34 protein-coding genes (1 of these 34 cut by a window edge) are annotated in these 40,734 nt (G+C 64.3%); 21 read left to right on the top strand and 13 right to left on the bottom strand.

Translation table 11 applies throughout. The annotated features are described in order from the left end of the window. Positions 1-193 (bottom strand): hypothetical protein (locus JQ632_RS22745; RefSeq protein ID WP_212404809.1); only part of this gene is annotated, 193 nt, incomplete at its 3' end. Positions 194-420: 227 nt separating this feature from the next. Between JQ632_RS22745 and JQ632_RS22740 the strand changes: the two genes are divergently transcribed. Both JQ632_RS22740 and JQ632_RS22735 read left to right on the top strand, forming a co-directional pair. Continuing rightward, a complete protein-coding gene (locus JQ632_RS22740) occupies positions 421-624 on the top strand; it encodes a hypothetical protein (protein WP_212404808.1) in 204 nt (67 codons plus the stop codon). A gap of 30 nt (positions 625-654) precedes the next feature. Then, the gene (locus JQ632_RS22735) at positions 655-1,608 is read left to right on the top strand and encodes an aliphatic sulfonate ABC transporter substrate-binding protein (protein WP_212404807.1); all 954 of its coding nucleotides are present in this window, start codon (positions 655-657) and stop codon (positions 1,606-1,608) included. Between the two features lie 10 nt (positions 1,609-1,618). On the opposite strand, the gene JQ632_RS22730 is transcribed toward JQ632_RS22735, so the two are convergent. Further along, on the bottom strand, positions 1,619-2,401 hold the full coding sequence (locus JQ632_RS22730; protein WP_212404806.1) for an alpha/beta fold hydrolase: 783 nt from the start codon (positions 2,399-2,401) through the stop codon (positions 1,619-1,621). Positions 2,402-2,404: 3 nt separating this feature from the next. Next, positions 2,405-3,700 carry an O-acetylhomoserine aminocarboxypropyltransferase gene (locus tag JQ632_RS22725; protein ID WP_212404805.1) on the bottom strand — a complete coding sequence of 432 codons (1,296 nt, stop codon included), beginning with the start codon at positions 3,698-3,700 and terminating at the stop codon, positions 2,405-2,407. Between the two features lie 320 nt (positions 3,701-4,020). Between JQ632_RS22725 and JQ632_RS22720 the strand changes: the two genes are divergently transcribed. From JQ632_RS22720 to JQ632_RS22710, 3 genes are all read left to right on the top strand, one after another. Further along, a complete protein-coding gene (locus JQ632_RS22720; protein ID WP_212404804.1) occupies positions 4,021-5,382 on the top strand; it encodes an adenylosuccinate lyase family protein in 1,362 nt (453 codons plus the stop codon). A 114-nt stretch (positions 5,383-5,496) separates the two neighbouring features. Beyond that, positions 5,497-6,753: an aminopeptidase gene (locus JQ632_RS22715; RefSeq protein WP_212404803.1), complete on the top strand. Its 1,257-nt coding sequence runs from the start codon at positions 5,497-5,499 to the stop codon at positions 6,751-6,753. A 261-nt stretch (positions 6,754-7,014) separates the two neighbouring features. Beyond that, positions 7,015-7,464: a cupin domain-containing protein gene (locus tag JQ632_RS22710; protein ID WP_212404802.1), complete on the top strand. Its 450-nt coding sequence runs from the start codon at positions 7,015-7,017 to the stop codon at positions 7,462-7,464. A gap of 82 nt (positions 7,465-7,546) precedes the next feature. Here the strand turns inward: JQ632_RS22710 and JQ632_RS22705 are convergent, their stop codons facing one another. From JQ632_RS22705 to JQ632_RS22685, 5 genes are all read right to left on the bottom strand, one after another. Next, complete coding sequence (locus tag JQ632_RS22705) at positions 7,547-8,605, bottom strand: amidohydrolase (RefSeq protein ID WP_212404801.1); 1,059 nt, start codon at positions 8,603-8,605, stop codon at positions 7,547-7,549. Positions 8,606-8,714: 109 nt separating this feature from the next. Then, on the bottom strand, positions 8,715-9,236 hold the full coding sequence (locus JQ632_RS22700) for a hypothetical protein (RefSeq protein ID WP_212404800.1): 522 nt from the start codon (positions 9,234-9,236) through the stop codon (positions 8,715-8,717). Between the two features lie 78 nt (positions 9,237-9,314). Further along, positions 9,315-10,127 carry an MBL fold metallo-hydrolase gene (locus JQ632_RS22695; protein ID WP_212404799.1) on the bottom strand — a complete coding sequence of 271 codons (813 nt, stop codon included), beginning with the start codon at positions 10,125-10,127 and terminating at the stop codon, positions 9,315-9,317. Positions 10,128-10,220: 93 nt separating this feature from the next. Beyond that, entirely contained in the window at positions 10,221-11,747 is a 1,527-nt protein-coding gene (locus JQ632_RS22690; RefSeq protein WP_212404798.1) for a permease, read from the bottom strand. Next, complete coding sequence (locus JQ632_RS22685; RefSeq protein ID WP_212404815.1) at positions 11,744-12,490, bottom strand: ABC transporter ATP-binding protein; 747 nt, start codon at positions 12,488-12,490, stop codon at positions 11,744-11,746. Before JQ632_RS22685 ends, JQ632_RS22690 begins: the two co-directional genes overlap by 4 nt. Positions 12,491-12,750: 260 nt before the next feature. Between JQ632_RS22685 and JQ632_RS22680 the strand changes: the two genes are divergently transcribed. The 6 genes from JQ632_RS22680 (at position 12,751) to JQ632_RS22655 (ending at position 19,593) form a co-directional block, all read left to right on the top strand. Beyond that, positions 12,751-13,626, top strand: coding sequence for a branched-chain amino acid ABC transporter permease (locus JQ632_RS22680; protein ID WP_212404797.1), 876 nt, complete (start codon positions 12,751-12,753; stop codon positions 13,624-13,626). 5 nt (positions 13,627-13,631) lie between these two features. Further along, positions 13,632-14,783 (top strand): branched-chain amino acid ABC transporter permease, encoded by a 1,152-nt coding sequence (locus JQ632_RS22675; RefSeq protein ID WP_212404796.1) that lies wholly within the window; start codon positions 13,632-13,634, stop codon positions 14,781-14,783. Then, positions 14,780-15,538, top strand: a complete 759-nt coding sequence (locus JQ632_RS22670) for an ABC transporter ATP-binding protein (protein ID WP_212404795.1) — start codon at positions 14,780-14,782, stop codon at positions 15,536-15,538. Before JQ632_RS22675 ends, JQ632_RS22670 begins: the two co-directional genes overlap by 4 nt. Positions 15,539-15,542: 4 nt before the next feature. Beyond that, complete coding sequence (locus JQ632_RS22665) at positions 15,543-16,331, top strand: ABC transporter ATP-binding protein (RefSeq protein WP_212404794.1); 789 nt, start codon at positions 15,543-15,545, stop codon at positions 16,329-16,331. A 97-nt stretch (positions 16,332-16,428) separates the two neighbouring features. After that, positions 16,429-18,267: a long-chain fatty acid--CoA ligase gene (locus JQ632_RS22660; RefSeq protein WP_212404793.1), complete on the top strand. Its 1,839-nt coding sequence runs from the start codon at positions 16,429-16,431 to the stop codon at positions 18,265-18,267. A gap of 126 nt (positions 18,268-18,393) precedes the next feature. After that, a complete protein-coding gene (locus tag JQ632_RS22655; RefSeq protein WP_212404792.1) occupies positions 18,394-19,593 on the top strand; it encodes an ABC transporter substrate-binding protein in 1,200 nt (399 codons plus the stop codon). Between the two features lie 94 nt (positions 19,594-19,687). On the opposite strand, the gene JQ632_RS22650 is transcribed toward JQ632_RS22655, so the two are convergent. Together JQ632_RS22650 and JQ632_RS22645 are read right to left on the bottom strand one after the other, a co-directional pair. After that, positions 19,688-20,809, bottom strand: a complete 1,122-nt coding sequence (locus JQ632_RS22650) for a lysozyme inhibitor LprI family protein (RefSeq protein ID WP_212404814.1) — start codon at positions 20,807-20,809, stop codon at positions 19,688-19,690. 105 nt (positions 20,810-20,914) lie between these two features. Further along, positions 20,915-21,673, bottom strand: coding sequence for a transglutaminase-like cysteine peptidase (locus tag JQ632_RS22645; RefSeq protein ID WP_212404791.1), 759 nt, complete (start codon positions 21,671-21,673; stop codon positions 20,915-20,917). Between the two features lie 617 nt (positions 21,674-22,290). On the opposite strand from JQ632_RS22645, the gene JQ632_RS22640 reads away from it, so the two are divergent. Both JQ632_RS22640 and JQ632_RS22635 read left to right on the top strand, forming a co-directional pair. Further along, complete coding sequence (locus JQ632_RS22640) at positions 22,291-29,457, top strand: VCBS domain-containing protein (RefSeq protein ID WP_212404790.1); 7,167 nt, start codon at positions 22,291-22,293, stop codon at positions 29,455-29,457. Between the two features lie 119 nt (positions 29,458-29,576). Next, entirely contained in the window at positions 29,577-31,805 is a 2,229-nt protein-coding gene (locus JQ632_RS22635; protein ID WP_212404789.1) for a CHASE2 domain-containing protein, read from the top strand. Between the two features lie 121 nt (positions 31,806-31,926). Here JQ632_RS22635 and JQ632_RS22630 read toward each other — a convergent pair whose 3' ends face one another. Beyond that, positions 31,927-32,559, bottom strand: a complete 633-nt coding sequence (locus JQ632_RS22630) for a hypothetical protein (protein WP_312015652.1) — start codon at positions 32,557-32,559, stop codon at positions 31,927-31,929. Between the two features lie 38 nt (positions 32,560-32,597). Next, complete coding sequence (locus JQ632_RS22625; RefSeq protein WP_212404788.1) at positions 32,598-32,792, bottom strand: hypothetical protein; 195 nt, start codon at positions 32,790-32,792, stop codon at positions 32,598-32,600. A 215-nt stretch (positions 32,793-33,007) separates the two neighbouring features. Here JQ632_RS22625 and JQ632_RS22620 point away from each other — a divergent pair, with 215 nt between their 5' ends. From JQ632_RS22620 to JQ632_RS22590, 7 genes are all read left to right on the top strand, one after another. After that, positions 33,008-33,205, top strand: coding sequence for a hypothetical protein (locus tag JQ632_RS22620; RefSeq protein WP_212404787.1), 198 nt, complete (start codon positions 33,008-33,010; stop codon positions 33,203-33,205). Then, on the top strand, positions 33,202-34,617 hold the full coding sequence (locus JQ632_RS22615; RefSeq protein ID WP_212404786.1) for an amidase: 1,416 nt from the start codon (positions 33,202-33,204) through the stop codon (positions 34,615-34,617). The genes JQ632_RS22620 and JQ632_RS22615 overlap by 4 nt, the downstream gene beginning before the upstream one ends. A 294-nt stretch (positions 34,618-34,911) precedes the next feature. Beyond that, positions 34,912-35,181 (top strand): GlsB/YeaQ/YmgE family stress response membrane protein, encoded by a 270-nt coding sequence (locus JQ632_RS22610; RefSeq protein ID WP_212404785.1) that lies wholly within the window; start codon positions 34,912-34,914, stop codon positions 35,179-35,181. Positions 35,182-35,446: 265 nt separating this feature from the next. Next, positions 35,447-37,195, top strand: a complete 1,749-nt coding sequence (locus JQ632_RS22605) for a type I secretion system permease/ATPase (protein ID WP_212404784.1) — start codon at positions 35,447-35,449, stop codon at positions 37,193-37,195. Then, positions 37,192-38,526 (top strand): HlyD family type I secretion periplasmic adaptor subunit, encoded by a 1,335-nt coding sequence (locus tag JQ632_RS22600; protein WP_212404783.1) that lies wholly within the window; start codon positions 37,192-37,194, stop codon positions 38,524-38,526. The genes JQ632_RS22605 and JQ632_RS22600 overlap by 4 nt, the downstream gene beginning before the upstream one ends. Before the next feature lie 163 nt (positions 38,527-38,689). Continuing rightward, complete coding sequence (locus JQ632_RS22595) at positions 38,690-39,322, top strand: M48 family metallopeptidase (RefSeq protein WP_212404782.1); 633 nt, start codon at positions 38,690-38,692, stop codon at positions 39,320-39,322. A 145-nt stretch (positions 39,323-39,467) separates the two neighbouring features. Further along, a complete protein-coding gene (locus tag JQ632_RS22590; RefSeq protein WP_212404781.1) occupies positions 39,468-39,743 on the top strand; it encodes a DUF1488 family protein in 276 nt (91 codons plus the stop codon). Positions 39,744-40,022: 279 nt separating this feature from the next. Here the strand turns inward: JQ632_RS22590 and JQ632_RS22585 are convergent, their stop codons facing one another. Beyond that, positions 40,023-40,505: a CinA family protein gene (locus tag JQ632_RS22585; protein WP_212404780.1), complete on the bottom strand. Its 483-nt coding sequence runs from the start codon at positions 40,503-40,505 to the stop codon at positions 40,023-40,025. Positions 40,506-40,646: 141 nt separating this feature from the next. On the opposite strand from JQ632_RS22585, the gene JQ632_RS22580 reads away from it, so the two are divergent. Continuing rightward, positions 40,647-40,734, top strand: partial view of an amidohydrolase family protein gene (locus JQ632_RS22580; RefSeq protein ID WP_212404779.1) — the 5' end (the start) only. Its footprint extends 998 nt past the window's final position; 88 of the gene's 1,086 nt are visible here — the first part of the coding sequence; the start codon lies at positions 40,647-40,649; its stop codon lies off the right edge, out of view.

Raw genomic sequence — 40,734 nt, 5'->3', positions numbered from 1 at the left:
CAACAGACCTGAACGAAACAAGAATTGTGTTACCCATGTCGTCGGTTTGAACTGTTACCCATCTCGCCGGTTGCTCAGAGCCGTTATATGCAGCGGCGGTGCTGACATCACCGCGAGGCAATTCCGTTTGCCGGCGCATGAACGCGGAGAAGCGTCCGCGCGTCGCGGCATGAAATATGGATAGCCATTTCATTGACCGATGGCATCAATCGCCCGATATTTTGGGCATCGAGACTGTACGAGCCGAAAGCCGCACCATGAGATCGACTGACCAGCGACGGAACAGCATCATGCGCAAGCGCATGACGCATCGCTGCATCTCCGCGGCGACGGGCCCCTGTTGTTGCTGCTGATCGCCTCCTAGTCATCCGATCGCAAATTTCAAGACAGGAACGCCGACTGCTCGGCGAAAGCACAGTCATGCCCAAAGCCTTCATCATCGAGATTCACGACCGTACCGCTGGGATCATCGCGCGCGACGAGCGTGGGTTCCGCTTCTTCTCCTCCGAGCGCCTGTTCGACAGCCTCGAAGGCCGCCAGTTCCGCTCGGTCCGCGACGCCGAGCGCGCGGCGCGCGCCGTGTTCACGGAGCGGCGTCACCTCATCAACCAGCTCGCCATCTGATCCCGACCCGACCGAAAAGGAGAAGAAGACATGATCACACGACGACACATTTTTACCGCGGCGCTGCTGCTCGCGACCGCGGTTGCGGCACCCGTTCATGCCGAGGACAAGCCGACCGAAATCCGCATTGGCACGCAGAAGGGCGGGTTCTTCCCGGCGGTGCGGCAACGCCAGACGCTGGAGAACGCATTCAAGCCGCTCGGCATCGAGATCAAGTGGATCGACTTCCAGTTCGGCCCGCCGCTGCTGGAAGCGATCAATGTCGGCAGCGTCGATTTCGGCTATGTCGGCGACTCTCCACCGATCTTCGCGCAGGCCGGCAACGCCAAAATTCGCTATGTCGGGGCGGTGAAGTCTGACGGCACCACACAGGCGATCATCGTACCGAAGGATTCGCCGATTCATTCGCTCGCCGACCTCAAGGGCAAGCGCATCGCCTTCGCCAAGGGATCGAGCGCTCATAATCTCCTTGTCGGTGCACTGGAGAAGGCGGGCGTTGCCTGGAGCGACATCACGCCGGCGCCGCTCGCGCCCGCGGACGCGACCGCGGCTTTCGTCAAGGGTTCGGTCGACGCCTGGTCGATCTGGGATCCGTATCTCGCGCTCGCCGAATTGAAGGAGCAGGCCCGCGTGATTGCCTTCGACAAGGATGTGCACAAGCCGAACGCGTTCTACATCGCCGGCACCGACTTCGTGGAGAAGTATCCGTCGCTGGTCGCCAAGCTCAATGCGACCTTCGCTTCCGAGGGCGTGTGGGCCGACGGCCATCACGCTGACGTGGCCAAGGCGCAGTCGGAGGCAACGGGCGTCGACATCGAGGCGGTCAAGCGCTTCGTCGACCGCTCCAACTATCGCGTCGTTCCGCTCGATCAGGACGTGATCAGGAGCCAGCAGGCAATCGCCGATCGCTTTGCGAAACTCGGCCTGATCCCGAAGACGGTGAACGTCTCCGATATCGTCTGGAAGTGGACTCCGGGCTCCTGAGCCCCGACGCTCAGGCCCTGAGCGCCGCCAGCAATTCATCCGGGCGTTCGGCCATGATCATGTGGCCGGCGCCCGGCACCACGACGGTCTTCGCATGCGGGATCGCTGCGGCCAGTGCCTTGCCGGCCTTGGCGGGTGTCATCATGTCCCGTTCGCCGAGAATGAGCGTGGTCGGCACCTTCACGGTCGCCGCCGCGGCAAGCGCGTTCGCATAGGAATTGCAGGCGGAGAGGTCCTTGAACAGCACGCCCGGCTCGCAATGCTTCAGCACCGCCTGCGCGCCGCCATGCATCCACAATCCCGGTGCGAGGCTGCCGCCCAGCTCGGCCTTGAAGCCGAGCCCCCAGATCGAGACCATGTCGAGCGCATCCTGCTCGTTGGCCTCGGCCGCTTTCAGCAGATCAGGGCCGACCGTCATCGTCGCCGCCGTCCCGATCAGGCTCAGCGCCGACACTTTGTCGGGATGACGCGCGGCGGCCTCCAGCGAAATCAGCGATCCCATGGAGTGTCCGATCAGATGCGCCTTTGCCGCGCCGGCGGCTGATATCAGCGCCGACGTCCAGTCGGCCATCTCGGCGATGCTGGAAAGTGACGGCCCGGCCGAGCGGCCATGGCCCGGCAGGTCCGGCGCCAGCACGGAAAAGCCATGATGGGAGAACCAGCGCGTATGCAGCGCCCAGCTCGAATGATCGAAGCCGGCGCCGTGGATGAAGACCACTGATGGCAGCGACTTGTCGAATTCGCGACCGCCGGTCGCAACGAAAACCTCGGCGCCGTTGACGGAGAGTTTCATGGGTCAAACCTTCTGCGAGATGCGGAGCGCCTGGGAGAGATCGTCGATGATGTCGGATGCGGTTTCGATGCCGACCGACAGTCGCACCAGCTCCTCGCCGATGCCTGCGGCCTTCAACTGCTCGGCATCCATCTGCTGATGCGTGGTGGAGGCGGGGTGAATCACCAGCGTCTTGGCGTCGCCGACATTGGCGAGGTGGCTGATCATCCGCAACGACTCAATGAATTTGCGCCCCGCTGGCCGCCCGCCCTTGATGCCGAACGATACGATCGAACCCGCGCCGCGCGGCAGCAGTTTCCTGGCGAGCTGGTAGTCGGTATGGGTCTCGAGCGAGGGATGCAGCACCCAGTCCACCGCCTTGTTGGTCTTCAGCGCCTCCAGCACGAGATGCGTGTTCTGCATGTGACGATCCATGCGGACCGGAAGCGTCTCGACGCCTTGCAGGAGCTGGAAAGCGTTGGTCGGCGACATGCAGGCGCCGAAATCGCGCAGGCCCTCGGTGCGCGCGCGCATGATGAAGGCGGCCGTGCCGAATTGCTCATCGAAGACCATGCCGTGATAACCCGCATAAGGTTCGGTCAGCACCGCGAACTTGCCGGAGGCGCGCCAGTCGAACCGGCCACCGTCGATCACGACGCCGCCGATCGCGATGCCATGGCCGCCAATCCATTTGGTCGCCGAATGCATGACGATGTCGGCCCCGAGCTCGATCGGGCGGCTGAGATAGGGCGTGGCAAAAGTGTTGTCGATCAAGAGCGGAATTTTCGCGTCATGCGCGATCTTCGAAACCGCGGGGATGTCGAGCACCTCCAGTCCGGGATTGCCGATGGTCTCGCCGATCACGAGCCTTGTGTTCGGCTTGATGGCGGCGCGGAAAGCATCGAGGTCGCGCGGCTTCACAAAGGTCGTAGTGATGCCGAAGCGCGGCAGCGTATGCGCGAGCAGATTGATGGTGCCGCCATAGAGCGAGCTTGATGCCACGATGTGGTCGCCGGCACTGAGCAGCGTCGCGATGGCGAGATGCATCGCCGCCTGGCCGCTCGCGGTGCAGATCGCGCCGACGCCGCCTTCGAGCGCGGCCAGCCGCTCCTCCAGCACGCCCGTGGTCGGGTTGGAGATGCGCGTGTAGATGTGCCCGGCGCGCTCCAGGTTGAACAGCGCCGCCGCGTGATCGGTATCCTGGAAGACATAGGACGTCGTCTGGTAGATCGGCACCGCGCGGGCGCCGGTCACGGGATCCGGATGCTGGCCCGCATGCAGGCTCAGGGTTTCAAAGGCAGGCGGTTTGGGCGCGGGCATGCTTGGCCTCATCGGTCGGCGGATCGGGCGGCTGTTTTGCCATAAATCAGCCGGGCAAGTCAGCCGTTGACAGGGGTTTTTGTCGCAGGTCACGAGCGACTGTCCATCACCGTCACCCTGAGGTGGCCGCTTCTTTAGCGGTCCTCGAAGGGCGACGGCCACCGGCGGGGGCCGTTCATCCTTCGAGGCTCGCCTTGCTGCGCAAGGCGCGCACCTCAGGATGACGGGGCGCATTACGTTGCTAGCTGCGAATGTCCATTGCCGGATACCGCTTCCCGCGTAATCTGCGCCATTCAAACACCAACCATAAAGAAACGCCCATGCCCGCCGTTCCGACCTCCACCACCGTGCTCGACTCCATCCTGTTCCGCGATGCCTTCGGCACGCCGCGGATGCGGGAGGTGTTTTCGGACTTTGCGTTGATCTCGCGTTATGCCGAGGTCGAGGTGGCGCTGGCAAAAGCCGAGGCGCGGTGCGGGGTGATCCCGCAGGAGGCGGCGGAGGCGATCGCGGCACGGACCGACGTCAGCAAGCTCGATTTCGACCTGCTGCGGCAGGAGACCGACATCGTCGGCTATCCGATCCTCCCGCTGGTGCATCAGATGGTGAAGCAGTGCGGAGAGGCCGGCCGCTACGTGCATTGGGGCGCGACCACGCAGGACATCATGGACACCGCCGTGGTGCTGCAGCTCCGCGCAGGTCTTGAGATCATCGAAGAGGATATCGCAGCCCTGCGCGGCATCCTCGCCAATTTGTCGAAACGCTATCGCGACACGCCGATGGCCGGGCGCACCCATCTGCAGCAGGCCTTGCACGTCACCTTCGGCTACAAGACCGCGATCTGGCTTGCGATGATCGACCGCCATGCCGAGCGGCTCGTCCAGTTGAAGCCGCGCGTTCTGGTCGGCCAGTTCGCCGGCGCCGCCGGCACGCTGGCCTCGCTCGGGGACAAGGGGCTCGCGGTGCAGGAGGCACTCTGCGAGGAATTGAAGCTCGCCGTCCCCGTCTCGACCTGGCATGTCGCGCGCGATGGCCTTGCGGAAGCCGTGAACTTCCTGGCACTCGTCACCGGCTCGCTCGGCAAGATCGCGCTCGACATCATGATCATGGCCTCGACCGAGTTCGCCGAGGTCTACGAACCCTTCGTCAAGGGCCGCGGCGCGTCCTCGACCATGCCGCAGAAGCGCAACCCGATCTCCTCGGAGCTGATGCTCGCGGCTTCCAAGGCCGTGCGCCAGCACGCCGGCCTGATGCTGGACGCCATGGTGCAGGACTTTGAGCGCGCCACCGGCCCCTGGCACGCCGAGTGGATGGCGATCCCGGAAAGCTTCGTGCTCACCGCCGGCGCCCTGCATCAGGCGAAATTCGCACTCGCCGGCCTCATCGTGGACGAAAAGAAGATGGATGAAAATCTCGCCATCAGCCGCGGGCTGATCGTGGCAGAAGCCGTCATGATGGGGCTTGCGCCGCAGATCGGGCGGCAGGAGGCGCATGACGTGGTCTATGACGCCTGCCGGCTCGCCAACGAGAAGGGGCTTCGGCTGGCGGACGCGCTCGCCGCCGATCCGCGTATATCCAGCCGGATCGATCGTGCCACAATCGAGGCGCTGACTTCACCGAAAAAATACCTCGGTCTTGCCCCCGAAATGGTCGATCGGGTGCTCAAATCTTCAACGCGTTGAAAACCAAAATGCGTGAAACTGCGTATCTGGCTGCGTTGCGCGCAATTGCCTCGTGCTCTTGTGCCATGCGATGCTAGACTTAGATGCAAGTGAACGACCCGCAGAGGACCAGGCATGACCGACCACCGCAATTCCAATACGACCATCGATCCCGCGAAACTCGACCGGCTGGCCGAGGTGGCGGTGAAGGTGGGCTTGGGTTTGCGGCCGGGCCAGGATCTGCTCCTGACCGCGCCGTCCGTCGCGCTGCCGCTGGTACGGCGGATCGCGGTCCACGCCTACAAGGCTGGTGCCGGCCTCGTCACGCCGATCCTGTCGGACGAAGAGGTGACGCTGTCGCGCTATCGCTACGGCCACGACAACAGCTTTGATCGCGCGGCCAACTGGCTCTACGAGGGCATGGCCAAGGCGTTCTCGGACAACACCGCGCGGCTCGCGATCGTCGGTGACAACCCGATGCTGCTGTCGAGCGAGGATCCGTCAAAGGTCGCCCGTGCCAGCAAGGCCAATTCCATGGCCTATCAGCCGGCGCTGGAGAAGATCGTCAATTTCGACACCAACTGGAACATCATCGCCTATCCGAGCGCGTCGTGGGCCAAGCAGGTCTTCCCCGATGACGCCGAGGACGTGGCGATCGGCAAGCTGGCGGATGCGATTTTTGCGGCATCCCGCGTCGACCGCGAGGACGCGATCGGCAATTGGGCCAAGCATAATGCGGTGCTGCGCGAGCGCACCAACTGGCTCAACGGCAAGCGCTTCCGCGCGCTGCATTACACCGGACCGGGTACGGATCTGTCCATCGGCCTTGCCGACGGCCACGAATGGGAGGGCGGCGCGTCGACCTCCAAGAACGGCATCAGCTGCAACGCCAACATCCCGACCGAGGAAGTCTTCACCACGCCGCACTGCCGGCGCGTCTACGGCCACGTGGTGAGCTCAAAGCCGCTGTCCTACCAGGGCACGCTGATCGATGACATCGCCGTGCGTTTCGAGGACGGCCGCATCGTCGAGGCCAGGGCCTCGCGCGGCGAGGAAGTCCTGAACAAGGTGCTCGACACCGACGAGGGCGCGCGGCGGCTCGGCGAGGTGGCGCTGGTTCCGCATTCTTCGCCGATCTCGCAGAGCGGCCTGTTGTTCTTCAACACGCTGTTCGACGAGAACGCGGCATCCCACATCGCGCTCGGCCAGTGCTATTCAAAATGCTTCGTCAACGGCGCCAAGCTGACACCGCAGCAGATCGCGGCGCAGGGCGGCAACCAGAGCCTGATCCATATCGACTGGATGATCGGCTCGGCCGAGACCGACATCGACGGCATCCACGCCGACGGCAGCAAGGAGCCGGTGTTCCGCAAGGGTGAGTGGGCGCGCTAAGCCGGCTGGAACTGAACGTCAATCCATGCGCGAGGCCTCGCCCGAGGTCTCGCGCTTTTTGTCGCATGCCGGGAGAGCGCGGCGTTATATGCCGGAATCTGCAAGGGAAACCAGCGCTAAGCCCGTCGCTTCTGCAACTTGCGGCTGATTCCTCGGCGTTGCGTAAGGAAGAATTAAAAAACGACAACTAGCGTCTTCGGCATCGTTTTGGAGCCGGCCCGCGCCGGCATTTACACTTTATCAATCCTTCGAGGTGCTCCGATGTCGCTTATTGAAACCGGCCATTGCAACGTCGAGCTCAAGCCTGCGCCGATCGAGCCGAGCTGGATCATCGAAGGCAACCCGCAAGCCAGCTCGCATGCGCTCTCGACCAGCGCGGACGGCACCGCCACCTCGCTGATCTGGCACTGCACCGAGGGCAAGTTCAACTGGTACTATGATTTCGACGAGACGATCATGATCCTGGAAGGATCGATCGTGCTCGAAAGCGATGGCATGCCGCCGAAGCGTTACGGCGTCGGCGATGTCATCTTCTTCCGCGACGGCGCGCACGCCAAGTGGCATGTCGAGGGCCACGTGAAGAAGATCGCCTTCTGCCGCAAGACCAGCCCGGTCTGGCTCGGCTTCGTGATCCGCGCCGTCAACAAGTTGAAGCGGATGTTCTTCGCTCCCGGCGAGCGTGGCTCCACCAGCCTCGTCGGCGTCGGCTAACGATTTCGCCCAAGGCGCTTTACTACAAGGCGCTTCCCAGCGTGAGAAGGGTCGGGACGTCAGTCCCGGCCCTTTTTTCATGTCAGGCGGCGGGCAGCTCGAGCCGGTAGAAATCGGTCGCGGTCTGCGAGAACAGCGCCGTCTTCTCGGCCTCGCTCAGGGGTGCTGCAATGCGCTTGAAGGCGTTGAAGATCACCTGATAGCTGCACTGGCCCTTGTCAGGTGGAAAATTGCTTTCGAACATCGCGCGCTTTGGGCCAAAGGCCTCGATGCAGGTTTCGATATAGGGACGCCAGGCCGCGGCCGCCTCTTCCGAAGACGGTGGCCTCGGGCGCAGATGGAAGTCGTAGCCGAGCAGCCACATCGCGAGGCCGCCGAGCTTGACCATGACGTTCTCGCATTTGGCGATCTCGCGGATCGACGCGCGCCAGACCAAGAATTCTTCCTTACGCCTCCCCGCGAAACGCCCGACGCCGGCCGGCCCGCCGCAATGGTCGAGCACGATTTTGGTGTCGGGAAAGGCGCGCGCGAGATCGGCGAGCTCGCCGATCTGCGGATGAAACAGCCAGGCGTCGAAGCTGAGATCGAGCGGTGCCAGGCAGGCGAAGCCCTTGCGGAAGGTCGCGTCGAGCAGCAGGCCCTTCGGCCGGTTGGCATACATGCCGGCAACGGCCGGGTCCTCGTCCCAGGCGGAGGAATGGCGGATGCCGCGGAAGCGGCCGTTGCCGGCGGCGATCTCGGCCTCCAGCACGCCCTTGGCCTCATCGCCGAGCAGAAGGTTGGCGTGGCTGACGATGCCGGCGCAGATCGCGGCCTTGCCATAGCCGCCGCTCGCGCTCATGGCGGCGACGCCGTTGGCGAACTCGACCTCGCCGACCGGGCGGAACGCTTCCGGCCCGTGCGCGCGATACATCGAGCGGCAATCGACATAGACCGTGCCGACGATGTTGTGGCCCGAGTTGATGTCGGCGGCCATCTCCTCGATCAGATAGCGCTGGCCGCCACGGTCCCAGAGGTGGTGATGCGGATCGACGATTGGGCGTGCGGGATCGATGATGTCTTCCTGATGCAGCGCGAGCCAGTCCTCGCGCGGATCGGCAAAAAGTCCGCTTCTGTTGGCGGGCATGCTGCTCGCAGCCATCGGCGTCGCTCCCCTCTGTTCTTTGCCGGGAAGGCTAACACCACGCGGGCTCGCGCAGCAGCGCGCATCGCGCAATGGCATCCTCCGGCGGGAGCAGGGCAGCGGCGGCTTACACCGCGCGCCGCGTCGCCTTCACGTCCACCATCAGCCGCCAGTCCGGCGCCGCGGCAGCCTTGGCCTCGCCAAGCCAATGGAAGGAATTTTGCGTGATTCTTGTAAAGCTCCAGCGCGAGAGGTCGCCGGACTCGGTCGTGCCTTCCTGGACGATGTCCTCGCCCTTGGCGCGGCCGATCTGCTGGCGGAACACGCTGCGGCCCGGGTCCATCCAATAGATGCGCCAGGCGTCGATGGTCGGGTCATAGACGCGCAGCGTCGTGCCGTACCAGTTGCCGGCAATCGGGAAAGGCGGCGCGCCGGCCGGTCGCGGGATCATCCAGACATCCTGCACCGCGCGCCCCTCCAGCACCCAGCCGAAATGGATCTCGCCGGCGGCGCGGTGCGCCGTCCCGTCGGGCGCGTGGACCGTGATCTCGGCGTCCCAATCGCCGACAAAGCGGCCGTAGAGGTTGAGGGCGCGGGCATGCTCCGCGTTCGGCCCGTCCGCATGCAGCAATCTTGCAAAGTCGCTCATGTGATCTCTCCCGTTGCGGAGAGATCACCACGGAACGCGACAGGCGGCTTGGAGAAAATTGCGCCGGCGTCGGCCCCGTCACACGCCGTCCAGAATGATGACCGTCGGCGTGCTCGGCAGCGAATCCCGTGAGATCCGGAAACTGCGTTCGAGCCGCCGGTCGATCTCGAATTCCTGGCCGATCCGGCGCATGAATTCGTCGAGCGGAGTCGCAAAGCGGTGCATCGGCAGCACCACCGAGGAGCGCAACCGCTTGGTGATCTCGGACATGCCGCCCAGCGACATGGTGTAGGTGCCGTCGATCGGCACCATCACGATGTCGAGCCGCCCGATCTGGGCAAAATGGGAGTCGTCGAGCTTGTGGTGGAGGTGGCCGAGATGGCCGATGCAGAGGCCCGCAACCTCGAAGATGAAGATCGAATTGCCGTCGCGGATCATGTCGATGCCGAAATCGTCGCCAAAATAGCGGCGGATGTCAGTCGTGACGTTGCGGATGAAGGTGTCACCGATCCGGGTCGAGACCAGCGCCGGCTTGCCGTCCTCGCCCCAGCCATGCAGCACGTTCGGAATGCGCTTGTCGGGGTACAGAGTGTAGTGCGTGCTGTGGGCCTTGTTCATGGTCGCGACGTCGGGCAGCCGGCCGACCTGATAGGCGCCGCTATAGTCGGTCGCGATCCGCAAGCCCCCCGGCGTGTCGATGACATAGGTGGAATGGCCGGCATAGGTGATCTCGACTTCGGGCGCGGCCGCCGCCTGCCGGAACGCCACTGGCGTCGCGCGGGGCGGCGCATTTGCCATCGCCAGGCATTCGCTGCGCTGGACCTGCTGCGCGAAGGCAGGTGTCAGGGTCGCGCCGAGCAGCGCAAGCGCCGCGGATAGCAGTCGCCACATGGGTCCGTCCCCAGGGAGGGTTTTGCCGAGTGTAACGTGCAATCCGGCTGGCGGCCAACAGGCCGCAATCAACAGCGCGTCAGTGTCGCAGGGCTAGTCCCGCCGCGGGCTGAACTTCCAGGTGGCGGCAACCAGGCTCGCGGTGATCAGGCCGCTGACGAGGCCGGCGATGGGGATCGCCAGCAGCAACGCGGCGCTGGCGGCCCAGCCGATGGAGGAAAAGGCTTCCGCAAACGTTGCGAGCCGCGAGGAGGTCTGGCGGCGGCGAAACTGGCTGCGCTTGGCCTGCACCCGGAACCAGAGCTGGATCGCGATGGCGCAGGCCGCGCTGATGAAGATCGCGCCTGCGGTGATCGCGGCCTGGTTAACCGAGGCGAAGGCGAGCGCCGCAATCAGCGGCGCGAAGATAACGGCGATGGCGATCAGCACCACCTCGATCTTGGCGCGGATCATGCGCGAGGGCGTAAGCGGCGCGGTCGCGACCAGATCGGCAGCGTCCTCGCCCGATATGGTCAGCCAGGCGAGGCCGCCTGCGAGTTGTCCGGCGGCCATCACGATGACTGGCGTGATCAGCACCAGCGCGGCAGAACTGTCGGCAAAGCTGCGCCACAGCAGCAGCGCCGGCGGCACCAGATAGAGGAGCTGCATCAGCGTCTGCGAGATCAGCCAGGGATCGCGCCACAGCAGCATGAATTCCTTGCGCCGCAGCGCCTGCTGCCGCGAACCGCTGCGGAACCGCCGTTCGCGCGCGGTCTTGCGGCCCGGCGTGCCATAGGCGGCCGCGTCGATTGCGGTGTCGGCAAATCGGCCCGAGAACAACGCCATCACGCTGCCGAGCAGCACGAGGCCGAGCGCGAGCAAGAGCAAGAGCGGCTCGCTCTCGCCCATTGTCGCGCGCGCCGGCCACCAGACGATGCTGTCCGTGTTGGGCGCGTAGGCGGCAGCCGACTCCGAGGTCAGCACTGCAAAGCGCGACAGCGTGCCGTAGGACATGATCGCCGCAATCTGCAGCGCGATCACGAAGCCGGCGCCGATGATCGCGGCAACGATCTGTGCGATGAAGCGCGTCCGCGCCGGCCCGATCAGCCGGAACAGGAGGATGGTGATGGCGATCGCGATTGCCGCAGCCGACAGGCCCATGGCGATGACCACGCCGAAAGCCGCGAGCCATCGCGGTCCGCCGCCGATCACGAGCACGTCGATGAACGGCGTCGACAGCAGGAGCGCCATCGTCGTGATCGCAAGCGCGATCGCCGCGATCCGCACCGAGAACAGATTGGTGAGCTTTGCCGGCGAGGACATGATGAGATCAAGGTCGGCGCGGGCGTAGAACACGCGCGTCACCGATTCGATCGCCTGCGACAGCATCAGGGCCCAGGCTAGCACGATCGTCGACGAGATCACGATCAGCGAGGGCTTGTCGATTGGCATCTGCAAATCGGCGAAGCGGCCGATCACCGCCCAGGCCGGCAGATGCAGGATCGCGGCGAAGAGCACGAGGCCGATCACCGCGGCGCGCTTCCGCTTGCGCCGTCCGCCCGTCATCAACGCAAGCCATTCGCGCCAGGCGAGCCGAAGCTCGTGGCGCGCGAACCATGAGAGGGCCGTGGCCGAGCTCATGCGGCCTCGAGCGTAACCAGCGCGATGAAGAGATCTTCAAGGCTGGTGTCGGTATGGCCGTTCTGCTGGCGCAGCTCGGCGAGCGTGCCTTCCGCGACCAGGCGGCCCGATGCGATCACGCCGATCCTGTCGGCCATCCGTTCGGCGACCTCCAGGATATGCGTGGTCATGATGACCGTGCATCCGGCGCGGACGCGTTCTGCCAGCAGCCCCTTTACATGACGCGCCGAGACGGCGTCGAGGCCGGTGAGTGGCTCGTCGAGGATGATGAGGCGGGGATCGTGGACCAGCGCGCCGGCGAGCGCCACCTTCTGGCGCATGCCCTTGGAAAATCCCTCGCAGCGCTCGTGCTTGTGCGCCTCGAGCCCGAGCGATGTCAGGAGTTCTTGCGCGGCGGGTTCGGAGGTTGCGGGATCGACGCCCCAGAGACCGGCGACGAATTCGAGATATTCGAGCGGCGTCAACTTGTCATAGATCATGGGCTCGTCGGACACCCACGCCATCACTTGCTTGGCCGCGACGGGATCGGCGAGCGCATCGACACCGAAGATCGAAACCGCGCCCGCATCCGGCCGCAACAGGCCTGCGACCATGCGCAGAGTGGTGGTCTTGCCCGCACCGTTCGGGCCGACCAGGGCATAGAATTCACCGGCGTGAATGGTGAGATCGAGGGAATCGACCGCCAAACGGTCAAAACGCTTCGTTAACCCTCGCACGTCGAGTGCCGAATTTTCCGGCTTCATGACAAGGACACCGCCCGGTTTTGTATTGCTCGTGACCATGACCCGAAGATGTTTCGGCACCGTGAATCGCGTTGCTGCAAATTCCGTCATCCGGGAATGCTCGACTTTAGCGTTTGTTGACAGCGCTTGGCGGTTCAGGCTGAATTGCTTCAGGGCAAATGACGCACGACAGCGGCACGAATCGCTGCGTAGCGACTGGACACAAGATGCGAAAAGGCGGCCAAAAGAGCCGCTGTCTGCATCGGGGAGGGTAAACGGCCATGCTGGACTTCGTTCAGCAGCTCGTCAGCGGCGTCGCGCTCGGCTGCGTGTACGGCCTGATCGCGCTCGGTTTCGTGCTCGTTTACAAGGCAACCGAGGTCGTCAACTTCGCCCAGGGCGATTTGATGATGCTGGGCGGCTTCTTCGCCTTCACCTTCATCGGCATGATGGGCCTGAACTACTGGCTCGGCTTCGCCGGCGCAGTCGCCGCCATGGCGCTGTTCGGCATGCTGGCCGAGCGGGTCGTGGTGCGGCCGATCCTCGGCTACCCGCAATTCTCCATCATCATGGCGACCATCGGGCTCGGCTACTTCCTGCGCTCGATCGCCGGCATGATCTGGGGCACCGACGATCTCAAGATCGAGACGCCGTTCAGCCAGGGCGTGCTGCGCATCGGCTCGCTGGTGCTCGCCTATGACAAGCTCTCGGTGATCGCGGCGACGATGATCCTGTGCACGCTGCTCTATCTGTTCTTCAACAAGACCACGCTTGGCACTGCCATGCGCGCGAGTTCCGAGAACATGCTGGCGGCCTATTACATGGGCATTCCGGTTAAGCGCGTGGTGTCGATCGTCTGGGCCATCAGTGCTGCGGTTGCGACCTGCGCCGGCGTGCTGCTGGCGCCGATCACCTTCATCCATTCCAATGTCGGCCTCGTGCTCGGCCTGAAGGCGTTTCCCGCCGCAGTGCTCGGCGGCTTTGGCTCAATCCCCGGCGCTGTCGTCGGCGGCGTCCTGATCGGCGTGATCGAGAGCATGGCCGGCTTCTATCTGCCCGAAGGCTGGAAGGACGTCGCGCCCTACATCGTGCTGCTCGCCGTGTTGCTCCTGAAGCCCGAAGGCCTGTTCGGCCTCCACGTCCGCAAGAAGGTCTGAACGCCATGCGATTCTTGTTCAAGACCGACTACGAAGACGACATCAAGTTGTTCCCGCATTCCGGCTATTACGTCTCCTACGGCATCCTGCTCGCTCTGCTGCTGGCGGCACCCTACATGCTCTCCAGCTATCTGATGAGCCAGCTCGTCTTCGTCTGCATCTATGCGACCGTCGGTGTGGCGCTGTTGATCCTGACCGGCTTCACGGGGCAAGCCTCGCTCGGCCATGCCGCGTTCCTCGCGATCGGCGCCTACACGGCGGCCTATTTGCAAAAGTACAACGTGCCGTTCCCGGTCTACTTCCTCGCCGCTGGACTTTTGACCGGCATCATCGGCGCCATGGTCGGCTTCCCGGCGCTGCGCCTGACCGGCATCTATCTCGTCATCGCCACCATCTCCTTTGCCCTGATCGTCGAGGAGATCTTGGCGCGCTGGGAGAGCGTCACCAATGGCAACGAGGGCATGCGGATCAAGACGCTGTCGCTGCTCGGCGTCCCCGTGCCGCGCGACAGTCCCGCCTTCTATTTCCTTTGCCTGGCCGTGCTGGTGCTGACCATCGTCGGCACGCTCAATCTGCTGCGCTCGCCCACGGGGCGCGCCTTCGTCGCGATCCGCGATTCCGAGACCGCGGCGCGCAGCATGGGTGTCAATGTCGCGCTCTACAAGGTGAAGTCGTTCGCGATCTCGGCGGCGATAACAGGCTTTGCCGGCGTGCTGTTCGCGCACAAGCTCTCCTTCATCTCGCCGGAGATGTTCACACTGCAGCTCTCGATCGAGTTCATCATCGTGATCCTGATCGGCGGCACCTTCAGCCTGCACGGCGCGGTGCTGGGCGCGATCTTCATCGTGATGATCGATCCGTTCCTGACATACCTCAAGGACGATATGCCCGGCATCATCGCCGGCGTTGCCGCCACGTTCGGCGCGGGCAAGGAGCGGGCCGCCAGCATCCAGTCGAGCGTCGCCGCGTTCGCCTCGCTCAACGGCTTGAAGGGCGCGATCTACGGAATCATCATCATGCTGTTCGTGCTGTTCGAGCCGCTCGGCATCTACGGCCGCTGGCTGAAGATAAAACTCTTCTTCCAGCTCTTCCCGCTCTACAAGCGTGCCACCTTCAAGCGGCAGAAGATCTACGTGAAGTCGGAGCGGAACCGATGAGCTATTTTCGCGCCGAGAATCTGTCGCTGCATTTCGGTGGCCTCAAGGCGGTCGATGCCGTCTCCTTCGCCGTCGAGAAGGGCGAGATCCTTTCGATCATCGGCCCGAACGGCGCCGGCAAGAGCTCGATCTTCAACCTGATCTCGCGGATCTATCGTCCCACCTCGGGCAAAATCTTCTTCGAGGACCAGGACATCACGGAACAGCCGCCCTACGACATCGCAAAGCTCGGCATCGCCCGCACTTTCCAGAACATCGAGCTGTTCGAGAATGCGAGCGTGCTCGCCAATCTCCTGGTCGGGCGTCACCGTCATTCGACCACGCAGCTCTGGCAGGAGTTCCTGTTCCTGCCGAGCGTGCGGGCCAACGAGAAGGTGCACCGTCGCCGGGTCGAGCAGGTCATCGAATTCCTCGATCTCGAGCCCTATCGCGACAAGCTGATCTCGGGCCTGCCCTACGGCGTGCGCAAGGTGATCGAGCTCGCCCGCGCGCTCTGCTCCGAGCCGAAACTGATCCTGCTGGACGAGCCGTCGTCGGGGCTGAACGTGGAGGAGACCGACGACATGTCGTTCTGGATCCGCGACCTGAAGAACGAGCTCGGCATCACCGTCCTGATGGTCGAGCACGACATGTCGCTGGTCAACCGCGTCTCCGATCGCGTCATCGCGCTGAACTACGGCCGCGTACTGGCAATGGGCTCTCCGTCCGAGGTGCAGCAGCATCCCGACGTCGTCGCCGCCTATCTCGGAGCCTGATGCGATGGACGCAGCCGTCAAATCAGACATCATCCTCAAGCTCAGCAATGTCGAGAGCTACTACGGGCCGATCATGGCGATCCGTGGCATCTCTCTCGAGGTGCCGCGCGGCCGCATCGTCACGCTGCTGGGCGCCAACGGCGCCGGCAAGACCACCGTGCTGAAGACCATCTCGGGCATTCTCGATCCGCAGAAGGGCTCGATCGAGTTCATGGGCAGATCGATCCAGCGCATGGAGGCCGACAAGATCGTGCGCCTCGGCCTCAGCCACGTGCCGGAGGGGCGGGAGGTGTTCCCGTTCCTCTCGGTGCGCGAGAACCTGATGATGGGCGCCTATCCGCGCAAGGACCGTGACGGCGTCGCGGATGATCTGGAGCGCGTCTACGGCTATTTCCCGCGATTGCGCGAGCGCATCAACCAGCCGGCCGGCCAGCTCTCGGGCGGCGAGCAGCAGATGCTCGCGATCGGGCGCGCGCTGATGAACCGGCCGACGCTGCTGCTTCTCGACGAGCCTTCGCTCGGCCTGTCGCCGCTCCTCGTGAAGGAGATTTTCACGATCATCCGCCGCGTCAACGAGGAGCAGGGCATGTCGATCCTGCTGGTCGAGCAGAATGCCAAGGTGGCGCTGGAGACTGCCCATTATGGCTACGTGCTGGAGATCGGCCGTGTCGTCATGAACGACAGCTGCGACCGCTTGATACATTCCCAGGACATCCAGGAATTTTACCTTGGGGCCAAGGAAGCAGGCGCCCGCGGTGAACGGCGCTGGAAAAAGAAGAAAACTTGGCGTTAAAAAAGACTAGGCGTTAGATGTGGTGGTCCCTCACCAGACATAGACCGCCGGCAAGGCAGGCAGTGGGAGGGGGCGGAGGGACAAGGAGGAAGCGGGCATGGCCAGACCGGCGGTGCTGACGGTCGCCGATACGATCGCGAAGAGTTTTCTGCTCGCGGCTGAGACGCGGGGCGATGGCCCCGCGATCCGCGAGAAGAAGTTCGGCATCTGGCAGCCGACGAGCTGGCGGCAATGGCTGGGGATCTCGAAGGAGGTCGCCTACGCGCTGCACGCATCCGGCTTCGCGCCCGGCGACGTCGCCTCCATCATCGGCAACGCGGTGCCGGAATGGGTCTATGCCGACATGGGCATTTTGTGCGCCGGCGGCGTGTCCTCGGGCATCTATCCGACCGACTCCTCGGCGCAGGTCGAATATCTCGTCAACGATTCCGCGACGAAGGTGATCTTCGCCGAGGACGAGGAGCAGCTCGACAAGGTGCTGGCCTGCCGCGCGCGCTGCCCGACGCTCCGGAAGATCATCGTGTTCGACATGGAGGGGTTGAGCGGCTTCATCGACGACATGGTGATGTCGCTCGACGAATTCCGCGCGCTCGGCCGCAACCACATGGTGGGCCGCGAGATGCTATGGCAGGAGATGATCGACAGCCGCGGCCGCGACGATCTCGCGGTCCTCGTCTACACGTCGGGCACGACCGGCCCGCCCAAGGGCGCGATGCATGCCAATCGCAGTGTCGTGCATCAGATGCGGCACGCCAATGATTTCATTCCGGCGCAGGAGCACGAGGAGCGGCTGATCTTCCTGCCGCTCTGCCACGTCGCCGAGCGCGTCGGTGGTTACTACATCTCCGTTGCGCTGGGTTCGGTGATGAATTTTGCCGAGAGCCCGGAGACGGTGCCGGACAATCTGCGCGAGGTGCAGCCGACCACGTTTCTCGCGGTGCCGCGCGTCTGGGAAAAGTTCTACTCGGCCGTCACCATCGCGCTGAAGGATGCGACGCCGCTCCAGCAATGGGTCTATCGCCGCGCCATCGACATCGGCTTCCGCATGACCGATTGCCGGATCGAGGGCGGCCGGCCGTCGCTGCCGCTGAAGATCGCCAACCGCTTCGCCTATTGGCTGGTGTTCCGCAACATCCGCCGCATGATCGGGCTCGATCGCTGCCACACCGCGTTCACGGGCGCGGCGCCGATCTCGCCGGACCTGATCCGCTGGTATCTGGCGCTCGGCATCGACATGCACGAGGTCTACGGCCAGACCGAGAATTGCGGCGTGGCGACGCTGATGCCCGCGGACCGCATCAAGCTTGGCTCGGTCGGCAAGGCCGTGCCGTGGGGCGAGGTCAGCCTGTCGCCCGAGAACGAGATCCTGATCAGGGGCGACTTCCTGTTCATGGGCTATCTGAACCAGCCGGAGAAGACCGCCGAGACCATCGATCCGCTTGGCTGGCTGCACACCGGCGACGTCGGCGCCATCGACGACGAAGGCTTCGTCAAGATCACCGACCGGATGAAGGACATCATCATCACCTCCGGCGGCAAGAACATCACGCCGTCGGAGATCGAGAACCAGCTCAAATTCTCGCCCTACATCTCGGACGCCGTCGTGATCGGCGACAAGCGGCCGTATCTGACCTGCCTCGTCATGATCGACCAGGAGAACGTCGAAAAATTCGCGCAGGACCACGACATCCCCTTCACCAACTATGCGAGCCTGTGCCGGGCGATGGAGATCCAGAGCCTGATCCAGCGCGAGATCGAGGCGGTCAACGCCAATTTCGCCCGCGTCGAGACCATCAAGAAGTTCTACCTGATCGAACGCCAGCTCACGCCTGAGGACGAGGAGCTGACGCCGACCATGAAGCTGAAGCGCAGCTTCGTGAACAAGCGCTACGCCACCGAGATCGATGCGATGTATCGCGAGCGCGCGGTGGCGTGAGGCGCATGGCCCCGGAAAAGTGGGAACCGGTTTTCCGATAAGGGCCATGCGAAAAAGAGGCTGAAGACAGCGAAGCAGCGATGGCCACGCCCTTCGCGCAACACGGGCCAGGGAGAGGAGACGTCAATGTCGAAATCGTTCAGGGCGGTCGGCCTTGCGGTGGGCGCGGTGGTGCTCACGCATCTGCCGGCCGCGGCGCAGACCAAGGTCACCAATGAAGGCATCTCGGCCGCCGAGATCGTCATCGGCACCCATCAGGATCTGTCCGGTCCGATCAAGGGCTGGGGCGTGCCGGTCTCCAACGGCATGAAGATGGCGGTCGAGGAGGTCAACGCCGCCGGGGGCGTCAACGGCCGCAAGATTCGACTGGTGGTCGAGGACAGCGGCTACGATCCGAAAAAGGCCGTGCTGGCTTCGCAAAAGCTGATCGAGCGCGACAAGATTTTTGCGATGGTCGGGCCGATGGGATCGCCGACCGTGCTCGCTGCGCAGGACATCCTGCTCGACGCCGGCGTACTTCAGCTCTTCCCGCTGACGGCGGCCGAATTCACCTACAAGCTCGATGCGGCCAAGCCGCAGGAGCGGCTGAAGTTCAGTAATCTCCTGCCCTATGTCGAGAGCACGCGCGCGGCTTTGAAATACATGATGGAGTGGAAGAATTTCAAGAAGCCCTGCATCATGCATCAGGACGACGAGTACGGCAAAAACGTGCTCGACGGCTTCAACCAGCAACTGTCGGCCATGAAGGTGCAGCCGGCCTCGATCACGAGCTACAAGCGCGGCGCCTCCGACTTCAGCGCCCAGGTGGCCAAGATGAAGTCCGACGGCTGCGACCTCGTCGTGCTCGGCGCGATCCTCCGTGAGCCCATCGGCACCATGACCGAGGCCAAGAAGCTCGGCTGGGACGTCACCTTCCTCGGTGCCACGCCCGTCAACGTGATGGAGGTGCCCATGCTCGGCAAGGACGCCGTCGAAGGCCTCTATTCGGCGAGTGCCTTCGAGATCCCCTACGAGGACACGGCGAAGGGCAAGGTCAAGGACTGGCTGGTCAACTACAAGAAGATGTTCGGCACCGATGCCAACAGCCAGGCCATCATCGGATACAATGCGGTGATGACCTTCGCCTTCTATGCGCAGAAGGCGGGCAAGGACCTGACCGGGCAGAAGATGCTCGACGCGCTGGAGTCCGGCGACAAATTCCTCGACATCTTCAGTTCGCCGCCGACGACATTCTCCAAGACCAACCATCTCGCCAACACCATCACCCAGGTGCAGCAGATCAAGGGCGGCCGCTGGGTTCTGGTGAAGGACAATCTGATGTTCTGAGGCGGCTCGTTCGCCGCGTTGACGGTGCACCCTCTCCCCTTGTGGGAGAGGGTGGCTTCGCGCCACCTTCTCCCACAAGGGGAGAAGGAAGCACCTACTGGCTCCCCGCAGTGACGCCGAAATCCACTGGCGCGAGCCCATCCTCCTTGCAACGCCAGCCGTCGGACGCTTTCTGGAAGGCAAAGGCCTTCTGGATCCTGAGCCTGCGCGTCACGTTGAAACTGTCCCTGGAAAAACGCTCCTTGGCGACTGATGCTTCTTGGGCGCTGCCCGTCCTGAGGTCCCAGCAGGTGCCGGTGCAGGTGGTTGCGATGCTGCTGCAGCCGGTGAACGGCGAGAGCGCAACCATCTCGACCTCGGCCGTCACCAGCGCCTCCTGGCCCGCCACTTCGGTGTCGATCTCGAACACGCGGTTGATGCGGACAAAGTTGCCGCACGAATTGGCCGCGTGAATCCGGGCGACGCAGAAATCGACGGCGTCTGTGTTGGGCAGACGGGCTGCGATCTGCCGGCCGAACACCTTTTTCGGATCGCCCTTGGCGGCTGAGATCTCGGCGGTCTTGCGGGTGAGGTAATCCTGCAGGCAAGGTTCTGACGACGCCAGCTCCGCGAGCGGCACGTTGTCCTTGCCGACCAGATTGCATTGGCGATCGCGCTCCCGCGTCCAGCGGCCGTATTCGGCGAAGGCAAAGCGCGCTTCGGTCGGATTGAGTTTTGCGATCAGGTCGTGGACCGTGTCGTTCAGCTCCGTCTCGGCGAGCGCCAGCGACGGGTCGCTGCAGATCAGCGCGCCGGCCGCCGTGCTCGCCGCCAGGCAATCGAAATTGGGATCGCGCAGGATCGCAGCGCGCTCGAGGGTGACCTTCAGCAGGCACGCCTTGACGGCATCGACTTCGTCATAGGTGACCGTGTCGGTGCCGCCAAAAATGCCGCAACCGAGGTTGCGTTGCCGCAGCCAGATCGCGTTCTCCTGGATCGCGGGCAGGGGATCGGACAGGCGGGCCAGCCGTTCCTGGATCGCCGCGCCGAGCTTCTCGGCGGCGGCCGCAAGCTCCGGATCGCCGCAAAAGAGCTGGCCGGCGGGATCGCGCTGCCGGTCGCAATTGTTCTTGGCGTAGAGCGGCAGCTTGTCGGCGATGGAGCGGTTGGAATTGCCTGATTGGGCGAATGCCGGCGCGGCCAGCAGCGCAAGCCCCAACAGCACGATCAACCGCATTCCATTCGCCCCCGGCATGGTTGTGGCCATGCTAGCGTCCCGGGTGGCGCGAAGGAATGGGTTTATGCCGTTAGCGGCTACGAATGGCCGTTCGCGAAGTAGGCCTTACGGCGCCTCGTTGGCAACGACCAGCGAGGTGCGGGCGTTGTCCGGCTGCGAGGCGATCACCGGCTCGTCGACATATTTCATGACGGCGGCCTGATGGAGCACGAACAGCGGGCGGTAGGTCCGGGCGTTCGCGTCCTCGACCATCGCCATCCACCGGTTGTCCAGCATCAGCCAGTGACCGTCGAGCTTTGCTGCGGCGACCGCATGCTCTTCGCCAGCCTGCGTGTCGCGCACGACCACGATCCGCAAATCTTCGGCGGCGACGCCAGCCAGGCGCAGCGCGGCCAGCTTGGCGATCGCATAATCCTCGCAGTCGCCGGTGCCGCGGGCGAAGGTCGCAAGCGGCGGGCTCCAGACGTCGTCGGCGCCGTCGCTGGCCGGCCGGATCGCGAGGTTGATGGCGCGGTTGGTCTCGCCGAGCCGCGCGCGGCCTTCGCGAGTCCGGGCCTGATCGACGATGGCGAGCAGCTTCAGTGCTGCGGGCGACACGCAGTTTTCGCGGTCGCCGTCGCACAGCGCGAGCTGCACCATCTCGTCGTCGAGCTTCTGCTGCATGCCGAACCATTTCTGCCTGAGTCCGCCATGCGAGATGGCAAAGGCGAACAGGCCGAACGGCTCGCCGGATTTGCGCACCAGGGCGGCGGGCCCCGGCGACAGCAAGGTGCCGGCGCGCAGCTCGGCGGCCGAGCCGGCGAGGATCAAGGCGCACAGGACAAGAACTGCGCGCCAGGCGCGCGAATTGGCAACGGACTCCATCTGACATCCCCTGTCCGGCATCGTCGGATCCCCCTCGATCCAAGCGTGCCGGCTTTGTTTCTGTGCGGAGATAGTGCGGGGAGGGCCGTTTTGGTCCGCTTAACGTGCCCGGCTGGGGCGCCAAAACCGCGGAACAGGCTGAAACCGGCCTCGCCAGTTTGCGTAAAATTTTACGAATCAGCGGCTAGGTGGGAGCCGGCCGCCGCGAAATGGAAGCAATTGCGAGCTCAGGTTGCGACCGGCGCCGGTTCTGCGCCGTATGGCTAACGACCGGCAATTTCGCCGGTTCTGTTAGCTAGGTCACAGTTATAGCTCCGTATTCGTCGCAGTATGTTGCAGGGCACTATGTAGGACAGATGACACGAGTATTCGCTGGTGAATACGAAGGTCATTATACTTAGGACTATTGGAAATGCGCCGGGATGAGCGGAATTCGACCTCGAACTATTCGGGGAAATACATCTTTTTCCCTTCGATAATTCGACTGGCGCCGCGGCTGGAGCTCCCTGCCGCGCCAATTCTTTCCAACAATAGATGGTTTCACTAATGACTTGCTAATGATATGCAAGCTTAGGCCATTGATACTTACTTAAAAATTAACCTTTTACGGTGCCCCGTTGAATTACGCTGGCAAATTTGACGCCGCGCTTTCCTTGGATGGCCAGGGTTCTCGTTCCCCAGCCCATCACCATGTCGAATCCTTTACCGTCACCGGCCACGGCAAAGTCCCGGCGGGCGCCTTCGTCGTTCCCGATCCCAACCTGATCTTCCATGGCGACTTCAAGCGCGCCGGCGTCGACCTGGTCCTGTCCCATGACGGCCAGGAATTCGTCGTTCACGATTATTTCAAGGGCGAGAAGCGCGCCGCCATCGCCTCGCCCGACGGCGCCCATCTCACCGGCGACCTCGTCGATGCGCTCACCGGTCACGTCCAATATGCCCAGGCCGCCCCCGGCGCCGGCACCGCGCAAGTCATCGGTCACGTCACCAAGCTGACCGGCGGTGCGACCGCCATCCGCAACGGCGTCTCGATCATCCTGAACAATGGCGACAACGTCGAGAAGGGCGACGTCGTCTCGACCGGCTCGGATTCGACGCTCGGCATCACCTTCATCGACGGCACGGTGTTCGGCCTGTCCTCCAATGCGCGGATGGTGCTGAACGAGATGGTCTACGACCCCAACGGGTCGAACAACTCCTCGTTGCTCAGCCTGGTTGCCGGCACCATCACCTTCGTCGCCGGCGAGACCGCCAAGCACGGCGACATGAAGATCGACACCCCGGTCGCGACCATGGGCATCCGCGGCACCGCGGTGCTGTCGCAGCTCGAGTTCTTCGTCCCGGTGGCGACGATCGACAATCCGCAGCCGCAACCGGAGCCGAAGGTGAGCTTCCAGGTGCTGGTCGAACCGGACGGCACCACCGGCTCCTACATCCTGTTCGACAAGATCACGCTGCTTCCGATCGCCACCGTCAACCAGGCGGGGCAGATGATCCAGATCAGCGGCGGCAACGTCACCATCTCCAACGCGCTGTTGTCGCCGGACGTGCAGAAGCTGATCACCGACGTGTTCACGCTGAAATTCACGGACAACACCAACAACAATACCAAGCTGACCACGAACTTCACCGACACGCTCACGCCGGACGGGCACAGCGTGCTGTTCAAGACGGTGGCAGGTGTCGAGGTGTTGGCGACCTACGTCAACACGGTCAACACCGGGAATAACGGGACGACGCAGGACTCCAGGACGACAGCCGAGCGCATTCCCGGCCCGCCGAACGCCGTCGTGATCGACAGCAATGGCCAGCCATGGGTGGCCTTCACGCTGGCCGAACTGTCCAACAAGACTGGTGACACCGGTCCGGACAGCGTTGGCGGCCGGGTCAATTTCGTCGACGTCAATCTCGGCGACAGGCCGACGGTGCAGATCGACTTCAAGTCCGTCACCTATCAGAACGCAAGCCACCAGGACGTCACGGCCGGGCTGTCGAGCCTGCAGAAGGCCGACGTCGCCGCCACCGAAGTCAAGATCATCGTCGTTCCCGCGGCCGACAACGCCAACAACGGCTCGGTGCAGTGGACCTACAGCGTCCCCGACAACGCCTTCGACTTCCTCGCCGCCGGCGAGGTGCTGACGCTGACCTACATGGTCAGCGTCAACAACAATTTCAGCCTCAACCCCGAAACCACCTTCATCCCGATCACCATCACGATATCAGGCACCAACGACAAGCCGGTGATCGCGACCAGCGTGCCGACCATCACCTTTGCCGGCGGCACCAGCGTTCCCGGCGGCCCGCTGACCAGCAGTGTTCCGACTTCGGGCACCCTGACCTTCACCGATGTCGATCTCACCGACACGCACACGGTCTCGGTCAAGCTGACCAACGCCAGCCTGCCCGGCGGCACCGTGCCTCCGGCTCCGCTCGCGCTGTTCCAGAACGCGCTGTCGGTCTCAATCGCCAACAGCCATGACAGCACCGGCAGCGGCACCGGCATCATCAACTGGTCGCTGGCCGATCTTCCGGTCTATCTCGCCGACTTCATTCCGGAGGACGAGGTCCTGACGCTGACCTACACGGTCACGCTGACGGATTCGCAAGGCGCGACCTCGACGCAGACCATCACCGTCACCATCACGGGCACCGACAGCCCGGCGGTGGTCTGGATCGCGACAGCGCAGGCGGGCTCGCCTCCCGGCGGCTTCTGGAAGGACGGGGCGAACTGGGAAACCGGCACCGTGCCGACGATCGACGACGACGTCATCGTCATCACCGACCAGTTGCACGGCCTGACGCCCTCCTATCCGGTCACGATCGACGCTCCGGCGTTTGCGAAATCGCTGACCATGAACGATTTCGGCGGCCCGCCGCCGGAAGTGATCAACCAGAGCACGCTGACGATTGCTGAAACGCTCAATCTCAGCGCCGATTCGATCCTGACCAACACCGCGACGGGCACCATCACGGTGGGCGGCAGGGCCGAGATCCTCGACACCAGCGTGCTGACCAATGCCGGCAGCCTGACGCTAGCGGCCGGCGGCGATTTCGGCAGCCAGACCACGATCACCAATTTCGGCACGCTGGACCTCTCCGGCGGCACGCTCAACCTGCTCGGCACCGTCACCAACACCGGCGGCACCTTCGAGGTCGACAGCGGTGCGACGCTGCTGCTCGACAGCGGGACCATCGACGGCGGCGCGGTCACGGTCGCGGGCACGCTGGAGCTCGACGGCACCAGCTTCGTCAAGAACGGAACGCTGGGCAATTCCGGTGCGGTGGACGTCAACGGCACCGCTGAATTCGACAATGAAACGGTCAACAATGCCGGTGGCACGATCACGATCGCCGCGGCCGGCGCGCTGGTCCTGAACGGCACCACGGTGACCGGCGGAACGGTCACCGACAACGGCGGCATCCACGTCACCGGCAACAGCGCCGTCAACGGCGCCTCGGTCAGCGGCGGCGGCATTACGGTCGACGCGACCAAGACGCTGACGCTGAACAACACGACGGTCAGCAACAGCACGATCACCGACAACGGCACGGTCAAGGTCGACGCGTCGAAGACGCTGAATGTGACCAACACGAGCATCACCGGCGGCGCCTTGAGCGTATCCGGCACGCTGAAATCGTCCGGCACGAGCTCGGCCACCAACACCGCCATCACCAACAATTCGGTGATCGAAGCCATCGCCGGCCTCCTGACGTTGTCGGCGACGACGTCGGTTGCTATTGCCAACAGCGGCACGCTGCGGGCCAATGGCGGTGAGCTCGACATCTCCGGCGAGGCGGTCACCAACACCGGCACGCTGGCCGCGATCAACGACTCGACGCTGAAGCTGGTCTCTACGACGGTGACCAACACCGGCGGCGCCGTCTCGGTCGAATCGGGCTCGACCCTCGACCTCGCCGGCGCGACCATCGCCGGCGGCACGCTGACGATCGCGGGCACGCTGGAATCGACCGGCACCAGCGCCATCAACGACGCCGATATCACCAATACCGGCACCATCACCGTCACCAGCGGCACGCTGACGATCGATCCGCCCATCGTGCACACGATCACCAACCAGAATGTGATCCAGGCCGATGGCGGCACGCTCGACATCATCGGTGACCTCATCGTCAACACCGCGACGCTGCAGGCGATCAACAGCGGCACGCTGAAACTGACCAATGTCACGGTCACCAACGCAGGCGGAACGATCTCGACCGACGCGACCTCGGCGCTCAAGCTGACCGACGTCTCGATCAACGGCGGCACCCTGAGCAATGCCGGCAATCTCTACGGCGTGTCCGGCACCAACACGATCACCGCTGCCGTCACCAACACCGGGACCATCGAGGTCCAGGGTGGCACGCTCGACCTGGCGGGCGGCCTGACCGGCGCCGGCGCGCTGATCATCGACGACGGCGCGACACTCGCGCTCGGCGGCGCCGACGCCCAGACCGTCACCTTCGCGGGCGGCGCCGATACGCTTCAGCTTGATAAGGGCACGGGCTTCACCGGCACCATTGCCGGCCAGTCGTCGACCGGTGGCACCTTCACCGTCACCGGCGACGGCAACATCACGAGCACGAAGGGCGACGCGCTCGACGTCACGGCGTCGGGCGGCACGGCCGGCAATGCAGCCAACATCGTGCTGACGCCGACGGGCACGCTGACGGGCGCGACCAACGGCATCGTCGTCACTCAGAACGGCGTCGGCGATATTTCGCTGACCACGGGCGGTGACGTCACGGGCCTGTCCGGCGACGGCATCGTGCTGCATCATGGTGCGAGCGGTGCGGGCGATATCACCGCGACGATCGGCGCCTGCGTCACCGGTGCGGTCGGTCTCGACGTGCTGGCCAATGGCGACGGCGATGTCACCATCACCAACAACGGCACTGTTACCGGTACCACCGGCGCCGGCATCCATGTCACCCAGGATGGCGCGGGCGCAACCGGCTCGACCCACATCACCAATACGGGCTCGGTCGTTGGCGCCGACGGCGAGGCCGCGATCTCCATCCAGGAGAACGCGACCGGCACGGCCCTGATCGACAATTCCGGTACCATCGGCCCCGACGGCGCCGGGGCGGTGACGTCGACGACGGTGGCGATCCTCGAGACCGGCGGTGCCATCACCATCAACAACAGCGGCGAGATCAACGGCAACATCTCGGTTGCATCAGCAACCTTCAACAACGAGGCTGGCGGCACCTGGACGGTGTCGGGCGCCAGCGTGTTCGGCACCTTGTCGACGATCGACAATGCCGGCACGATCGACCTGCTCGACGGCGCCGCGATCTCGAGCGCGGATGGCCTGACCTTTGCGATCACCAACTCCAACGCGATCGATAGTTGGGGCACGACGTCGATCACGGGCACCATCACCAACACCGGCACGATCGAGGTCAACAGCGGGACACTGACGCTGTTCGGCTCGCTGTCGGGCACGGGCTCCGTCTCCATCGACGCCGATGCGATGCTCAAGCTCGAGGGGTCGGTGACGCAGACCGTCACCTTCTCCGGCGGCAACGCCGAGCTCGAGATCGACACCGCGACCTTTGACGGCACGATCGCGGGCCTGTCGTCGACTGACAAGATCGACCTCACGACGATCAAGTACGACATCGGCACCACGGCGACCTACGACGCACTGACCGGCGAGCTCACCGTCAGTGACGCCTACGGCGACAGCATCACGCTAAAACTGTCCGGCGACTACAGCAACGCGCATTTTGCCGGCAGCGACGACGGCAGCGGCCATACGCTGATCACGCTCAATGCCGCGGACGACACGCCGGTCTTCACCGCCGCCGAGACCTCGCAAAGCACGAGCTTTGCCGAGCTCGAGAATAACACGGGCTCCTCAACCACCGATCCCGCGCCGGCGGCGACCGGCACCATCCATTTCACCGATGTCGACCTGACCGACCGGCCGACCGCGTCCGTCACGGACAACGCCGTGACCTGGACCGCTGCCGACCACACCACCGATCTCACCGCATCGCTCACCTCCGGTCAGATCAGTGCCATCGAGCAGGCGCTGACGCTGCAGCAGAGCGGCAACACCAACAACGGCGCGATCGGCTGGACCTATTCGATCGCCGACGCTGCGCTCGACTTCCTCGGCGAAGACCAGACCGTGACGCTGGTCTCCACCATCACGCTCGACGACCACCAGGGCGGCACCGACACCGCAGAGGTCACCGTCACCATCACCGGCAAGAACGATGCGCCCGTCATCACCGCCGAGAGCGGTGACAGCACCGGCGCGACCCAGCCGGAGACCAATGGCGAACAGACGGCGCAGGGCACGCTGACCCTGTCGGACGCCGATGTCACCGACCACGTCTCCGTGTCGCTCGGCCATCTCGACGTCTATCTCGACGGCGTGCTGCAGACCGATACGGTCGGCGGCATCGCGCACGACACGCTCGCGACCTATCTGACCCTGCCGTCGGGCGACGTCCTCGATGGGACCGGCACGCACGCGCAGTTCAGCTGGGATTTCAGCTCCAACGGCGAGGCCTTCGATTTCCTCGCCAAAGGCCAGACGCTGTCGCTGCAATATACGATCGTGCCGAGCGACGGCCACACTTCGACGGGGACCGGCGAGCAGGTCGTCACCATCGAGATCACCGGCACCAACGACGCGCCGACGCTCGATTCCGCGACGCTTACCTCCGTCGCCGGCAACGAGAGCGATCCGGCCGGCAGCACCATCAGCGATCTCTTCGCGGGCAGGTTCCACGATGCCGATTCCGGCGCAAGCCTGAAGGCTATCGCGATCACCGCCGACGCTGCGACGGCGTCCGAAGGCGTCTGGCAGTACGAAGTCGCCGGCACCAGCCAGTGGATCGACATCGGATCGGTCGACGACCAGCACGCGCTGGTGCTCAGTCCCGACACGCTGATCCGCTTCGTGGCGGCGGACGGGTTCACCGGCACCCCGGGCACGCTCGGCGTTCACGCCCTCGACGACACCTATACCGGCGCCGTCACGGGCCCGTCGCCGGCCGTGATCGACCTCGCCAGCACGGGTACCGGCGGCACCACGCCGGCATCTGATACCGTCGCCACGATCGGCACCGATGTGACGGCCCCGGCCGGCTGGCCGGTCATCGACACCGAGAGCTTCCTTGTTGAGCACGTCAGGGAGAGCATCCCCCCCGTCGACGTCATCACCAATCTGGTGGTCACCGACACCGATCCCGGTGCGTCGACGGACACTTTCACGGTCACCGCGACGACCGCCCATGCGCCCGGCAGCAGCGTCTATCTGTCGTCGGAGTCCGGCCTGCTCAGCGAGATCAATCTGGGCTTCGAGAACGGCGTCACCTACGATCCCGGCCTGTCGGCGCCGGATACCGACCAGATCACGCTGACGGTCACCGATTCCGCGGGTCACTTCGACACGGTCCACTTCATCTTCGTCGAGGGCGCCGACAGCCAGGGCGGCATCACTCTGGAAGGCACCGGTGGCAAGGACGTCATCTTCGCGACAGAGAGCAGCGACACGCTGATCGGCGGTGCTGCCAAGGACCAGTTCGTGTTCTCGGCGACCTCGTCGCAGGATCCGGTCGAGCACACCATCAATGATTTCGTGGCCGGCGAGGACAAGATCGACCTGCGGCAGTTCACCAGCATCACCTCATGGACGCAGGTGGTCGCGGCGCAGCAGGGCTCCGACACGTTGCTGACGGTCGACGATCAGGACAAGATTCTACTGAAGGGCGTGACCTCGACCGATCTCCACGCCAACGACTTCATCATTCACGTCGCCTGAGCCCGGACCACGGCCCGACCGCGGCAAAAAATCCATCCCGTCCGGTTCCAAAGCCATAGCCATTTGCGCGGCGACGATCCAAGATCGAACCAAAGCAGGTTGCGGGAAGTCCAACAGGTATGAAGCGGCTGAGGATATGGCGGCGGTGGTTCGCGCGGAAGTTCGGTTACGCGCGGCTGGTCTGCCTTGTGCTGCTCATAGGCTTCGCCGCCTTGCGCATCTACGATCCCGCCTGGCTCGAGGAGCTTCGCGTCCGCACCTTCGATCACTACCAGGCCTTCGACCACCGCGAAAAGAAGCTAAGGCCCGTCACCATCGTCGATATCGACGAGAAGAGCCTGAAGGCGCTGGGGCAGTGGCCGTGGTCACGGACCAAGGTCGCCGATCTCATCGCCAACCTGACACGGATGGGTGCGGCCGCGATCGGCTTCGACGTGGTGTTCTCTGAGCCTGACCGGCTCAATCCGGATGTCGCTGCCGACACCTTTCGCAGCCTCGACGAGGCGACACGCGAAAAGCTGAAGGCCCTGCCCAGCAACGACCAGGTCTTCGCGCAGGCGATCAAGCAGTCGCGCGTGGTGCTGGGCGAGTCAGGCGTGCCGCTGCTCAACGCGGAGCTCGACAAGAAGCTTCCGCAGACGGGCCTCGCGACGCTCGGCGAGGATCCGCACCCCTTCCTGTTCAATTTTCCGGGCTTGTTGCGCAACGTTCCCGTGATCGAGGCGGCCGCCTCCGGTCGTGGCCTGTTCACCATCGTGCCCGAGCGCGACGGCATCGTGCGGCGCGTGCCTGTCGTCATGCAGGCCCAGGGCATCATCATGCCGTCGCTGACCTTCGAGATGCTGCGCGTGATCACCGGCACCGACACCATCTTCATCAAGGCGGACAAGGGCGGCATCCAGAGCGTCGGTGTCAAAGGCTTTCAGATCCCGACCGACAAGAACGGTCAGCTCTGGGTGCACTTCGCTCACCAGGATCCCTCGATCTATGTCTCGGCAGTCGACGTGATCGAAGGACGCGCGTCGGCAGACATGTTTTCGCGCAAGCTGGTGCTGATCGGCACATCGGCGGTCGGGATGAACGACATCAAGACCACGCCGGTCGAGCGCGCCATGCCCGGTGTCGAGGTCCATGCCCAGGTGCTGGAAAGCGCGTTGACCGGCGCGATGATCGCGCAACCGAATTACGGTATCGCCCTCGAATTCTTCGCCGCCATCATCATGGGCATCCTGGTGATCGTCTTCGCCCCGCGTTTCGGTCCGGTGACGCTGGTCGGTGTCGGCGCCCTCTTTGCCTCGGTGCTGCTCGGCTTCTCCTGGTACTATTACTGGCGCTATCGGCTGCTGATCGACCCTACCTATCCGATGATGTCGACCACGGCGATCTACCTGACGCTGATCTTCGCGAGCTTCGTGCGCGAGCAGCAACAGCGCAAGCAGATCCGCGGCCATTTCGCGCAATACTTGTCGCCCGTTCTGGTCGAGCAGATGGCGCAGTCGCCGGAAAAGGTCGTGCTCGGCGGCGAGGAACGCGAGATGACGATCATGTTCTCCGATGTGCGCGGCTTCACCACGATCTCGGAGACCTACAAGCACGACCCGCAAGGGCTGACTGCGCTGATGAACCGCTTCCTGACGCCGCTGACCAACGTGATCATCGAGCGGAAGGGTTACGTCGACAAATATATGGGCGACGCCATCATGGCGTTCTGGAACGCGCCGATCGACGACAAGCAGCACGAGATCAACGCCTGCGAGGCGGCGATCGACATGCTGGAGAAGATCGACGAGGTGAACAAGGAGCGCGAGGAGGAGGCCGCCGAGGGCGGCCGCGTCTACATTCCGCTCAATATCGGCATCGGCCTCAACACCGGTGTCGGCGTCGTCGGCAACATGGGGTCGGACCTCAAGTTCAACTATTCCGTGCTCGGCGACAGCGTCAACCTGGCCTCGCGCCTGGAGGGGCAGACGAAGGAGTACGGTTTTCCGATCATCGTCGGCTCCAAGACCGCGCTTGCCGCCAGGGAAAAATTCGCGATCCTCGAGCTCGACTTCATCATGGTCAAGGGCAAGACCGAGCCGGAGGTCATCTACGCCGTCGCCGGTCGCGAGGATGTCATGCACTCGGCCGCGTTCCAGCGCCTGCGCAACATCACCATCGAGATGCTCGCCTGCTACCGCAGCCGCGACTGGCAGGGCGCGCTTGATGCGATCGAGCGCGGCCGCAGGAGCGAGGACGCCGACGCGCTGGAAAAGCTGTTCAAGCTCTACGAGTCGCGGATCAACGCCTTCAAGGAAAATCCGCCGCCCGACGACTGGACCGGCGCGTTCGCGCTGTTGACGAAGTAGCGACCCTAGGGTGGGCAAAGCGTAGCGTGCCCACCATTTCAGCCGAGGACGAGGATGCATGGTGGGCACGGCGCTGCGCGCCTTTGCCCACCCTACAATTTTGCGGGACTACGGCGCGCCGCTACTCCGCCGACAGCCGCACCATCTGGCGGCCGCCGTTCATTTCCTTGAGGCTGTTGACGTAGTTCTCAGGCCTCAGCCAGCGGACCGGCGTCTTCAATCCCATGAAGCTCGCGATGCTGCCGATGAACGACGTGCAGTTGGCCGTTTCGGCATTCCACACCGGCGAATTGGCCTGCAACTCCTTGATATAGGCGAACACCCGTTTTGCGTCCGCCTCGGTGAGGTATACGCGGTAGCTCGCGGTCAGATATTCCGGATCGAGATCGCCATAACTCGCGCCGGTCTCGGACGGCACAAATGTCAGGTGCCCGAGCACATAGGTAAAGGTATCTCCGACCGGCGTGAGACCCGCGACCTCGACAGCGCGTTCGCTGGTCTTGCCGTACCAGACGAAGGCATGGCCCCAGCTCGCCGCGGTCCTGGCCCGGAAATCGACGTAGTAGGGCCCCTTGGTGGACACCTGCCGCCGCGCGGACGACGATGGCGCCTCACTGGACACAAGCGCATTCGCGTCAGCGATGCGCTTGTGCCGTTCGTGTGCGGACGCCGATGAACTCACGCCTGGAAGCGAGGCCGCGAGCGTGACGCCCGCAAGCAGCGACAATCCCAATCTCTGAAGAGAACGCGCCACGCTCACCCCCCACCAAGTTCAACGACGCGCGCGTGCGCTTAGTAGCGCGAGACGACCGGGCCGGGCGCCTTGCCGATGGGGGCTTTTCCGACCGGGGACTTGCCGATCGGCATCTTGCCGACGACGGGCGCTTCCGAATAGACAGGTGCAGGCTGGCGGCGCGGCAGGTCGGCGGCGCTGGCGGCAGTCACCACGGCAAGCGTAGCACCGGCGGCAATAACGAACTTGATCACGGCAGTTCCCCATGAAGTTGGACGACACATAACAATGCCTGCCGGGCGTAAGCCTGCAGGCATGCAGTGCACATGATCGATGGAATGCGACGACAGTGCGGCGCTAGGCTTGCCGAATATGTCTGAGATGGGGCGGTTGTGAGACTCGGGACGGCGCTGCGTGCTACATGGCAATCCCGGGATCAGGCCATAGCCGCGCCGCAGGAGGGAGCAGCATGACACGACCGACGCCCAAAGCGATCAAGGCAACCGCCGAGATCGCCGGCATTTCCGTGGACGAGGAGACCGCGACTCGCATCTCCAATTCCATCGGGCCGGCTTTCGAGGGCTTTGCGGCAATCGCCGGCACGCTGCCGTTCGATCTCGAGCCGTCGCTGTTCGTGCTCGCGCAGACCGCGAAGGTGGCGAAATGAGTGGCGAACCGGCCTTGATGACGCTCACCGAGGTCGCGCGTGCGATCGCGATGAAGCAGGTCTCTTCCCATGAGGTGACGCACGCGCTGCTGCAGCGCATCGCGCAATGGCAGCCGCATCTCAACGCCTTCATGTCGATCGAATCAGAGGCCGCGCTGAAGGCGGCAGATAGCGCCGACGCCGCGCTCGCCAGGGGCGAGGTCCTCGGGCCCCTGCATGGCGTGCCGCTCGCCCACAAGGACATGTATTACGACGCCGGCCACGTCACGACCTGCGGCTCGCTGATCCGCCGTGATTTCGTTGCGACGACGACGTCCACCGCCTTGCAGCGGCTAAAGGATGCCGGCCAAATCCGCCTCGGCACGCTGCATCTCGCCGAGTTCGCCTATGGCCCGACCGGCCACAACAGCCATTACGGCCCCGTGCGCAATCCCTGGAACGTCGCACACATCACCGGCGGCTCGTCGTCGGGCTCGGGCTCCGCGGTCGCGGCGCGGTTAACCTATGCTGCGCTCGGCTCCGACACCGGCGGCTCGATCCGCATGCCCGCGCATTTCTGCGGCGTCACAGGCCTGAAGACCACCGTCGGCCGCGTCAGCCGTGCCGGCGCGATGCCGCTGTCGCAATCGCTCGACACCGTCGGTCCGCTGGCGCGCACGGCGGAAGATTGCGCGCTGCTGCTGGCGCTGATGGCCGGTCCCGATCCGGAAGACGCCACCGCGAGCCATGAGCCGGTCGCCGATTACGTTGCAGCGACCAAGGGCTCGCTAAAGGGCCTGAAGATCGGCGTGCCTGCGTCCTATTACGTCGACGATCTCGATACGGAGGTCGCGCGCGTGCTCGACGAGACCATCGCGGTGCTCAAGCGCGAGGGCGCCGACATCGTCAAGGTCGAGCTGCCCGATCAGCGGCAATTGTCGGCCGCTTGCCAACTCGTGCTGGCGGTCGAGGCGGCCGCCTTCCACAAGCGCTGGCTGATCGAGCGCCCGCAGGATTATGGCGACCAGGTCTTGATGCGGCTGCAGAATGGGCTCGCCGTCCCCGCCGTCACCTATCTCGAAGCGATGCGCTGGCGCGGGCCCGCGCTTGCCGCGCACAATGCGGCAACGTCTGGCGTCGATGCGGTGCTCGCGCCGGCCTCTCCTTTGCCGGCGCCGACCATTGTGGAAAGTGACGTCGGCGCCGGCCCGAACGCCGGCGCAATGTTGCAGCGGCTGACGCTGTTCACGCGTCCCATCAACTATCTCGGCCTGCCGTCGCTTACCGTGCCGTCCGGCTTCAGCAGCGCCGGCCTGCCGATCGGCATGCAGCTCATCGGCCGCTCCTTTGATGAAGCGACGCTGCTCACCATCGGCGCCGCGTTCCAGCGCACGACCGATTATCACGAAAAGGTGCCGAAGCTGCCGTCATGACAAAGCTCGTCGAGACTTCAGGCCACGCACAGGCCGCGCTCCCTCCCCGTTGTGGGTCCCTTGCGGGCAGGGTCGGGGAGGGGGTAGCCCCGGGCGAGGTCTGAGTTCGTGGCACCCCCCTCCCTCTCGCGCTCCACCGCGTGCATCCGGGGTCCAACCAGTTCTACTTTGCATGGGGTTGTTTTCGAGGTTTTTTGCCCCGAGCGAGGCAAGCAGGGAGAGTTGAACGGTATTCACACCCCGTTCATCCCAGTTCCCGTTCCATGCGGCCGTTCATGGAGAGGGACCTAACTTATGTACATTTCCAACGAAGGCTTGCTCGTCATCCTGTTCGTCGGCCTGGTGGCCGGCTGGCTCGCGGGCAAGATCGTGCGCGGGACGGGCTTCGGCATCATCGGCGATATCCTGGTCGGCATCGGCGGCGCGCTGGTGGCGAGCTTTCTGTTTCCGAAGCTCGGGATCCGGATCGGAACCGGGCTCGTGTCCGAGATCATCTATTCGGCGATCGGTGCGATCATCCTCTTGCTGGTGGTGCGGCTGTTACGCGGCCGCGGACGGTTCTAGCGCGCCTCGATCGATGATGGGCCCGCCGCAGTGCTTGAGAAATTCACTGCGGCAGGCCCACGACTTGTGAAATTCGCCACTTGCGCGCAGCTGCGACTGCGCGAGAGCTTCGCCGACAGGCCTCAAGGTTAATTGCACGGCGTTGGACGATAGACCGAAAACTCGGTATTAATCTGGGTCGAGTACCCCTAGAATTGCTTGTGAAATCAGGGGTTTTTGTTCCCCTGGCCCCTTCGGACGATCAGATCGGAAAGAGATCATTCTGATGGCAGCGGTTCCCGGCGTGCGCCGTTCCGAACTCGGTGACGCCTTGCGGGCCTGCCGCGGCGCGTTCGTCGGCGTTGGGCTGATGAGCTGCATGATCAACGTGCTCTATCTGACCGGCTCGATCTTCATGCTCGAGGTCTACGACCGGGTGCTGCCGAGCCGCAGCATCCCGACGCTGGTCGGCCTCATCATCCTCGCCGGCGGCCTCTACATGGCGCAGGGCGTGCTCGATCTGATCCGCGGCCGTATCCTCGGTCGCATCGGCACCGCGCTCGACGAGGCCCTCAACAAGCGGGTGTTCGACACCGTCGTGCGCCTGCCGCTCCTGGTCGGCGGCCGCAACGAGGGTCTCCAGCCGTTGCGCGACCTCGACAATGTCCGCTCCTTCCTCGGCGGCATGGGACCGAGCGCGTTCTTCGATCTGCCCTGGCTGCCGCTCTATCTCGCCATCTGCTTCGCCTTCCATTGGCTGATCGGCGTCACCGCGCTGGTCGGCGCCATCATCCTGGTCGGCCTCACCCTCGTCACCGAATTCATGTCGCGCCAGCCGGCGCGCGAGGCAATGACGCTTGCCGCGCGCCGCAACGACCTCGCGGCGTCCAGCCGCCGCAACGCCGAAGTGCTGGTCGCCATGGGCATGGCCGGCCGACTCAATGCGCGCTGGAGCGAGACCAACGAAAAATATCTCGAAGGCAATCAGCACGCGAGCGACGTCGCCGGCGGCCTCGGCGCGGTCGCAAAAGTGCTGCGCATGATGCTGCAATCGGCGGTGCTGGCGGTCGGCGCCTATCTCGTCATCCACCAGGAGGCGACCGCCGGCATCATCATCGCGGGCTCGATCCTCTCGGCCCGCGCGCTCGCCCCGGTCGATCTGGCGATTGCCCATTGGAAATCCTTCGTCGCCGCACGGCAGAGCTGGCAGCGCCTCAATCGCCTGCTGGATCAGATGCCGCCGCAGGCGATGCAGACCCAGCTGCAGGTTCCCTCCGGCAAGCTGTCGGTCGAAGCCGTCAGCATCGTGCCGCCCGGCGATCAGCGCGTGATCGTGCAGGAGGTGACGTTTGCCCTCAACGCCGGCAGCGCGCTCGGAGTCATCGGACCGAGCGGGTCCGGGAAATCGTCGTTGATCCGCGCACTCGTCGGCGTCTGGCAACCGGTGCGCGGCAAGGTGCGGCTCGACGGTGCCGCGCTCGACCAGTGGACCTCCGATGTGCTCGGCCGCTACGTCGGTTACCTGCCGCAGGACGTCGAGCTGTTCGCCGGCACCATCGCCCAGAACATCAGCCGTTTTGATCCCGAGGCCACCTCCGAAGGCATCATCGCCGCCGCGAAAGAAGCCGGCGTGCACGAGATGATCATCAAGATGCGCGAGGGCTACAACACCCAGGTCGGCGAGCAGGGCACCTCGCTGTCAGCAGGCCAGGCCCAGCGCGTGGCGCTGGCGCGCGCGCTCTACGGCAATCCGTTCCTGATCGTGCTCGACGAGCCCAACTCCAATCTCGACACCGAAGGCGACGAGGCGCTGACGCGCGCCATCCGCGCCGCCCGCGAGCGCGGGGCGATCGTCGTCGTCGTCGCGCACCGGCCGATCGGCGTCGAGGCCGTCGACCAGATCTTGGTGCTGCGTGACGGCCGCATGCAGGCTTTTGGCCCGAAGGAGCAGGTGCTGTCGCAGGTGCTCCAGCCGCGCGTCGCGCCCCCCGCACCGATCAAGATCGTCAGCGAAGGCGGAGTAGCCAAACCATGAGCACGATGGCGCTTCCGGCTGCAAAACCCGCGGCAAAGAAGACTGCCCGGCAGTCGATCAAATCCCACCTCATGATCGGCCTTGCGATCGTGGTCCTGCTGGCCGGCGGGCTCGGCGGCTGGGCCTCGACCGTGCTGATCTCGGGCGCGCTGATCGCGCCCGGCCAGGTCGTGGTCGAATCCAACGTCAAGAAAGTGCAGCACCCGACCGGCGGCGTCGTCGGCGAGTTGCGCGCCCGCGACGGCGACGTGGTCAAGGCCGGTGACGTCGTGGTGCGGCTCGACGACACCGTCACCAAGGCGAACCTTGCCATCGTCACCAAGAATCTCGATGCGGCGATGGCGCGTGCGGCGCGCCTCCAGGCCGAGCAGCGCGGGGTCGCCAGGATCGAATTTCCGCAGGCGCTGCTCGACCGCGCCAGCGATCCCGACGTGATGATCCTGCTCGACAGCGAAAGCAAGCTGTTCGACGTCCGCGTCAACGGCCGCGCCGGCCAGAAGGCCCAGCTCAACGAGCGCATCACGCAGTTGAAGGAAGAGATCTCGGGCCTCAGCGCCCAGGAAAAGGCCAAGGACCAGGAGATCGCGCTGGTCCAGAACGAGCTGACCGGCGTGCGTGAGCTCTACGACAAGCGCCTGGTGCAGCTCTCGCGCCTGACCCAGCTCGAGCGCGACTCGGCCCGCCTCAACGGCGAGCGCGCGCAGTACATCGCCGCGCGCGCCCAGGCGAAGGGCAAGATCACCGAGACCGAGCTGCAGATCATCCAGGTCGACAAGGACGTGGTCAGTGAGGTCTCCAAGGACCTGCGCGAGACCAACGACAAGATCGGCGAACTGATCGAGCGCAAGGTCACCGCCGAGGACCAGCTTCGCCGCGTCGACATCCGCGCGCCGCAGGACGGCATGGTGCTGCAATCGACCGTGCACACGGTCGGCGGCGTCGTCACCGCAGGCGATGCCATCATGCTGATCGTGCCGCAGGCCGACGACCTCCAGGTCGAGGCCAAGGTCAACCCGGTCGACATCGACAAGCTTCAGATCGGACAGAAGACGCTGTTGCGTCTTTCCGCCTTCAACCAGCGCACCACGCCGGAGCTCAACGGAATCGTCACCCGCGTCTCGCCCGACGTCACCACCGAACAGCGTACGGGGCAGAGCTACTACACCATCCGCGTCTCGATGCCGGCGGAAGAGGTCGCCCGCCTAGGCGACGTCAAGCTGATCCCGGGCATGCCGGTGGAAGCCTTCGTGCAGACCGGCGACCGCACCATGCTGTCCTACCTGATGAAGCCGTTCCACGACCAGCTGATGCGGGCATTCCGCGAGAAGTGACCCGAAGCGTCATCCCGGGGCGCCTCGCGCCTGTGATGCGACAGCACCTCTGCCGTGCCATTTCTGACGTCTCCGTGAGCGCACAGGTCCCCCTGGAATATCCCCGCTGATGCCGGGTTATCACCTCGTCCGGGGCGGACATGTCAGGAATCCGGAGAGGCAAATGTTCAATCTCACGATCAGGCTTGTGGTTCTTGGAATGTTTCTCTTGGCTCTCGTCGCCGCGCCCTCGATCGCGCCGGTCCTGGCGGCCGGTGGCGGAGGAGGAGGTGGTGGTGGCGGTGGTGGTGGGGGACCCGGCACAGATCCCTTTGCCCGCCCCTATGACGGTCAGAGCACGCCGTCCTATCCGAAGCGCTCCGGGACCAAGGCCACGAAGACCAAGAAGCCCAACAACCAGTCCAGCATCGGCGATCCCGATCCCGCCTTTGCGGCGGCCTACCGTGCCGCCTATGACACCATCTACGACCGCAACGATTATGCGGGCGCAATCGTGCAGTTGCAGGCGCTTGGCCGCGACGACAATCCGAACGTTGCCAATCTCATCGGCTATTCCTACCGCAAGCTGGGCGACTACAAGCTCTCGCAGGTCTGGTACGAGCGTGCCTTGAAGGCCGATCCGAACCACGTGCTGACCTGGCAGTATTACGGCCTGTGGCAGCTCGAGCAGGGCAATCGCGAGCAGGCGATGTATCATCTGGACCGGATCGCCGCGATCTGCGGCACCGGCTGCGAGGAGTACAAGTCGCTGGCCGCCGCGCTCGACAAGCCGACCGGCACGGTGCTGGTGTACTGAAGTCCCGCGCGCGGGTCCGGCCGGGCGGAAACGCGCGCGTCCGTCACGCCTGGACGCAAAAGAATTGGCGGGCAAGCGGCGGCTTGCCCATCCTCTGCCATCAAGTCCTGCATTGTCGTGTCCTGGCGAATGGGGGACGCCAGGGATGCCGCTGACCCGCGACAAGATCATAGGCCACGACGTCGAACGCCTCGCGTTCCGCTTCACCATGCTGAACGACGGTGAGACCGTGGATTGCCAGATCAGCGATGCCGCGATGGACGATCTCGCCGGTATGAAGGGCACCGAGTCCAGCGCCCGGCAGGCACAGTTCCTCTCACTGCGCGAAACCATCGAGCGGATCGCATCAAACCTTTACGACGAGGCCCCGCGCTTCAAGGGCTATGTCGTGCGGATCTTTACGAAGCATCTGGAGAAGTAGGAGCCGCTATCTCGGTGTCGTGCCGGCAGTCGATCCGTCTCCCCACTGTCGTCCTGGCTTTCCAGGCCGTAAAAAAACTCAGCGCGCTCGTTTCGACGTAGAATCTGATTCTCTTGCGCGACAGAAGAGAGAACCAAGTAGTCAGTAAAGAGCTTGAAAGCAGGGGCGTGGAGCATCCTGTTCTATCGAGCTCTCCGAATCTTGAGTTTTTGCACAGCCTGTTTCGCCAGGACGACGCCAAATGCGAGGCACGAACATTCGTCCCCCCGCTAGCGCCAGTCACTCCTGCAAATTCCTCAGCAACAGCTTCAGCGCCGTCTTGGCAAACACCTGCATGTTGGCAAACCGGTCGTTGCTGCCGGTCTCCAGCGTGATCACTTCGGAGGTGCCGCCCGCCACCGCCATGCAGCTATGGCCTGCGGCGTCGCCGTAGCGGTTGCCGGTCGGTCCCGCCGCGCCGGTTTCCGACAGGCCCCAGATGCTGCCGAAGCGGCTGCGCATCTGTTCGGCGAGCAGTTTTGCGTAGGGCTCTGATGAGGATCGAAAGCCCTTCATTCCTTCGTCCGAAATATCCATCAGCACACGCCTGGCATCGCGGGTATAGACCACGGCGCCGCCGAGGAAATAGGCGGAGGCGCCGGGCACCGCGAGCAGGCTGGCCGCGATCAACCCGCCGGACGAAGACTCCGCGACCGCAATGGTTTCCTTGCGCGCAATCAGCCTGGCCGCGACCTGCTCCGCAATCCCAACGAGTTCCTTCATAGTCCGCTCTGCTCCGTCCAAGACCTTCCTGCCTCTTCCTAGCATATGAGCGCAGCGCTGGCCCAAGTTGCAGGCCGCGCGCCGGCCTGCTTCAATGGCAACAGCACGCGGCGCGGACCACGCGCTGCACGAGGAAACGTCATGACGTCCCTGATCGCCGGCGGCGTGGATTGCGACGTGCATCCGGCGGTGCCGCATCTCACCAGTCTGCTGCCGTATCTCAGCGATT

Origin of the sequence: Bradyrhizobium liaoningense (assembly GCF_018130955.1) — a bacterium.
GTDB lineage: Bacteria > Pseudomonadota > Alphaproteobacteria > Rhizobiales > Xanthobacteraceae > Bradyrhizobium > Bradyrhizobium liaoningense_C.
This window is presented reverse-complemented; position numbering and strand designations above follow the sequence as displayed.

Coding starts and splice junctions, on each gene's coding strand:
- JQ632_RS22740 (WP_212404808.1), top strand. CDS start 421: ATGCCCAAAGCCTTCATCATCGAGATTCACGACCGTACCGCTGGGATC.
- JQ632_RS22735 (WP_212404807.1), top strand. CDS start 655: ATGATCACACGACGACACATTTTTACCGCGGCGCTGCTGCTCGCGACC.
- JQ632_RS22730 (WP_212404806.1), bottom strand. CDS start 2,401: ATGAAACTCTCCGTCAACGGCGCCGAGGTTTTCGTTGCGACCGGCGGT.
- JQ632_RS22725 (WP_212404805.1), bottom strand. CDS start 3,700: ATGCCCGCGCCCAAACCGCCTGCCTTTGAAACCCTGAGCCTGCATGCG.
- JQ632_RS22720 (WP_212404804.1), top strand. CDS start 4,021: ATGCCCGCCGTTCCGACCTCCACCACCGTGCTCGACTCCATCCTGTTC.
- JQ632_RS22715 (WP_212404803.1), top strand. CDS start 5,497: ATGACCGACCACCGCAATTCCAATACGACCATCGATCCCGCGAAACTC.
- JQ632_RS22710 (WP_212404802.1), top strand. CDS start 7,015: ATGTCGCTTATTGAAACCGGCCATTGCAACGTCGAGCTCAAGCCTGCG.
- JQ632_RS22705 (WP_212404801.1), bottom strand. CDS start 8,605: ATGGCTGCGAGCAGCATGCCCGCCAACAGAAGCGGACTTTTTGCCGAT.
- JQ632_RS22700 (WP_212404800.1), bottom strand. CDS start 9,236: ATGAGCGACTTTGCAAGATTGCTGCATGCGGACGGGCCGAACGCGGAG.
- JQ632_RS22695 (WP_212404799.1), bottom strand. CDS start 10,127: ATGTGGCGACTGCTATCCGCGGCGCTTGCGCTGCTCGGCGCGACCCTG.
- JQ632_RS22690 (WP_212404798.1), bottom strand. CDS start 11,747: ATGAGCTCGGCCACGGCCCTCTCATGGTTCGCGCGCCACGAGCTTCGG.
- JQ632_RS22685 (WP_212404815.1), bottom strand. CDS start 12,490: ATGAAGCCGGAAAATTCGGCACTCGACGTGCGAGGGTTAACGAAGCGT.
- JQ632_RS22680 (WP_212404797.1), top strand. CDS start 12,751: ATGCTGGACTTCGTTCAGCAGCTCGTCAGCGGCGTCGCGCTCGGCTGC.
- JQ632_RS22675 (WP_212404796.1), top strand. CDS start 13,632: ATGCGATTCTTGTTCAAGACCGACTACGAAGACGACATCAAGTTGTTC.
- JQ632_RS22670 (WP_212404795.1), top strand. CDS start 14,780: ATGAGCTATTTTCGCGCCGAGAATCTGTCGCTGCATTTCGGTGGCCTC.
- JQ632_RS22665 (WP_212404794.1), top strand. CDS start 15,543: ATGGACGCAGCCGTCAAATCAGACATCATCCTCAAGCTCAGCAATGTC.
- JQ632_RS22660 (WP_212404793.1), top strand. CDS start 16,429: ATGGCCAGACCGGCGGTGCTGACGGTCGCCGATACGATCGCGAAGAGT.
- JQ632_RS22655 (WP_212404792.1), top strand. CDS start 18,394: ATGTCGAAATCGTTCAGGGCGGTCGGCCTTGCGGTGGGCGCGGTGGTG.
- JQ632_RS22650 (WP_212404814.1), bottom strand. CDS start 20,809: ATGCGGTTGATCGTGCTGTTGGGGCTTGCGCTGCTGGCCGCGCCGGCA.
- JQ632_RS22645 (WP_212404791.1), bottom strand. CDS start 21,673: ATGGAGTCCGTTGCCAATTCGCGCGCCTGGCGCGCAGTTCTTGTCCTG.
- JQ632_RS22635 (WP_212404789.1), top strand. CDS start 29,577: ATGAAGCGGCTGAGGATATGGCGGCGGTGGTTCGCGCGGAAGTTCGGT.
- JQ632_RS22620 (WP_212404787.1), top strand. CDS start 33,008: ATGACACGACCGACGCCCAAAGCGATCAAGGCAACCGCCGAGATCGCC.
- JQ632_RS22615 (WP_212404786.1), top strand. CDS start 33,202: ATGAGTGGCGAACCGGCCTTGATGACGCTCACCGAGGTCGCGCGTGCG.
- JQ632_RS22610 (WP_212404785.1), top strand. CDS start 34,912: ATGTACATTTCCAACGAAGGCTTGCTCGTCATCCTGTTCGTCGGCCTG.
- JQ632_RS22605 (WP_212404784.1), top strand. CDS start 35,447: ATGGCAGCGGTTCCCGGCGTGCGCCGTTCCGAACTCGGTGACGCCTTG.
- JQ632_RS22600 (WP_212404783.1), top strand. CDS start 37,192: ATGAGCACGATGGCGCTTCCGGCTGCAAAACCCGCGGCAAAGAAGACT.
- JQ632_RS22595 (WP_212404782.1), top strand. CDS start 38,690: ATGTTCAATCTCACGATCAGGCTTGTGGTTCTTGGAATGTTTCTCTTG.
- JQ632_RS22590 (WP_212404781.1), top strand. CDS start 39,468: ATGCCGCTGACCCGCGACAAGATCATAGGCCACGACGTCGAACGCCTC.
- JQ632_RS22585 (WP_212404780.1), bottom strand. CDS start 40,505: ATGAAGGAACTCGTTGGGATTGCGGAGCAGGTCGCGGCCAGGCTGATT.